This is a genomic window from Devosia sp. (assembly GCF_035944845.1).
Lineage (GTDB): Bacteria > Pseudomonadota > Alphaproteobacteria > Rhizobiales > Devosiaceae > Devosia_A.
Genome location: NZ_DASZAW010000062.1, coordinates 57226 through 113523, shown reverse-complemented (window position 1 = coordinate 113523; position 56298 = coordinate 57226). Strand labels below are relative to the sequence as shown.

The 56298-nt window shown below is 66.5% G+C and carries 52 protein-coding genes (1 of these 52 only partly in view); 21 read left to right on the top strand and 31 right to left on the bottom strand.

Annotated features, from left to right (window positions below):
- The first annotated feature begins 90 nt into the window (after positions 1 to 90).
- Positions 91 to 1098, top strand: coding sequence for a LacI family DNA-binding transcriptional regulator (locus VGV07_RS10955; protein WP_326868720.1), 1008 nt, complete (start codon positions 91 to 93; stop codon positions 1096 to 1098).
- A gap of 389 nt (positions 1099 to 1487) precedes the next feature.
- On the opposite strand, the gene VGV07_RS10950 is transcribed toward VGV07_RS10955, so the two are convergent.
- Positions 1488 to 2102, bottom strand: coding sequence for a hypothetical protein (locus VGV07_RS10950; RefSeq protein WP_326868719.1), 615 nt, complete (start codon positions 2100 to 2102; stop codon positions 1488 to 1490).
- 58 nt (positions 2103 to 2160) lie between these two features.
- On the opposite strand from VGV07_RS10950, the gene VGV07_RS10945 reads away from it, so the two are divergent.
- The gene (locus tag VGV07_RS10945; protein ID WP_326868718.1) at positions 2161 to 3324 is read left to right on the top strand and encodes a M20 aminoacylase family protein; all 1164 of its coding nucleotides are present in this window, start codon (positions 2161 to 2163) and stop codon (positions 3322 to 3324) included.
- 142 nt (positions 3325 to 3466) lie between these two features.
- Here VGV07_RS10945 and VGV07_RS10940 read toward each other — a convergent pair whose 3' ends face one another.
- The 14 genes from VGV07_RS10940 to VGV07_RS10875 form a co-directional block, all read right to left on the bottom strand.
- A complete protein-coding gene (locus VGV07_RS10940) occupies positions 3467 to 3769 on the bottom strand; it encodes a GIY-YIG nuclease family protein (RefSeq protein WP_326868717.1) in 303 nt (100 codons plus the stop codon).
- Between the two features lie 144 nt (positions 3770 to 3913).
- Positions 3914 to 4669 carry an amino acid ABC transporter ATP-binding protein gene (locus tag VGV07_RS10935; protein WP_326868716.1) on the bottom strand — a complete coding sequence of 252 codons (756 nt, stop codon included), beginning with the start codon at positions 4667 to 4669 and terminating at the stop codon, positions 3914 to 3916.
- Positions 4666 to 5502, bottom strand: a complete 837-nt coding sequence (locus tag VGV07_RS10930) for an amino acid ABC transporter permease (protein ID WP_326868715.1) — start codon at positions 5500 to 5502, stop codon at positions 4666 to 4668. The genes VGV07_RS10935 and VGV07_RS10930 overlap by 4 nt, the downstream gene beginning before the upstream one ends.
- A complete protein-coding gene (locus tag VGV07_RS10925) occupies positions 5499 to 6326 on the bottom strand; it encodes an ABC transporter substrate-binding protein (protein WP_326868714.1) in 828 nt (275 codons plus the stop codon). Before VGV07_RS10925 ends, VGV07_RS10930 begins: the two co-directional genes overlap by 4 nt.
- A gap of 351 nt (positions 6327 to 6677) precedes the next feature.
- Positions 6678 to 7877: an ABC transporter permease gene (locus tag VGV07_RS10920; RefSeq protein WP_326868713.1), complete on the bottom strand. Its 1200-nt coding sequence runs from the start codon at positions 7875 to 7877 to the stop codon at positions 6678 to 6680.
- The gene (locus VGV07_RS10915) at positions 7874 to 8560 is read right to left on the bottom strand and encodes an ABC transporter ATP-binding protein (protein ID WP_326868712.1); all 687 of its coding nucleotides are present in this window, start codon (positions 8558 to 8560) and stop codon (positions 7874 to 7876) included. The genes VGV07_RS10920 and VGV07_RS10915 overlap by 4 nt, the downstream gene beginning before the upstream one ends.
- Entirely contained in the window at positions 8557 to 10017 is a 1461-nt protein-coding gene (locus tag VGV07_RS10910) for a hypothetical protein (protein WP_326868711.1), read from the bottom strand. The genes VGV07_RS10915 and VGV07_RS10910 overlap by 4 nt, the downstream gene beginning before the upstream one ends.
- Entirely contained in the window at positions 10014 to 10469 is a 456-nt protein-coding gene (locus VGV07_RS10905; RefSeq protein ID WP_326868710.1) for a hypothetical protein, read from the bottom strand. The genes VGV07_RS10910 and VGV07_RS10905 overlap by 4 nt, the downstream gene beginning before the upstream one ends.
- Positions 10470 to 10906: 437 nt before the next feature.
- Entirely contained in the window at positions 10907 to 12118 is a 1212-nt protein-coding gene (locus VGV07_RS10900) for a HAMP domain-containing sensor histidine kinase (protein ID WP_326868709.1), read from the bottom strand.
- The gene (locus tag VGV07_RS10895; RefSeq protein WP_326868708.1) at positions 12115 to 12771 is read right to left on the bottom strand and encodes a response regulator transcription factor; all 657 of its coding nucleotides are present in this window, start codon (positions 12769 to 12771) and stop codon (positions 12115 to 12117) included. The genes VGV07_RS10900 and VGV07_RS10895 overlap by 4 nt, the downstream gene beginning before the upstream one ends.
- Positions 12772 to 12866: 95 nt before the next feature.
- Complete coding sequence (locus VGV07_RS10890; protein ID WP_326868707.1) at positions 12867 to 13694, bottom strand: carbohydrate ABC transporter permease; 828 nt, start codon at positions 13692 to 13694, stop codon at positions 12867 to 12869.
- 1 nt (position 13695) lies between these two features.
- The gene (locus tag VGV07_RS10885) at positions 13696 to 14538 is read right to left on the bottom strand and encodes a sugar ABC transporter permease (protein WP_326868706.1); all 843 of its coding nucleotides are present in this window, start codon (positions 14536 to 14538) and stop codon (positions 13696 to 13698) included.
- 248 nt (positions 14539 to 14786) lie between these two features.
- Complete coding sequence (locus tag VGV07_RS10880; RefSeq protein ID WP_326868705.1) at positions 14787 to 16097, bottom strand: ABC transporter substrate-binding protein; 1311 nt, start codon at positions 16095 to 16097, stop codon at positions 14787 to 14789.
- A complete protein-coding gene (locus VGV07_RS10875) occupies positions 16094 to 17161 on the bottom strand; it encodes a LacI family DNA-binding transcriptional regulator (RefSeq protein WP_326868704.1) in 1068 nt (355 codons plus the stop codon). Before VGV07_RS10875 ends, VGV07_RS10880 begins: the two co-directional genes overlap by 4 nt.
- Positions 17162 to 17277: 116 nt before the next feature.
- Here VGV07_RS10875 and VGV07_RS10870 point away from each other — a divergent pair, with 116 nt between their 5' ends.
- Complete coding sequence (locus tag VGV07_RS10870) at positions 17278 to 19374, top strand: ADP-ribosylglycohydrolase family protein (RefSeq protein ID WP_326868703.1); 2097 nt, start codon at positions 17278 to 17280, stop codon at positions 19372 to 19374.
- Positions 19375 to 19481: 107 nt separating this feature from the next.
- On the opposite strand, the gene VGV07_RS10865 is transcribed toward VGV07_RS10870, so the two are convergent.
- The 4 genes from VGV07_RS10865 to VGV07_RS10850 all read right to left on the bottom strand — a co-directional run bounded on the left by VGV07_RS10865 (position 19482) and on the right by VGV07_RS10850 (position 23251).
- Positions 19482 to 20375: an N-acetylglucosamine kinase gene (locus tag VGV07_RS10865; protein ID WP_326868702.1), complete on the bottom strand. Its 894-nt coding sequence runs from the start codon at positions 20373 to 20375 to the stop codon at positions 19482 to 19484.
- A 1-nt stretch (position 20376) separates the two neighbouring features.
- Positions 20377 to 21381, bottom strand: a complete 1005-nt coding sequence (locus tag VGV07_RS10860) for an SIS domain-containing protein (protein WP_326868701.1) — start codon at positions 21379 to 21381, stop codon at positions 20377 to 20379.
- Between the two features lie 66 nt (positions 21382 to 21447).
- Entirely contained in the window at positions 21448 to 22218 is a 771-nt protein-coding gene (locus tag VGV07_RS10855; RefSeq protein WP_326868700.1) for a GntR family transcriptional regulator, read from the bottom strand.
- Positions 22219 to 22225: 7 nt separating this feature from the next.
- Positions 22226 to 23251: a Gfo/Idh/MocA family oxidoreductase gene (locus VGV07_RS10850; RefSeq protein WP_326868699.1), complete on the bottom strand. Its 1026-nt coding sequence runs from the start codon at positions 23249 to 23251 to the stop codon at positions 22226 to 22228.
- 199 nt (positions 23252 to 23450) lie between these two features.
- Here VGV07_RS10850 and VGV07_RS10845 point away from each other — a divergent pair, with 199 nt between their 5' ends.
- The 6 genes from VGV07_RS10845 (at position 23451) to VGV07_RS10820 (ending at position 31097) form a co-directional block, all read left to right on the top strand.
- Positions 23451 to 24719, top strand: a complete 1269-nt coding sequence (locus VGV07_RS10845; protein WP_326868698.1) for an ABC transporter substrate-binding protein — start codon at positions 23451 to 23453, stop codon at positions 24717 to 24719.
- Between the two features lie 319 nt (positions 24720 to 25038).
- On the top strand, positions 25039 to 25923 hold the full coding sequence (locus VGV07_RS10840) for a sugar ABC transporter permease (RefSeq protein ID WP_326868697.1): 885 nt from the start codon (positions 25039 to 25041) through the stop codon (positions 25921 to 25923).
- An 86-nt stretch (positions 25924 to 26009) separates the two neighbouring features.
- A complete protein-coding gene (locus VGV07_RS10835) occupies positions 26010 to 26813 on the top strand; it encodes a carbohydrate ABC transporter permease (RefSeq protein WP_326868729.1) in 804 nt (267 codons plus the stop codon).
- 34 nt (positions 26814 to 26847) lie between these two features.
- Complete coding sequence (locus VGV07_RS10830) at positions 26848 to 28848, top strand: primary-amine oxidase (protein WP_326868696.1); 2001 nt, start codon at positions 26848 to 26850, stop codon at positions 28846 to 28848.
- 350 nt (positions 28849 to 29198) lie between these two features.
- Positions 29199 to 29690, top strand: coding sequence for a hypothetical protein (locus tag VGV07_RS10825; protein WP_326868695.1), 492 nt, complete (start codon positions 29199 to 29201; stop codon positions 29688 to 29690).
- Positions 29691 to 29726: 36 nt separating this feature from the next.
- Positions 29727 to 31097 carry an NAD-dependent succinate-semialdehyde dehydrogenase gene (locus VGV07_RS10820; RefSeq protein ID WP_326868694.1) on the top strand — a complete coding sequence of 457 codons (1371 nt, stop codon included), beginning with the start codon at positions 29727 to 29729 and terminating at the stop codon, positions 31095 to 31097.
- A 153-nt stretch (positions 31098 to 31250) separates the two neighbouring features.
- On the opposite strand, the gene VGV07_RS10815 is transcribed toward VGV07_RS10820, so the two are convergent.
- Positions 31251 to 32720 carry a PLP-dependent aminotransferase family protein gene (locus tag VGV07_RS10815; RefSeq protein WP_326868693.1) on the bottom strand — a complete coding sequence of 490 codons (1470 nt, stop codon included), beginning with the start codon at positions 32718 to 32720 and terminating at the stop codon, positions 31251 to 31253.
- 108 nt (positions 32721 to 32828) lie between these two features.
- Here VGV07_RS10815 and VGV07_RS10810 point away from each other — a divergent pair, with 108 nt between their 5' ends.
- Positions 32829 to 33689, top strand: a complete 861-nt coding sequence (locus VGV07_RS10810) for a DMT family transporter (RefSeq protein WP_326868692.1) — start codon at positions 32829 to 32831, stop codon at positions 33687 to 33689.
- 228 nt (positions 33690 to 33917) lie between these two features.
- Here VGV07_RS10810 and VGV07_RS10805 read toward each other — a convergent pair whose 3' ends face one another.
- From VGV07_RS10805 to VGV07_RS10795, 3 genes are all read right to left on the bottom strand, one after another.
- Positions 33918 to 35141 carry an RNA polymerase sigma factor gene (locus tag VGV07_RS10805; RefSeq protein WP_326868728.1) on the bottom strand — a complete coding sequence of 408 codons (1224 nt, stop codon included), beginning with the start codon at positions 35139 to 35141 and terminating at the stop codon, positions 33918 to 33920.
- A 9-nt stretch (positions 35142 to 35150) separates the two neighbouring features.
- On the bottom strand, positions 35151 to 35507 hold the full coding sequence (locus VGV07_RS10800) for a YciI family protein (RefSeq protein ID WP_326868691.1): 357 nt from the start codon (positions 35505 to 35507) through the stop codon (positions 35151 to 35153).
- 156 nt (positions 35508 to 35663) lie between these two features.
- Positions 35664 to 36350: a Type 1 glutamine amidotransferase-like domain-containing protein gene (locus VGV07_RS10795; RefSeq protein ID WP_326868690.1), complete on the bottom strand. Its 687-nt coding sequence runs from the start codon at positions 36348 to 36350 to the stop codon at positions 35664 to 35666.
- A 189-nt stretch (positions 36351 to 36539) separates the two neighbouring features.
- Here VGV07_RS10795 and VGV07_RS10790 point away from each other — a divergent pair, with 189 nt between their 5' ends.
- Entirely contained in the window at positions 36540 to 37025 is a 486-nt protein-coding gene (locus VGV07_RS10790; RefSeq protein ID WP_326868689.1) for a helix-turn-helix domain-containing protein, read from the top strand.
- Between the two features lie 33 nt (positions 37026 to 37058).
- On the opposite strand, the gene VGV07_RS10785 is transcribed toward VGV07_RS10790, so the two are convergent.
- Positions 37059 to 37400, bottom strand: coding sequence for a substrate-binding domain-containing protein (locus tag VGV07_RS10785; RefSeq protein WP_326868727.1), 342 nt, complete (start codon positions 37398 to 37400; stop codon positions 37059 to 37061).
- Positions 37291 to 38310 carry a substrate-binding domain-containing protein gene (locus VGV07_RS10780; RefSeq protein WP_326868688.1) on the bottom strand — a complete coding sequence of 340 codons (1020 nt, stop codon included), beginning with the start codon at positions 38308 to 38310 and terminating at the stop codon, positions 37291 to 37293. Before VGV07_RS10780 ends, VGV07_RS10785 begins: the two co-directional genes overlap by 110 nt.
- Before the next feature lie 303 nt (positions 38311 to 38613).
- On the opposite strand from VGV07_RS10780, the gene VGV07_RS10775 reads away from it, so the two are divergent.
- From VGV07_RS10775 to VGV07_RS10765, 3 genes are all read left to right on the top strand, one after another.
- Positions 38614 to 39615, top strand: coding sequence for a substrate-binding domain-containing protein (locus VGV07_RS10775; protein ID WP_326868687.1), 1002 nt, complete (start codon positions 38614 to 38616; stop codon positions 39613 to 39615).
- 67 nt (positions 39616 to 39682) lie between these two features.
- The gene (locus VGV07_RS10770) at positions 39683 to 40471 is read left to right on the top strand and encodes an ATP-binding cassette domain-containing protein (protein WP_326868686.1); all 789 of its coding nucleotides are present in this window, start codon (positions 39683 to 39685) and stop codon (positions 40469 to 40471) included.
- Positions 40468 to 41520, top strand: coding sequence for an ABC transporter permease (locus tag VGV07_RS10765; RefSeq protein WP_326868685.1), 1053 nt, complete (start codon positions 40468 to 40470; stop codon positions 41518 to 41520). Before VGV07_RS10770 ends, VGV07_RS10765 begins: the two co-directional genes overlap by 4 nt.
- A gap of 72 nt (positions 41521 to 41592) precedes the next feature.
- On the opposite strand, the gene VGV07_RS10760 is transcribed toward VGV07_RS10765, so the two are convergent.
- Genes VGV07_RS10760 through VGV07_RS10745 form a run of 4 tightly spaced genes read right to left on the bottom strand, consistent with a single transcriptional unit; the run spans position 41593 to position 45884 of the window.
- Positions 41593 to 42378: an SDR family oxidoreductase gene (locus VGV07_RS10760; RefSeq protein ID WP_326868684.1), complete on the bottom strand. Its 786-nt coding sequence runs from the start codon at positions 42376 to 42378 to the stop codon at positions 41593 to 41595.
- Entirely contained in the window at positions 42375 to 43307 is a 933-nt protein-coding gene (locus VGV07_RS10755) for a dihydrodipicolinate synthase family protein (protein WP_326868683.1), read from the bottom strand. Before VGV07_RS10755 ends, VGV07_RS10760 begins: the two co-directional genes overlap by 4 nt.
- Before the next feature lie 13 nt (positions 43308 to 43320).
- The gene (locus VGV07_RS10750) at positions 43321 to 44190 is read right to left on the bottom strand and encodes an amidohydrolase family protein (protein ID WP_326868682.1); all 870 of its coding nucleotides are present in this window, start codon (positions 44188 to 44190) and stop codon (positions 43321 to 43323) included.
- Entirely contained in the window at positions 44187 to 45884 is a 1698-nt protein-coding gene (locus VGV07_RS10745) for an IlvD/Edd family dehydratase (RefSeq protein ID WP_326868681.1), read from the bottom strand. Before VGV07_RS10745 ends, VGV07_RS10750 begins: the two co-directional genes overlap by 4 nt.
- 298 nt (positions 45885 to 46182) lie before the next feature.
- Between VGV07_RS10745 and VGV07_RS10740 the strand changes: the two genes are divergently transcribed.
- A complete protein-coding gene (locus tag VGV07_RS10740; protein ID WP_414649936.1) occupies positions 46183 to 47178 on the top strand; it encodes a Gfo/Idh/MocA family protein in 996 nt (331 codons plus the stop codon).
- Positions 47179 to 47238: 60 nt separating this feature from the next.
- Positions 47239 to 47898: a GntR family transcriptional regulator gene (locus VGV07_RS10735; protein WP_326868726.1), complete on the top strand. Its 660-nt coding sequence runs from the start codon at positions 47239 to 47241 to the stop codon at positions 47896 to 47898.
- Between the two features lie 336 nt (positions 47899 to 48234).
- Here the strand turns inward: VGV07_RS10735 and VGV07_RS10730 are convergent, their stop codons facing one another.
- Positions 48235 to 49839 (bottom strand): GH39 family glycosyl hydrolase, encoded by a 1605-nt coding sequence (locus tag VGV07_RS10730; RefSeq protein ID WP_326868679.1) that lies wholly within the window; start codon positions 49837 to 49839, stop codon positions 48235 to 48237.
- A gap of 384 nt (positions 49840 to 50223) precedes the next feature.
- Here VGV07_RS10730 and VGV07_RS10725 point away from each other — a divergent pair, with 384 nt between their 5' ends.
- The 5 genes from VGV07_RS10725 (at position 50224) to VGV07_RS10705 (ending at position 55912) form a co-directional block, all read left to right on the top strand.
- Positions 50224 to 52107: an ABC transporter substrate-binding protein gene (locus VGV07_RS10725; RefSeq protein WP_326868678.1), complete on the top strand. Its 1884-nt coding sequence runs from the start codon at positions 50224 to 50226 to the stop codon at positions 52105 to 52107.
- Positions 52108 to 52173: 66 nt separating this feature from the next.
- On the top strand, positions 52174 to 53178 hold the full coding sequence (locus VGV07_RS10720) for an ABC transporter permease (protein ID WP_326868677.1): 1005 nt from the start codon (positions 52174 to 52176) through the stop codon (positions 53176 to 53178).
- Positions 53179 to 53182: 4 nt separating this feature from the next.
- A complete protein-coding gene (locus VGV07_RS10715) occupies positions 53183 to 54037 on the top strand; it encodes an ABC transporter permease (RefSeq protein ID WP_326868676.1) in 855 nt (284 codons plus the stop codon).
- Between the two features lies 1 nt (position 54038).
- Complete coding sequence (locus VGV07_RS10710; RefSeq protein ID WP_326868675.1) at positions 54039 to 55073, top strand: ABC transporter ATP-binding protein; 1035 nt, start codon at positions 54039 to 54041, stop codon at positions 55071 to 55073.
- The gene (locus VGV07_RS10705) at positions 55070 to 55912 is read left to right on the top strand and encodes an ABC transporter ATP-binding protein (RefSeq protein WP_326868674.1); all 843 of its coding nucleotides are present in this window, start codon (positions 55070 to 55072) and stop codon (positions 55910 to 55912) included. Before VGV07_RS10710 ends, VGV07_RS10705 begins: the two co-directional genes overlap by 4 nt.
- Before the next feature lie 73 nt (positions 55913 to 55985).
- Here the strand turns inward: VGV07_RS10705 and VGV07_RS10700 are convergent, their stop codons facing one another.
- Positions 55986 to 56298 carry the end of a sn-glycerol-3-phosphate ABC transporter ATP-binding protein UgpC gene (locus VGV07_RS10700; RefSeq protein ID WP_326868673.1) on the bottom strand. Its footprint extends 776 nt past the window's final position, so 313 of the gene's 1089 nt are visible here — the last part of the coding sequence; the start codon falls outside the window, past its right edge; its stop codon occupies positions 55986 to 55988.

The following is a 56298-nucleotide window of genomic DNA, read 5'->3' as shown; positions in this document are numbered from 1 at the left end:
GCAACTGCTAGGTATTGCAGCAGAATTGCCCACCGAGCATCACATCGACACAGCTCCCTCATTACATAGAAGCGGTTCGAGAACAGACTGATGGCTACCATTCGCGACGTTGCCAGGCTCGCCGACGTCTCGGTTTCGACCGTGTCGCTGGCGCTGAGCAATCCGGGCCGGGTGAGCAGCAAGACGCTGGAAAAGATCCGCAGCGCCGTGGCGGCGGTGGGCTATGTCGCCGACCCGCTGGCGCAGAGCCTGGCGCGTGGCCGCTCCAGGATGATCGGCCTCGTGGTCGGCAATGTCGGCAACCCCTTCTTCGGTGATATTCGCCGCGAGCTCGAAAACTACGCGCTCGAGCACGAGCATTTCGTGCTCATCACCGATTCCTCGGGCAAGCCCGAGCGTGAGCAGGCGCTGGTCGAGCACCTGATCGGGCTGAAGATCGCGGGGCTGGCGCTGGCTCCGTCGAGCTTCGGGCCGGACTATGTGCGCTTCGTCGAGAGCCTGAAGGTGCCGATGGTCTGCTTCGACCAGAAGGTTGCCGGCATCGAGCGTGATTTCGTCGGCTCGGACAATTATCTCGCCGGCGCCATGCTGACCGAGCACCTGCTGCAGCTCGGGCACCGGCGCATCGCCTTCATCGCCGGCCCGCAGCACATGCACACCGCCTCGGAGCGGCATCGCGGCTTCGTCGAGACCATGGCCAGCGCCGGGGTGGAGGTGAACCCCAACTATGTGGTCGATGGCCAGTTCACCCGCTCGGCCGGCTACGAGGCGGCGATGCGGTTGTTGATCCAGCCCGAGCGCCCCACCGCCATTCTCGGCGCCAACAATGCGGTGGCGCTGGCGGCGCTGCAGGCCATGCAGGAACTGGGCTTCAACTGCCCGGGCGACATTTCGCTCTGCATGATCGACGACGTGCAGTGGAGCAATGTCATCACCCCGCGCATCACCATGGTGGTGCAGGACACCCTCAAGCTCGGCGGTATCATCGCGCGGCGGCTGCTGCAGCGGATCACCAGCCCGGATGCCGCGGCGGAGCCGGCGCAGGATTTCGTGCTGGCCCCGAAGTTCGTGCCGGGGAATTCTTGCCGGCGGGTTTGAGGGGATAACACCGGCGGTACCCCTAGCGCCCCCTCGCCCCTCTGGGAGAGGGCGGCGATGAGGCCGAAGGCGTCATCGCGGGGTGAGGGGCGCCAAACGCGCCTAGCCGGAGCAGGTCCCCTCTTCCCTTCTCCCCTCAGGGGAGAAGGTGGCCGAAAGCCGGTTGAGGGGTGAGGCCGCGCCACTCGCGCTCGCTGAGACGCTGAACCCCTTACCCAGTTCCGCTACGGACCTTCGGTCCTAGCTCCACTGCCCTCTCCCCTCAGGGGCGAGGGGAACATCGGCAACCACGGTGTGCTTGGCGCACCTCACCCTGGCCCTCTCCCCCCGGGGGCGCTATTGCGCCCCCTAGAAGGGGAGAGGGGACGATGGGGCACCGCCAGTGCGTTTCAAGCCGGCCGGATCAGCGCCTCGCTGCCGATCGGGGTGAAGCCCAGGCTGAGGAAAGCCCGCAGCGAGCGGGCGTTGCCGGGGGAGACGGCGGCGAACAGCAGCTCGCCTTCGGGGACGAGGCCGATTGCTTCCCTGATCAGCGACGTGCCGTGCCCGCGATTGTGGGTGTCGGCCTCGACGCTCAGTTCGCGCCGCCCGGCGAGGCCGGCGCCGATAGTGATGAGGCCACGCTCATCGCCATAGACTTTGACGTCGGAGCGATACTGCCGGGCATACTGCACGCGCGGATGATCGTCGGCGTCGGTGCGCAGCGGCAGGCTCGAGCGGCCGGTGCCGCGGGCATAGAGCATGGCGTCGATCACGCCGATAAAGCCCTGGGGGCCGGCCAGCCAGCGCAGGAAATCCGGCGCCAGCGAGCCACCGAAGCCGTCCGGGCCCTGGCGCAGCACTTCGTCGGCCGGGCGCGCCGTGGCAATGACGGCGTGGCCGGTGAAGGCCACCGAGCATTCCCAGCCACCCGCCAGCGGCGGCAGCACGGTGACGCCGCCATCGACAGGCGGAAAGCGCCCCTCGGCGGCGCCGGTCAGCAGATCGAGCAGGGGGTGGGGCATGGCGCTTCGACAAGGCCTGTTCAATCGGGGTCGGAAGTCTGCGATACAGGCGCTCGCCATGAAAGTCACTCCGCCCGCTTCCGCCCCCAACGACATTGCCGATTTCATCGCCCTGCGCCGCCGGCTGCATGCCGCGCCGGAGCTGAGCCGCGAGGAATTCGCCACCAGCGCGCTGGTCGCCGAACTGCTCACCGGCTGGGGCTATGAGGTCGAAACCGGCATCGGCGGCGCCGGCGTGGTGGCGACACTCAGGGCCGGGGCAGGGGAGCGCGTGATCGGGCTCCGCGCCGATATGGATGCGCTGCCGATCAGCGAGGCGACGGGGTTACCCTATGCCAGCGGCACGCCCGGCGTGATGCATGCCTGTGGCCATGACGGGCACACCACCATTCTCCTCGCCGCGGCGAAACAACTGGCCGAGACGCGCAACTTCTCCGGCACGTTGCGGCTGATCTTCCAGCCGGCCGAGGAGGTGGGCGGCGCGGTAGAGATGATCGAGGACGGGCTGTTCGAGCGCTTCCCGGTCGATGCGCTGTTCGGCATGCACAACTGGCCGGGTGTGCCCGAAGGCGAGTTCCGCTTCATCGACGGGCCGGCCATGGCGGCGGTCGACTGGATCATCATCACCATCAAGGGCAAGGGCGGCCACGGCGCCATGCCGCACGAGGCGGTGGACCCGATCGTCGCGGCCTCGTCGCTGGTGCTGGCGCTGCAATCGATCGTCTCACGCAGTATCGACCCGCTGGAAACGGCGGTGATCACCGTAGGGATGATGCATGGCGGCTCGATGCCCAACGTCATTCCCGACAGTGTCGAGCTGCAGCTCAACACCCGTGCCTTCACCGAGGCGGTGCGCGACCGGATCCGCGAACGGATCAAGGTGCTGGCCGAGGCGCAGGCAGCGAGTTTTGGCGCGGTGGCGGAGGTGGTGCATCCGCCAGGCTTTCCGGCGCTGTTCAACCATCATGACGAGACTGCGTTCGCCCGGCAGACGGCGATAAAGCATTTCGGCGAAGCGAAGGTCGGTGCGCTGAAGCCACTGCTGGTGAGCGAGGACTTTGCCTTCATGCTGCAGCGGCAGAAGGGGAGCTATCTGTTCGTCGGCAATGGGGCGAGCGCGGATCTGCACAGCCCGAAATATGATTTCAACGACGCGGTGATTGCGCCGGCGGCGAAGTATTGGGTGGCGCTGGTGGAGGATTATCTGGCGGCGAATGGGTAGGGGCCGGCGGTCGAACCACAACGCTCGCGCAAAACTCGGTGTCATCCCTCCGAAAGCAGGGACCCAACTCACCCCCCGCACCAGCTGACAGATGGGTCCCTGCTTTCGCAGGGATGACAGCCGGTGTGTGGTCGAGGTGTGTCTACCAGATACCTTTGCCCAGTGCGGGAAACAGATCGTCCCAGTCTGGATTCAACTCCCGGAAAAGCCCGATCTTCCAGGCGCGCTTCCACTTCTTGATCTGCTTTTGCCGGGTGATCGCTGCCTCGATCGAGTCGTGCGGCTCGAACCACACAAGCCGCGTCACGTCGTACTTGCTCGTGAACCCTGCCGCGAGGTGTTCGCGGTGTTCTGCGACACGGCGCATCAGGTCGCTGGTGACGCCGGCATAGAGTGTCCCGTTGCGCCGAGATGCGAGGAGGTACACGAAGTAGATGTTGTGCACCCTGAGTGCCTCCAACTCGGTGTCATCCCTGCGAAAGCAGGGACCCAACTCACCGCCCGCACCAGCCGATAGATGGGTCCCTGCTTTCGCAGGGATGACAGCCGGTGGGTGGGCGCGATTGAGGCTTGGCCCAACGCCACACCCTCAGGCCGTCGCCTCCAACCGCCCAGCCGCAATAATCCGCTCCAGGAACTTCTGCGTCCGCGGGTTTTCCGGCTTCGAGAACAGCTGGTGCGGGTTGCCCTGTTCGACGATGCGGCCGCCGTCGAGGAAGCAGACGCGATCGGCGACGTCGCGGGCGAAGCCCATTTCGTGGGTGACGATTACCATGGTCATGCCACTCGATTTGAGATCGCGGATGATCTTCAGCACGTCGCCGATCAGTTCGGGGTCGAGCGCCGCCGTCACTTCGTCGAGCAGCAGCACGTCGGGTTCGGTGGCGAGCGAGCGGACAATGGCGACGCGCTGCTGCTGGCCGCCCGAGAGCTGCTCGGGGTAGGCTTTGGCATACTGGCCGAGCCCGAACAGTTCGAGCAGCTTCAGCCCCGCCGCCTCGGCCTCGCGGCGATCGCGGCCATGCACCCGGATCGGCGCCAGGGTGATGTTCTCCAGGACGCTCATGTGCGGGAAGAGATTGTAGGCCTGGAAGACGATGCCGACACGCTTGTAGAGGCCGGTGCGGCCAAAGCTCTCGTCGTAGATATCGACCCCGTCGAGCCTGACGGTGCCTTCGTCGAACTCGGTGAGGCCGTTGATGCAGCGGAGCAGGGTGGATTTGCCGGAGCCGGAAGCGCCGATCAGGCACACCACCTCGTGCGGCGCGATCGAGAGATCGACCGCGTCCAGCACCTGGCGCTCGCCATAGAACTTGGTGAGCTGTTCGATTTCGATGCGGTTCATTTGGCACCTTGCAGGCGACGCTGGCGGTCGCGGCGGGCGAGGTGATCGGTCAGGCGCGCCAGGGGAATGGTGGCGAGCAGGAACAGGATCGCGGCGACAACGAGCGAGGAATAGTTGAAGGTGCGGGCGGTGTAGATCTGCGCCTCGCGCACCGCGTCGCGGACGCCGAGCACCGAGAGCAAAGCCACATCCTTCTGCAGCGCGACGACGAGGTTCAGCATGGCCGGCACCACGTTGCGCAAAGCCTGCGGCAGGATGGCGTAGCGCAGGGTCTGCCACTGGGTGAGGCCGAGCGCCTTGGCGGCCATGCCCTGGCCCTCATGCACGGCCTCGATGCCGGAGCGATAGACCTCGGTGGCATAGGCCGAATAGGAGAGGATCAACGCCACGCCGCCCCAGAACAGTCCTTCCTTGGGGAGGCCCGGCAGGTTGAGCGCCGGAATGCCGAAGCCGAACAGCAGCACCAGCAGCAGCGCCGGCAGGCCGCGGAACAGATCGACATAGACGATGGCGAACACCCGCAGGGGCGCGAACCAGGGGCCGCCCATGGCGCGGAAAATCGCCAGCACCAGCGCCCAGATGCCGATGCAGACGAGGCTGATCAGCCAGATCTGCAGCGAAACGAGGAAGCCGCGGGCCACGCCCGGCGCTGCTTCGAGCATCGCATCGATGGAGAAGAACTGGTTCTGGATGCGCGGCCATTGCTCGGCCGAGCCGACGAACCAGGCGATGGCGCCGAACACCACCACGACGCTGACCAAACTAATAAGGACCGGCGCGAGCCGGTCCTTGAGAGCGATCTGCCGGCGTCCTTTGCCGGGTCGTCGTGTCATTGCGTGATCTCGGGAATGCTCGGATCGGCGATCAGGTACTTCTTGGCCAACTCGTCGATGGTGCCTTTGGACTTGAGCGCGGCGAGGCCTTCGTTGATCCATGGCACGATCGGGTTTTCGTAGGCGAAGAGCAGGCCGAGGCCTTCGTCCTTTGGATCCTTGGGCAGGATCGCGGTGATCTTGGCCTCGGGCACCTGACAGCACGTGGCATAGAGCGCCGTCGGCAGTGCCGCGACGGTGGCGTCGATCTGGCCACCCTGGAGCGCCTGGAACACACCCGCCTGGTCGTCGAACACGGCGGCATCGGCAACGCCGAGGACGTTCGTCACGTAATCGAAATCGGTGGTGCCGACGGCAACGCCCCACTTGGCCGCCTTGAGCTCGGCGAAGCTCTTGGCGCTGGCCACCGTTGAGGCCGGGAGCGCGATCACCGCCTTGTCGGACTGGTAGTAGACATCGGAGAAGGTCGCGACCTTGGCGCGATCCGGGGTCACCGAGATCTGCTGGATCGAGAAATCATAGGCCTTCGGGCCCGGCGCGATGGCGCCGTCGAAGGTCACATCGACCCAGACCACGTCTTCCTTCTTGAAGCCGAGCTCAGCGGCGAGCGCGTAAACCAGCGCGGCCTCGAAGCCTTCGCCAGCTTCCGGATTGTTATCGAGCACCCATGGCGGATAGCTCGGCTCGGAGGTCGAGACGGTGAGCTTGCCGGGCGTGAACAGCCGCGGATCGTTGGGAGTCTTTTCCTGCGCCAGCACCGGCGTGACGACCATCGCCATCACGGCCAGCAGCGCAACAGTCAGCATATTGTGCTTGTGAGCCATCTTCACTCTCGTGTTTCCGCCCGGCGGCCAGCTGAAATGCCCCGTCCACCAAGCCCCGCGGGGGAATTTACCGACAATCCGGCGCGACGCCAGCCATAGAATTGCAGAGATTCGGAACGGCGGGAAAGTTCGTTGCTGTCGCAATGGGTTGGGGGGAGTGGAGTGGGGTTGGTGGGAACTGGTGGTGCGGTGATCCTCCCCCGCGGGGCGGGGGAGGGGGACCAGCGAAGCTGGTGGAGGGGGCGGCCAAACCCACAGTCGACTCTTGCTCCCCCCTCCACCACCCTTCGGGCGGTCCCCCTCCCCCGCCACGCGGGGGAGGATCATGGAGAGGCCGGCGCTTCATGCACTTCACCCCACGCTCAGCGCCTCGGTCGGTGCCAGCCGCGCGGCGCGGATCGCTGGGTACAGCCCCGCAACACCGCCGATCAGCAGTGTTGCCGCCATGCCGCCGATGGGCACCCAGGCGGGGATGTCGACCGGCCAGCCCTGCAGCCGGGCATAGCCGATGGTGACCAGCGCGCCGATCAGCACGCCGCTGCCGCCGCCAAGCAGGGCGAGCAGCAGCGCTTCGCCGAAAAACTGCAGCCGGATATGGCCGCGCGTGGCGCCCTGCGAGCGGCGGAGGCCGATGTCGGCGCGCCGTTCCAATACCGAGATCACCATGGTGTTGGCGACGCCGATGCCACCGACCAGCAGCGCCACGGCGCCGAGGCCGAGCAACAGGCCGGTGAAGGCGATGTCGGCCGCGGCCTCGGCGGCGAGCGCATCGGAGGGGCTTGAGACATCGACCTCGTTGGGCGCCTCGGGGTTGGCGGTGGCGGCGAGGAGCGTACGGACGGTTTCGACGGCGTCGGAGTCGGTGCGGACGTAGAGCGTGGTGATATCGCCCTCGAAATCGAGATAGCGCTCGCCGGCCGGCCAGCCGATCAGCGCCGAGAGGTCGAGCATCGGCACCAGCGAGACCGGGGCAAGAATGCCGACCACGGTGAACCAGCGACCGCCGAGCCAGACTTGCTGGCCGATCAGCCCACGGCCGATGCCAAGCCGGGCAGCGGCCCGGGCGCCGAGCACCACGGCGGGGTAGGTCGAGGTGGCGGCGTTGAGCCAGGAACCGGCGGCAACGCTGGCGCTCAGCGTCTCCATCAGGTCGAGCCGCGCCGCGTAGACGGCGAGGCCGCCCGACTGGCTCGCGGGGATGCGGCTGGAGCGATAGATCCGCGTATCGGCCAAGACGCCGATGGCGCTCACTGTCTCGACCTCGGGAATCCGGCCGAGCATGGCGACGGACTCGGGTGGCATGGTCGCGGCATCGCCGAACAGCGAGGTGCCGGGGCTGGCGCTCAACAGATTGGTGCCGAGCTCTGTCAGCAACTGGTTGAGCTGGGCCCGGCTCGAGGTGGAAATGCCGACCACCGCAAGCATGGCGGCGATGCCGATGGCGATGCCGAGTGCAGAGAGGACGACGCGCAGCGGCCGGGCCGTTAAGCCATAGGCGGCGAGGCGGACGATATCGACAGCCAGCAGTCTTGCCGGTTGCAGCCCGCTCATGCCGCCTCCCGCCGCGTATCCGCGACCAGTTGCCCGTCGCGCATGGTCGCCTGGCGGTCGAAGCGGGCGGCGAGATCGCGATCATGCGTGATCACCACCACGGCGGTGCCCTGGCGATGGAGCCCGAGCAGCAGTTGCACCACGCCTTCGCCCGAGCTGCTGTCGAGCGCTCCGGTGGGTTCGTCGGCCAGCAGCAGCAACGGCCGGCGGGCCAGGGCCCGGGCAATGGCGGTGCGCTGCTTTTCGCCGCCCGACAGCTGGTGTGGCCGGTGGTCGAGCCGGTGTCCGAGGCCGACGTCACGCAGGGCGGCTTCAGCCCGCTCGCGCCGTTGGCGCAGGCCCGTGCCGGTATAGAGCAAGCCGTCGGCGACATTGTCGAGTGCCGAGACACCCGGCGACAGGTGGAAATGCTGGAAGACGAAGCCGATGCGGTGGGCGCGAAGCGCCGAGAGGTCATCGTCGTTGAGTTCGGCGAGCTTGAGCCCATCGATTTCGACGGTGCCGGAGCTGGCGCGGTCGAGCGTGCCGATAATGTTGAGCATGGTGGATTTGCCCGAGCCGGAGGGCCCGACAATGGCGACGAGCTCGCCGCGGGCGATTTCGAGGCTGACCTCACGCAGCGCGAAGATGTCGCCGACAAACCGGCGCGAGACGCGCTTGAGTGAAACGATCGAGGGGCTCATCCGGGCACGCTGACGCTCAGGCCCTCGGCAACGCCAGCGCCCGAGATCTCGACCCGTCCGGCGGCGAACAGGCCGGTGTCGATCGGCACCAGCGCTGTCCCGCCATCGCCGATCACCTCGACGGCGAAACCGCCCTCGGGGCGGGCGAGCAAGGCCGTGATGGGCACCGAAAGCACATCGTCGCGGCTGTCGCTGGTGAACTCGACATCGACCGAGGCGACTTCGAGCCCAGCGAGGGCGGCCTGGTCGGCGATTTCGACGGTCACCTCGATATTGCCATCCTGCACCACCGAGCCGACCTCGGAGATTTCGCCGACGACATCGCGATCGTCGGGCAGGGTGACGGTGACGGGGCGGCCGACCGCCGCCAGCCCCCGGTCGGCGACCGCGAGCGGTACCGTCACCAGCTTTTCGGTGCTGGTGTAGTCGAGGATGGAGCCGCGTTCGGCCGAGGCGGCGACCAGGGTTTCGCCGATACTGGCCGCGTGCGTTGCGACATGCACCGGCCCCCCAGCGATCACCAGCTGGCTGAGCGCGACGATGCCGGTAGCGGGAAGACCTGACGCCCGCTGCCAGTCGCGGACCTGCTGGCTGAGCGGACCGGTATAGCCGAGTGCCCCGAGGTTCTCGGCCAGTTGCCCGACATCGGCATTGTCACCGGCGCGGGCGCTGAGCGCATTGCGGGTGTCGCGGAGCGTATCGCGCTTTGCGGCGGCGTCGGCGATGGCGACGCGGGCGGCGACAGCATCGAGCCCGGCGGCGGCGAGATCGCGCCTGAGGCTGCGGATGGCGGCATCGAGCCCAGCGCGGGCAGTGGCGAGCTCGGCCCGGGCGGCGGCGATCTCTGCGGCAGGCGCCAGCTCGGCCGCCGCGAGCTCCTCAACCCGTTTGAGCCTGGCGCTGGCGACGCTGACGGCGGTGGCAAGCCCGGTGAACTCGGGCAGGACCGGGGTAGCGGCCGTGGCATCGGCGAGCCGGGCGCTCAGGTCGCTGCGGCGGGCTTCGGCATCGGCCAGCCGCTGGGTTTCGAGCTCCAGCGTCAGCTCGGCGGCTGCAACGGCAGCCTCGCTCTGTTCGAGCTCGACCCAGACTGGGATATCGGCATCGAAGCGGAGCGTCCGATGCTGCGGCACGGTGCCGTAGAACAGGATCGCCGGCTGGCCGTCGAGCCCGTAGAGCGGCTCGCCCCGCTCGATCGTTGCGCCTACCGGCGCGAGCCCGGTGACCATTGCGGTGCTGCCGGAAAAGCTCGGCCGCAGTGCGGTGAGTTCGGAGTATCCCAACGTGCCGGCTATCGTCCTGGTGTCGACAAGACGGCCGCGGGTGATTTCGGCCGTCGCGACGACGAGCCGCGTGGGCGCAGCCGCTGGAGCCGCCGGCTGCAACCACTGGAACCCCGCGATCGCGATGGCCCCGGCGGCGATGCCGCCGGCGAGCATGGTGCGGAGCACGATCATCCGCCGATCATGATCCGGGCGCCGCGGCTCAGTTCGCTGCAGACGCCCATTGCTGCCTTGAGCCTGGGATCGTCCGGCCCGGCGCCGATCCTGCCTGCATCGAAGCGCCCATCGGCGGTGGGATCGGGGAAGCTCGGCACGCCATTGTCGCGCACGCACTGGGCGAGTTTGAGCAGGCCCTCGAGTTGCTCGGGCGTGACGCCTTCGTCGCGGAGGCCCTCCGGGGCAACGTCGCGGCAGGCGGTTGAGGCCTTCTCGAAGCGCGCGGCCCTGCCTGGGGTAATGAGGAACCGCATGCCCTCGCCAGGGGTCGGGTCAGGGAACTCGGCATAGCCGTTGTCGCGCATGCACTGGGCGTAGGCGAGCGCCGCATCGTCATTGTCAGCGGGGGCTTGGGCGAGGGCGGGGGCGGTGAGGGTGACGAGGAGGAGGGGGAGGATCAGGGTACGCATATTGGGTCTCCGTCTTGGGTGTGCGACGGGATACGAGATGAGGTGTTGGGCGGGTGTTAGTGCCGGGCTGCGACTTGGCGCCATCAGTGAGCATCGAGCGTGCGGCGCACCCCACCCCATCCCTCCCCGTCAAGGGGAGGGTGCCGTCCAGTGGTTCTGGCTGGATCGCACCACAAACTCGATGCCCACCTCCCCCTTGACGGGGGAGGCAAGCGCAGCTTGGGAGCGAAGCGACCTAGCGTAGCTCGGAGGGGGTGTGCGGAGGCACGATGCCTGCGATCTGGCGGCTTCAGCCAGCATCGAGCGCGTGGCACACCCCACCCCATCCCTCCCCGTCAAGGGGAGGGTGTCCGGCCGGTGTTTGCGGCCGCCCCCTCCACCGCCTTCGGCGGTCTCCCTCCCCCGCCACGCGGGGGAGGATCACGGAGAGGCCGGCCCTACGCCCCCGGAAACCGCACCCGCACCACCAGCCCGCCGCCTTCGCGTGGGCTCGCTTCCACCCCGCCGCCATGGGTGTGGGCGACCGAGCGGACGATGGAGAGGCCAAGCCCGGCGCCGCGGGTGATCGCGGCCCTCGTCGTGCCGGCCAGCCGTTCAGTCGTGGCGAGGCGGCGGAACGGTTCGAACAGGCTGGGGATCTCGTAGGTGGGAACCACCGGGCCGGTGTTCTCGACCACCAGCTCGACGCTGTTGCCGTTCGTCGTGGTGTGGATGCTGACCCAGCCGTTCTCGGAGATATTGTACTGGATGGCGTTCTCGATGAGGTTCTGGATCAGCCGCTCGAGCAGGAAGGCATCGCCCATCACCGTGCCGCGGCCGAAGGCGGTGCCGAGCCGGATGCCGGCGCGTTCGGCAACCGGGGTGAGCTCGGTGACGATGTGCCCGGCAATCTCGCCCAGTTCAACCGCATGGAATTGGGCGGCGCGCTGCTCGCCACTGGCGAGGGTCAGGAGCCCATCGGTCAGCTTTTCGTGGCGCTGGTTGACCGCGAGGAGCGTGGTGCCGAGCTGGCGCAGCTTGTCGTCGGCGGCGGCATCGAGCAGCGCCACCTCGATCAGCGTGCGGGTGATGGTGAGCGGCGTGCGGAGCTCATGGCTGGCATTGGCGACGAAGCGGCGCTGGCTGTCGAAGGAGCGATCGAGCCGCTCGAGCATCTGATCGAGGGTGTCGGCGAGATCCTTGATCTCGTCGTTGGGGCCGGCAAGGGCGATCCGTTCATGCAGGCTGCGGTCGGCGACGCGGCGCGCCGTGGCGGTGATGTCGCGCAACGGCCGCAGCGCCTGGCCCGCGACCAACCAGCCGATCACGCCGGCGAGGATGGTGAGGAACCCCACCAGCGCCAGCGATACCATCAGCATGGTGTCGAGCGTATTGAGCCGCGCCTGCCGCACCAGCACGCTGATGCGGCCCGCCTCATCCATCAGGTCGCGCGGCGGCAGCACGCCGGGAGCGCCGAGCTGGCCCTCGGCATTGGGGGCGGCATCGTTGACCAGCCGGATGCTGAACTGCCGATCGAGCACCACGCCGAGATAGAGGTAGATGGCGACGATCAGCGCCACGCCAGCCACGAAGAACGCCCCGGCGTAGAGGAGGCTCAGTCGGGTGCGGATGGTCCAGGGAAAGCCGAGGAGTTCGAGGAGGCGCCTCATCTGAGCTTGTACCCCACACCCTGCACGGTTTCGATCAGTTGCGGTTCGCCCAGTTTCTTGCGCACGTTCATGACGGTGAAGCGCACCACGCCCGAAAACGGATCGATCTGTTCGTCCCAGGCTTTCTCGAGCAGCTGTTCGGCCGAGACGACGCCGCCATCGGCGCGCAGCAGCTCCTCGAGCACGGCGAACTCCTTTTTCGAGAGTTCGACCGGCTGCTCGTCGCGCAGCACCGTGCGGCGGTGCGGATCGAGCCGGAGGCCGGAGCGCTCGAGCACCGGCGGGATGGCCGGCCGGGCGCGACGCGCCAGGGCCTGCACGCGGGCCACCAGCTCGGCAAAGGCAAAGGGCTTGGTCAGGTAGTCGTCGGCGCCGAGCCCGAGCCCGGCGACGCGCTGCGCCACCGCAGTGGCGGCAGTGAGCATCAGGATGCGGATCGGCGACTGGGTTTCCACCAGCACGGCGCAGAGCTCGTCGCCGGAGACCTGCGGGATGTCGCGATCGAGCACCAGCACGTCGTACTCGTTGACCAGCGCCCGATCGAGCCCGGCCGCCCCGTCATAGGCGACATCCACCGCCATGGCATGGTGCCGCAGGCCCTCGGCGATCGAATCCGCCAGCTGCCGTTCGTCCTCGACTACCAGTACGCGCACTCGTTCGCCCCGCCATAACGCCGACCGGCTTTGATAGCGAAGGCCATGTTAGGGCGGCGTTAGGCGGGAACGTGGCGGGGGACGGCGGCTGATGCCTACCCCTTCGTCGACCCGCCCGCCATGCCGTCGATGAAATGCCGCTGCAGCAAGAGGAACAGCATCAGGATGGGCAGTACGATGATCATGGCGGCCGCCATGATCTGCCCCCAGTCGCTGGTGTATTTGCCGCTCAGAAGGGTAAAGGACACCACCGCCGTCATCTGGTCCTTGCTTTGCAGGAACGTCGAGGCGATGAGGAACTCGTTCCAGCAATAGAGCCCGATGATCAGCGCCACCGTGAGCAGGCCCGGCGAGACAATCGGCAGCATGACCTTCGAAAACACCTGCCAGGCATTGGCGCCGTCGAGATTGGCGGCCTCTTCCAGCTCCTTGGGGATGGCGATGAAGTAGGTGCGCAGCAGCATGATGGCGAAGGGGCTGAACATGGCGCAGTAAACGAAGGACACTGCGACGGGATTGTTGATCAGGCCGAGCCGGGCGAAGCCGAAATAGAGCGGGAACAGGAACAACTGGATCGGCGCCGTGGTGGTGGCGAGGAAATAGGCGCTCACTGCCTTCCACGGTTTGATCTTCCGGCGCGCCAGCACATAGGCGGCCCCGGCGCCGGTGGTCAGCACCAACCCGATGGTCATGGCGGTGACCTTGGCGCTGTTGAGCATGGTTTCGCCCAGCCGGGCATCATCCCAGGCGCGGGTGAAGTTCGACCAGTTGAGCTCGGCCGGCCAGCTCAAGGGGCTCAGGATGATTTCGGGCGTCGCCTTGAAGGCGTTGAGCAGCATCAAGAGCAGGGGGCCGAGCGCGAACAGCGCGCCGAGCACCAGGACGACATAGGAGACGAGACGAGACCAGCGGCTTCCGATCATCTCAGTTCACCCCTTCCTTCGATTGCAGCCGCACATAGGCAAAGGTGGCGGTGAGGCCGAACAGCGCGATCACCAGGGCGACGGCGGCGGCGCGGCCGAGATCGAACTCGAAGAAGGCGTTGCGGTAGGCGAGGGTGGAGAGCACCTCGCTCGAATAGGCCGGGCCGCCCTGGGTGAGGATGTAGACGAAGTCGAACACCAGGAACGACCAGATCACCGTCATCACCATCATCAGTTTGATGGTGGGGGCGATGGCGGGAATGAGGATGTAGCGCATCAGGCCGAAGAAGCCGGCGCCATCGAGCCGGGCGGCTTCGACCATTTCGGCCGGCACCTGGCGGAGCGCGGCGAGAAAGATCACCGCGAGGAACCCCCACCAATGCCAGAGATCAACCACGGCGATGCCGTAAAGCGCCGAATGGGTCTGGGCCAGCGGATCGGATAGCTCGATACCGAAGCGGGAAAGCAGCCCGAACACGCCGGTATTGGGGTTGTAGATCATCCCCTGCCAGACCCGTGCGGTGATGGCGGTGGCGACCACCACGGGGATGAAATAGACGATCTGGAACAGGGTGCGCCCGCGCTTGATCATCAGCAGCAGGGTGGCCGCGACGAGGCCGATGGCGATCGGCACGGTCAGAAAGATCAACGTCCACTTGAGGTTGTTGCCGAGCGCGATCCAGAACACCCGATCGGCGAACATCGCCTGAAAGTTGGCGAAGCCGACGAAGACCGGGGCCGAAAACCCATCCCAGGTGCAGAAGGCCAAGGCCACCGTCAGCAGCGCCGGGATCAGGATCAGCGCGACATTGATGGCGAGGGCAGGGAGGGCGAAGAACCACATGGGCAGGGGATTCCGGGGTGGGGGAGGCTATCTTACTTGGTGAGCCACCGGGCTCTCCGTGGTCCTCCACCGTGTAGCGGGGGAGGGGGACCGCCGGAGGCGGTGGAGGGGGCGACAGCCCGCGCCGGTGTTTGGGGCCGCCCCCTCCACCAGCTTCGCTGGTCCCCCTCCCCCGTTTCACGGTGGAGGACCACTGAGAGTCCCGTGCCCTGGAGGACGAAGGCGCCACATGAGCGGCGCATCCGCTGTTACGGCAGCGGCGGGACGCTGCCCTCGGCGAGCTCGGCGGCGAACAGCTCCTGCAGCCCGGCGAGGAACTGCTCCGGTGTGGCCGTGCCGAGCCAGAGCTCTTCGACGCCCGAGATGATGTACTGCTCGGATTTGGGCGGCCAGAAGGTCCAGGTGGTGTAGCCGTAATTGCCGCTCGCCAGGGCGTCGGCGATCATCGTCGTCGCTTCCTTATAGAGCGGGGTCACTTCACCCTTCAGCGTGACCGCGGTGAGATCGGCGAGCGGCACGTTCCATTCGCCCTGCCATTGCGGCACGATCGCGCCGTAGAAATCGCCGCTGAACACATAGTCGATCACTTCAGCCGCGATATCGGGGCTCGGCGAATGGGCGTTGATCGACAGGGTCGAGCCGATGCCGATGGGGAACAGCGGGTAGGGCACGCCGTCTGCCACCGGGATCGAGGTGAAGGCGGCCTTGGCGCCGGCCGGATCGAAGTAATCCTTCACCCAGGAGAAGGCCCAGGTGCCCTGCGGCGCCATGCCCGTCTTGCCGGTGACCATGCCGGCGAAGGCATCGATGGTCGAGGTGGAGAAGTAATCCTTGCCGTAATAGCCCTTGTCGTACCAGGCCTTGAACCTGGTCATGGCGTCGACGAAGACCGGATCGGTCCATGGGCGCTTGCCCGAGAGCGCCTCGTGGATGGCCTCGGGGCCGACCAGCTGGTTGAGCGCCACGGTGAAGAACTGCTCGTTGGCCGGGCGGAAACCGGCATTGCCGGCGACGAACGGGGTCATCCCCTCGGCCAGCATGGTGTCGGCGAGGGCTTCCATCTCGGCGACGGTCTTGGGCGCCGCCCAATCCTTCTGTGCGAACAGATCGGCGTTGTAGAACAGCCCCATCGCCTCGTAGTTCTTGGGGATGGAGTAGAGCGCGCCATCGACCTTGCCGAGTTCGAGGAACATCGGGATCAGCCGCTCGTTCCAGCCGTATTTCGCGGCATAGTCGTCGAGCTTCAGCAACTGGCCGGCCTTGGCCATCGGCAGGGCGGTGGCCGGGCCATTGGAGTTGATGATGTCGGGGCCGCCGCCGGACATCAGCGCCAGGCGCTGCTGGTTTTCGATGGCGTTGCCGCGATATTCGAGCGCCAGGGTGGCGCCGGGGTGGCTGGCGTTGAAACCGCCGACCAGGGTGTCATCGAGCAGGCGCTGCTGCTCGGGGGTCAGCGCCTCGTACCACCACGAAGCCGATTGCGCGGCGGCAAGGCCGGGCGTGAGGAGGGTCATGGCCGCGACGGCCACGCCCGAAAACAGGCGAGAGAGAGTTGTCATGAAGCGTTCCCTGATATGCCGATGCCGGGGAGGGTCGTCTGCCGCCGAGAGCGAGCAGTCGAAGCGCGATCTACGATTGCATAGGGCAATGCGATGGCCTCCCCCGGCCCCTCCACATCACCACGAACCCGGGCCAGCAGGCGTTCGCCAGCCAACTGGCCGAACAGCTCCTGCCCGAGCGATACCGTCGTCAGCGACGGATTGAGAACGTCGGTCATCGCCAGGTTATTGAACCCGGTGACCGACATGTCGTGCGGCAGGCTGAGGCCCGCCGCCTGGCAGGCGCGGATGGTGCCGCAGGCGAGGAGATCGTCGGCGCACATGATGGCGGTGGGCCGGCTGCTGCCTTCGGCAATCAGTTGCTGCGCAATGGCGGCGCCGCCATCGATCGAATAGCTCGGCGCGGTGACGACGCGCGGGGTCAGGCCTGCTGCCGTGAGCGCCATGCTGTATCCGCCGATACGGGCGCGCTCCGGACCGCCCGGCGACGCCATGAAGACGATGTCGCGATGGCCGAGCCCTAGGAGTTGCGAGGTAAGCGCCGAGGCGACCTGGTGGTTGTCGACATAGTAATCGTCGACCGGCAGCGGGCCGCCGCGCTTCGGCGCCGATTCATAGCGCACCACCGGGATGTCGGCTGCCAGCGCGCCTGCGAGTTCGCGAATGGTGGCGACGAAGAACACCCCGACAATGCCGGCGACACGTCGATCGATGCAGAGCTCGAGCATCCGCGCCTCGGCGGCGCCCGAGCCATCGGTGCTGAGCGCGATGACGTCGTAGCCCTGCGGTTCCACCACTTTCTGCACGGCGCGGATCAGCGGCGGATAAAACGGGTTGGAGAGATCTGGGACGATGCAGGCGATCATCATCGAGCGGTTGGTCTTCAGCGCCTGCGCCATGCGGTTGGGCACGTAGTTCAGCGCCTTGGCGCTGTTGCGGATGCGCTGCTGCACCTCGGGCCTGATGCCGGCGGCATCGCCCGACAGCACCGACGACACGGCCGCCTGCGACACCCCGGCGTGGGTCGCGACATCCTTCTGTGTCGGTTTTCTGGTCGATTTCATCTTGAAACTCGGCTACTGATACGTATCAGTAAGTGGATGAGCCGTTTCCGTCAAGCCGGGTGGGCTAGACGATCAACAGCCGTCGATTCCGATCCTCAGTTCTGGTTGAGACCATCATGACCCTCCCCACCGATACCCTCGAGCGGATCTATGCCGGCGTGCTCGGCAAGCTGATCGGCGTCTATCTCGGACGGCCGTTCGAGAACTGGACCTACCAGCGCATCCTCAAGGAGCTCGGCCCGATCACCTATTACGTGAACGAGCGGCTGGGGGCCGAACTGGTGGTGACCGATGACGATGTCTCGGGCACCTTCAGTTTCGTTCGGGCGCTCGAGGATTACGGCGCTTCGCCCGAGCTTGGCGCAGAGGATATCGGCCGCACCTGGCTCAACTACGTGGTCGAGAACCGGGCGGTGTTCTGGTGGGGCGGGGCGGGCAACTCGACCGAGCACACGGCCTGGCTCAACCTCGCCAAAGGCATTCCGGCGCCGCGCTCGGGCTCGGTCGAGACCAATGGCAAGATCGTCGCCGAGCAGATCGGAGCACAGATCTTCATCGATGGCTGGGCGCTGGTGTCGCCCGGCAACCCGGCCCAGGCAGCGAAGCTGGCACGGGCCGCCGGCAGCGTCAGCCATGATGGCGAGAGCGTCCATGCGGCAGTGCTGTGGGCGGCGATGGAGGCCGAGGCCTTTCTGAGCCGCGATGTCGAGCACCTGATCGAGACTGGGCTGAGCTTCATTCCCAGGGACAGCCTGATCGCCAGGCTCGTCGCCGATATCCGCGCCTGGGTGCGGGCCAATGGCGACGACTGGCAGGCGACGCGCCGGCAGATCGAGGACACTTACGGCTACGACAAATATGCCGGGGTGTGCCACGTGGTGCCCAACCACGCGCTGATGATCATGGCGCTGCTGCACGCGCCCGATGATTTCAGCCGCGGCCAGATGATCGTCAACACCTCGGGCTGGGATACCGACTGCAATGCCGGGAACCTCGGCTGCCTGCAAGGGATCATGCTCGGTCTCGACGGCTTTGAAGGTGAGCAGGATTGGCGCGGCCCGGTCGCCGACCGGCTCTATCTGTCCACCGCCGATGGCGGGCGCGGCCTCACCGATGCACCCAGCATCGCCTATTGGCTCGACGGACTGGCGCGACGGCTGGCTGGTGAACCGGCGCGGCCGGCGCCGAAGGACGGCGCGCAGTTCCACTTCGCGCTGCCGGGCGCAGTGCAGGGATTCATGGCCGGCGGTACACAGGGCAATGGCAGCGATATCGCGGTGTCCGGCACCGGCGACGCCCTGGCGGTGGAGCTGATCTCGGTGACCCCGGGTCGCTCAGCCTATGTCGGCACGCCGGTACTCGTGCCGCCCGCGATGATCGGCCATAGCTGGTACGAGGTGCTGGCGAGCCCCCGGGTGTGGCCCGGCCAGATCATCGAAGCGCGAATTTCAGGCGACGCCGGGCTCAGCGGCACCGTTGAGGTGGCGCTGGCGGTGCGCCACTATGGTGAAGCCGATGCGCTGGTGAGCGTGATCTCGCCCGAAAGCGTGACCATCGAAGCCGGCAAGGCGGCGACGCTCAGCTGGCAGGTGCCGCAGTTCGATGGCAACCCGATCGCCGAAATCGGCCTCGTCATGTCCGTCCGCGATACGGCGACGGTCGGCCGGGTGCTGGTCGACTGGCTGCGCTGGTCGGGCGAGCCCGAACTGACGCTGCGCCGCCCGCACAACGAGGGCAGCATGTGGCGCAGCGCCTGGATCAACGGTGCCAGCGTGTTCTCGAAGAATTTCCGCGAGTCGTTCCGGCTTTCCGCCAACCGCGGCGAGGGGATTATCCTCACCGGAACACGTGACTGGCGCGATATCAGCATCGAAACTGAGCTGAACCTCCATCTCGGCCAATACGGTGCGCTGGTGTTCCGCGCGCAGGGGCTGCGGCAGTATTACGCCGCGCGGCTGACGCGCGCGGGCAAGCTGCAGGTCGTCTGCCGGCGCGACGAGGTCGAAACGGTGCTGGCGGAGACGACGCTGCCGGTGGTGTTCGAGACGGCGATCCCGCTGCGGGTGACGCTATCGGGGTCGCAGATCACGGTGGATGGGGCGGGTACGGTGCTGGCGGTGACGGATGCGACCTATGCGGGCGGGATGATCGGGCTCGCGGTGTTCGAGGGGGCGCTGTCGACCGACAAGGTGCATATCGGGCGGGTGGGGTAGGGGGCGTACCCTAAAGACTAGAGGTGGCAGATTCTGGGCACCGGCGGTGCCAACACCGCCCCCTCTCCCCAGAGGGGCGAGGGGACGATGGGGGCACGGCCGGTGTCTTAGCTGCCTACAGCTCGCCGGGCCAGTTGCACTGCGCCCTCGACTGGCGCATCGCGCAGCACATGTACCTTCAACTCCGGGTGCCGTGACGTCACCGCCGCGGCAAACGCCTCACGCAACCGCGGCTGGTTGACTATGACACTGCCGGCGACCACGACGTCGGTACCTGCGGCGCCACGGGACAGCAATTGGTCGACGAGTGCGGCCAAGGCCTCGCCGCCTTCGTTGATCACCGTGCTCGCCAATGCCGAGCCGGCATCCGCCGCCGCGAAGATCGCCGGCGCGTGCGGGGCCCAGTTGTCGACCGTCGGGTCGTCGTTGACGCGGCGGGTGAGGCGTTCGGCGTCGGCGACGCCGAAGGCGGCGATGAGGTGGCCGAGGAGGCCGTCGTCGGGCTTGCCTTCGTCGTTGGCGCGGAGCGCGGTGCGGGTGGCTTCGCGGACGAGGCCGGCGGCGCTGCCTTCGTCGCCGATGATCCAGCCCCAGCCGCCCGAGGCCATGAAGCGGCCCGCGGCATCAGCGCCGACAGCGATGGCGCCGGTCCCGGCAATGACGCCGATGCCGGTGGTGAAGCCGGCGGCGACGACGATCAGCGAGGCGTCGTTGACGGCGGTGGTGCGATAGCCGAGCGCCTCAAGTTCGCGCTCCAAAGCCTTGCCGGTTTCGGTGCGGTTGATGCCCTGGGCGCCGAAGGCGAGGGCGACGATACTTGCTCCATCAGGGGTGTGCCTCGCGACCCGCTCGGCGATCCAGCGCGCCGCCTCGGGCTCCGGCTCGGCATCCCATTCGAGGCTCGGCTCGGTGACATCAAGCACCCGGTTGCCGGCGAGATCCTCGAGGATCAGCTGGGTCTTGGTGCCGCCGATATCGAGCGCTGCGATCAGATCGGTCATCTCAGGCGACCTTGGTGTCGGTGTGGAAGAAGACGAAGGCATCGGGGTCGACGCTGCGCAGCAGCGCGGTTTCCACCGCGAGGCTCTGCAGCACCAGCGCCTCGAGGATGGTGCGCTGCGCCGGCGACACCTGCGGCAGCCGGATCACTGCGAGATTGGCTTCCTCGGCGACATCGAGCGTCGTCAGCAGGAGGGTGTGGTGGCCGGCATGGGCGAGGGTGTGAGCGAGCGCCATCTCGCGCTCGTCGCCCATCAGGATGTGCGCGGTGCGGCCGGCCGATTCCATCGCGCCGTGCAGGTATTGGCGCGAGGAGAGGCCGGTTGCCGGGATGCGGGCCACTTCGCGCAGCAAGAGGGCACCGACTTCGGCGGAGCCGGCGGACGGCGCGGCGGCGGCGTAGTCGACGCCGATGGCATCGCGCAGCGGAGTGGCCAGCGCCACGGCGCGGGCGGCGATGGTGGCCTCAAGGGCGCGGAATTTGGCCGGCAGCTCAGCCCAGGTCGGGTCGATCGTGCCGTCGTCCCAGGCTTCGGCGATCATCCCGAGCGCGGCGATGGTGGCGGTGTAGCCGGTGGTCGAAGCGTAGCTGTCGGGGAGCTTGCCGAGCGAGATGGTGGTGGCGGCGATCTCCGAGATCGGCGACGGCGCGACGTTGACCACGGCGAGCCGCAGGTGCGGCTCAACGGTGCGCAGCACGGCGAGGGTTTCGGAGCTGCGACCCGATTGCGAGACGCCGATGATGGGGTGATCGGATTGCGGGTAGGGCAGTGGATGCTCGCCGGCGTTGAGCCGCCAGGCGTGGATGCCGCGCGAGCGCAGCACCCAGACCGCTGCCGCCGAGGCGGCGAAGCTGGCGCCGATGCCGAGAAAGATCGGGCCGGGGCCGCCGAGCGTTCCCGCGGCCGCGGCCCGGCGCACTTCGCCGGCAATTGCCGGTAGCGCCGCTTCGAGCTGGGCCGCCTGCGCGGCGCGGGCCTCGGCGAGGGAAATATAGCCTTTAACCAATTTCGTCCGTCTCCTGGGCGACAGCTCGAAAGCTTCGGCGTCGCGGGGCTTTCAGTATGCTGGGGCTCAGCGCGCGCCGGGCTTGCGCGAGCGCGAGAACGAGGTGCGCAGCCGGTAGCGGTCGCCGACATAGCGCACCGTGGACGACAGCAGCGGCCGGCCGGCGCTGTCGACGATGCTCTGCCGCATCACGAGGATCGGCGTCTTCGGCTCGACCCCGAGATGAATGGCCAAAGCCGCATCGGCGGCCTGCGCTTCGATGGTGGTTTCGCCACGCGCCAGATCGACGCCGTTACCGAGCAGCAGCTCGAACAGCGAGGCGGTGCGGAAATCGACGCCGGTGAGATCGGGCTTCAGCGTTGCGGCAAAGAACGAGGTATCGACCGCCACCGGCACGCCATCGAGCCGCCGGATGCGGTCGAGATGGAACAGCGGCGCGCCCGGCGCGATGGCCAGTTCCTCGGCTTCATCGAGCGTGGCCGGCGCTTCGGTGGCGCGCAGCACGTCGGAGGAGGGGACCAGCCCCAGCCGGGCAGCGGTTTCGCTGAACGATTCCAGCGTATTGGGAAATTCCTTCGGCACCTCGGCCGAGACATACCAGCCGCGGCCATGCGAGGGCTTCAGCACCCCGTCTTCGACGAGGCTCTGCAGCGCGCGGCGCAGCGTCACCCGGCTGATCGACAGCTGGGCCAGCAGGTCGCGCTCGGCCGGCAGGCGGCCGCCATTGGCGATCTTGCCGGTAGAGATCTGGTGCAGGATCAGATCCGCCGCCTGCCGCCATAGCGGATCGGGAGAATCCTGATCGAGCATCGCCAAGGGTTCCGCGCCGTTACTCATCTGTTGCTCACGCCACTTTTTCCCATTGGCCAGTCTTCATCGAGCGGTAGCACGCATCGATGATGCGGTTGACCACCACGCCATCCTCGAAGGTCTCGGACGGCGTCGTGCCCGCGGCGAAATGATCAATGAAATGCCGCATCTGCTGCGAGAAGCCATAGGCCCGAGTCTCCTCGGGCACAGGATATACCCAGCCGGTCTCGGCATCGGCCTTCTCGACGGTGTAGCCCACCGGGTTTTCGATGAAACCCCAGACCGGGCCGACCGAGCTGTCGGTAACGATGCGGCCGGCCGAGCCGACCAGCTCGTGCCGAAGCTGCATGCCGCCGCGCTCGATCCAGGACGATTCGATGGTGGCGAGCTGGCCGCCCTCGAATTTCAAGAGCGCAATCGCCGCGTCCTCGCCGGTGGTCTTATCCTTGTGGGCCATGGTCGAGCCCCAGGCCATCACCTCGGTGACCTTGTTGTCCTTGCCGAAGAAGTGGCGGGCCGATTCCACCGTGTGGCAGCCCATGTCGAGCAGGGCGCCGCCACCGGCGGTTTCGGCATCCCAGAAATGCGGGGCGTGCGGACCGGAATGGCCCTCGCGGGCGCGCATGGTGAGAAGATCGCCGATGCCGCCGGCTTTGACCATCTCATAAGCCTTGGCGACATTGGGCGAAAAGACCGAGCTCTCGGCATAGCCGTGCCAGACGCCGGCAGCGTTGGCGATATCGAGGATCTGCTGCGCCTCGGCCTCGGTACGGGCCAGCGGCTTGGTGCAGATGATGGCCTTCTTGTGCCGGGCAGCGATCTCCACTGCGGTGAGATGGATCTCGTTGGGGAGCGCGATGATGACGATCTCGACGGCGGGGTCGGCGCAGAGCGCATCCATGGTGGCGTGCGCGGTGACCTTCCACTTCTTCGCGAAGGCGTCGGACCGTGCCGGGTTGCGCGAATAGCAGGCGACGAGCTCGGCATTGCGCACGTCCAGCAGTGCATCCGCATATGACTCGGCGATGAAGCCCGACCCCAGCAACCCAACCCCGATCATGCCCTGCTCCCTTTGATTTGTTGCGATACCTCATAATACCAATAATGCGCCATGACCATACCTCATGCGCATAAAAATGACCACTTGTACCATCTGGTATTGTGAGGTATCGATCCTGTGACAGAGGGGCAAGTCGCTCGGATTTGATCCATGCGGCGCCGTATGCGGCGGCCGCGCGTCAGGGGAAGGGAGAACAAGAATGCAGATGAAACCGATATGGGCCCGGGCGGCCGGAGCCATGCTGGGCGTCTCGCTCATCGCGATGAGCAGCGCCGCGGTGGCCGAGAGCGTGACGCTGACACTGGGCAGCTGGCGCACCGAAGATCTGGCCGTGTGGCAGGACAAGGTGCTGCCGGCCTTCGAGGCGGCGCACCCGGACATCAAGGTCGAGTTCGCGCCGGTCAACACCAACGAATACAACGCCGCGATGCAGTCGCAGATCGAGGGTGGGGCCGGTCCCGACCTCATCACCTGCCGGCCGTTCGACGTGAACAACGAGTGGATCAGCCGCGGCTACTTCGCGAAACTCGATGGCCTCGCCGGGCTCGAGAATTTCGATGCCACGGCCAAGGCGGCCTGGACCGTCGACGGCGCCACCTATTGCGTGCCGGTCGCCGCAGTGCTCGCCGGCTTCTACTACAATGTCGATATCTTCAACGAACTCGGCCTCAAGCCGCCGACCACCGCCGCAGAGTTCACCGCGGTGCTGCAGGCGATCAAGGACAACGGCAAATACACGCCGCTGGCCGTCGGCTCGGCCGAATCCTGGCAGCTCGCCTATAACGGGCTCTACAGCATCGGGCCGGCCTACTGGAAGGGCGAGGAAGGCCGGCTCGGCCTGATCGACGGCACCAAGAAGCTCACCGACGCCGATTTCGTTGCGGCACTCGCCGCCTTCCAGGCGTGGAAGCCGTTCCTCCCCGCCGGGCAGGAGGCGCTCTCCTATTCCGACATGACGCAGCTCTTCACGCTGGGCAAGGCCGCGATCCTTCCCGATGGCTCCTGGAACATCAATCAGGTGACCTCGACCGGCCTTAATGTCGGGGTGTTCGGTCCGCCGGCAGTGGAAGCCGGTGGCCAGCGGTACCTGCAGGAAATGCCCGACATGGCGATCGGCATCAATGCCGCCAGCAAGAACCAGGAAGCCGCCAAGACCTTCCTCAACTGGGTCGCGGGGCCCGAGTTCCAGCAGATCTATGTCAACACCGCGCCGGGCTTCTTTGCCATGAGCAACCAGCCGGTGAAGTATGACAATGCGCTGGCCCAGGCCTTCGCGGATCTCAAGACCGGAGCGCTGCTCACGCCGCGCCTGGCGCTCGATCGGCTGAGCGCCGGCACGCCGCCGCTCGATGACGAAACCTGGCGCCTGTTGCAGGTGATGATGACCTCGGACATGACCCCCGAGGCCGTCGCCGCCGAGCTGCAGGCCGGGCTCTCGTCCTGGTACTCGCCGCAGTCGGCGCAATAGCGCCCGATCGGCAGCGCGTGCCGCGCCCTCCCGGTCGGCACGCGCTTTTTTCTTGGGAGGGGCATGCCGCGTCGGGATAGCTCGGTGCGCACAGAGTACCCCCCACCCTGTCCCTCCCCCGCAAGGGGGGAGGAGACCAAAACACTGGCGCCGGTGAGAGCGTCTCCCTCCCCCTTGCGGGGAGGGGACAGGGGAGGGGGTATCTTCCCGCACCCGCCCGTCAGCCGTCTTGCCACGATGTGCGTAGCCTTCCCGGCAGCGAAAAAAGAGGGAGCGGACCAATGACCAAGAGTTGCCACGACTTCAGAGGAACGCTCGCGTGATACGTCCTGCAACGGCTCGCCGCAGCCTGTTGATCTTCGTGCTGCCGGCCCTCGCCATCTACCTGGGCTTTGCGGTGCTGCCGCTGCTCATCTCGATCTTCATGAGCCTGTTCGATACCGGCAAGTCGGGGACCGGTTTCATTGGCCTGGGCAACTACATTTATCTGTTCACCCAGCCGGTGGTCAGTGCCCGCTTCTGGAATGCGCTGCTCAACAATTTCAAGTACTTCGCCATTCATGTTGCCGTAGAGATTCCGATCGGGCTGCTGCTCGCGGCGCTGCTCACCGGCGGCACGCTCAACCGCAGCGAAGGCATCTACCGCACCCTGCTGTTCATCCCCGCGACGCTGTCGGTGGTGATCGTCGGCTTCATCTGGCGGCTGATCATCAACCCGCTCTGGGGCCTCGTCGGCTTCCCGCTGCTCGGCAACCAGATAACGGCGCTGCCCACCATCTCGCTGATGGGGGTGTGGCAATATCTCGGCATCCCGATGGTGTTCCTCTATTCGGCGCTGATCGCGGTGCCCAACGATGTGGTCGAGGCGGCGCGCATCGACGGCGCCAGCCCGTGGCGGATCTTCTGGGGCATCAAGTTCCCGCTGATCCTGCCGCAGTTCGGGCTCATCGTGATCCTCACCTTCATCTGGACCTTCAACGGGTTCGACCTGGTGTTCGCGCTCAACGGCTCGGCGCCCGGCCCGAACTATTCGACCGATATCCTCGGCACGTTCTTTTACCGCACCTTCTTCGGCTCGAGCGGCCAGGTGGCCGACCTCGACCTCGGCGCCACCGTCGCCACCGTGATCTTCACGCTGATGCTCTGCGTCACCGCCGCCTATTTCTGGCTGGTGCAACGCCGGCTCAAGGCGCACGCGGTTTGAGGGGCAGGGGCATGACCACGATGACCACAGAACTCGCCCACGAAACCCGACTGCTAAGAGAGCGCCGCCGCTGGAATATCGAGCGCATGGCAGTGCATGCCGTGCTCCTCGCCTTCGTCGTCCTGGCGCTCGGGCCCATCCTCATCGTCATCCTCAATTCGCTGAAGACCACGCCGGCGATTTTCGGCGGGCCGTTCGCGCTGCCCACCGCCGAGACGTTCAGCCTGGCGGGCTACGAGCGGGTGCTGACGCGCGGCAATTTCATCGCCAACTATCGCAACAGCCTGGTCGTGACGCTGGTGTCGGTGGTGCTCACCGTCGGGCTTTCGACCCTCGCGGCCTTCGCCTTGGTCGAATACCGGGTGCGCTTCGTGCCGCTGCTCGCCGGGCTGTTCGTCGTCGGCGTCATGCTGCCGATCCGGCTCGGCACCATCCCGCTGATCCAGATCATGATCGGGCTCAAGCTGATGGATACGCTGTGGGCGCTGATCCTCGTCTACACGGCGATGAGCATCCCGCTCGGGGTCACGCTGATGATGACCTATTTCCGCACCGTACCGACCGAGCTGAAGGAAGCGGCGCGGGTCGATGGGGCGAGCGAGTTCCGCACCTTCTCGATCGTCCTGCCGCTGGTGCGGCCGGGGCTCGCGGCGGTCGCCACCGTCACCATGCTGCCGATCTGGAACGACCTGTGGTTCCCGCTGATCCTCGCGCCCGGCAAGGCCAACCAGACGGTGACGCTGGGGGTGCAGCAATTCGTCGGCCAGTTCCTCAACGACTATCCGGCGCTGCTCGCGGCGCTGACCCTGGGGGCGCTGCCGCTGGTCGTCCTCTTCACCATCTTTTCCCGCCAGTTCATCCGCGGGCTCAGCGCCGGCTACGGCAAATGAGCCTTCCATCCGTTTCGAAGCCGAGGCGATTGCCATGATTGATGCTCACGAAGGCCACAGCCACCACGCAGCGCAGCCCACGTCCCGCGGGGTCGCGGCGCTGCCGCCGCCGCGTTACCTTCAGGCACTGGCGCCGCTCGACCCGGCCGAGATCAATGCCGCGGTGGCGGTGATCAAGGCAGATGCCGAGCTCGGGCCCGGCGCGCTCTATGGCAATCTCGACCTGCGCGAGCCGACCCCCGACGAATGGCGCGCCCACCTTGCCGGTACGCAGCTGAAGCGCGAGGCGCGACTCAACATCTCGCATAAGGATCGCCCCGGGGTCTGGATGGTGATCGTCTCGCTCGAGACGCACGCGATCGTCTCGCGCCGGTGTTTCCCCACCGCCAAATCCGCCTTCCAGGTCGAGCAGCTGCTCGATGTCGAGCGGGTGGTGAAGGCCGATCCGCGCTTCGTCGAAGCCTGTTTGAAGCGCGGCATCACCGACATGACCGGAGTCTGCGTCGACAGCTGGTCGGGCGGCAATTTCGGCGACGCCGGCGAGGAGGGCCACATGGTCTCCTATGCCCATTGCTGGTTGCGGCTCTATGCCAACGAGAACTTTTATGCCCACCCAATCGATGGGCTGAACGTCGCGGTCGACGTGAAGACCGGCGAGGTGCTGCGCATCGACGATCATGGCGGCCCGCCGATCCCGATGACCGACATCCCGTATGATCCGGAGTTCATGCCGCCGGCGCGGGCGCCACTGAAGCCGCTCAATGTCATCCAGCCCGAAGGCACCAGCTTCACCATGGATGGCCACGCCATCGCCTGGGACAGGTGGACGCTCGGCATCGGCTTTTCGCCGCGCGACGGCATCATCCTCCACGATATCCGCTATGCCGGCCGGCCGGTGGTGCGCCGTGCGGCGCTCGGCGAACTGGTGGTGCCCTATGGCTCGCCGGAGCGCGGGCACTATCGCAAGAACATCTTCGATATCGGCGAATATGGCTTCGGTAAGTTCAACCACTCGTTGAAGCTCGGCTGCGATTGCCTTGGCGCCATTCACTATCTCGACAGCCACTATTGCGGGCTCGATGGCGGGCTGATCACCATCGAGAAGGGGATCTGCATCCATGAGGAAGATACCGGAATCCTCTGGAAGCACTGGGATTTCCGGGCCGATCGTACCGAACTCAGGCGCGGCCGGCGGCTGGTGATCTCCTGCGTCAATACGGTCGGCAACTACGAGTATGCGCAGTACTGGTATCTCGACCAGGCCGGCGAGATCAGCTTCGAGGTGAAGGCCACCGGCATCGTCAACACCATGGCCTGCCTGCCGGGCCAGCCCAGCAAATATGTGAGCGAGGTGGCTCCAGGGCTGACCGCGCCGATCCACCAGCACATCTTCTGCGCCCGGCTCGACATGGCGCTGGACTCAGGAATTTCGGGCGGCGGCAACAGCCTCGTCGAGGTCAACAGCTTTGCCGAGCCGGTAGGACCGAACAATCCGCACGGCAACGGCTTCTTTGCCACCGAGACGGTGCTCAAGACCGAGCTCGAGGCCGGCCGCCGCGCCAGCCAGGAGACGCACCGCACCTGGAAGGTGATCAACCCCAACAAGCTCAACGCCGTGGGCAAACCCGTCGGCTATCGGCTGCACGCCAAGGACTGCGTCACGCCGTTCCTCGCCGAGAACGGGCCCTCGGGCCAGCGCTCCAACTTCATCCGCAACCATGTGTGGGTGACGCCCTTCCACCCGGATGAGCGTTACCCGGCGGGCGAATATGTCTGCAACTCCGACGGCTCGGACGGGCTTGCCGAGATCGTCAAGCAGAACCGGCCGGTAGAGAACACCGACATCGTGGTCTGGCACTGCTTCGGGCTGCACCACGTGGTGCGGCCGGAGGATTTCCCGGTGCAGCCCACCATGTCGGCCGGTTTTGCACTGATGCCGTCGGGGTTCTTCAACCTAAACCCCTCCAACGATCTGCCGCGCGAAACCAACACTGCAAGCGTGTTGGCCGACGGCAGCGTCGCCTGTCACTGCTGATGTACCAGAGCGCTGTCGCAGGGGCGGGTTCTCTAGCCGAAGCAGACGGCCCCCTCCCTCGCCATTCGAGCGTACCTCTCATGGCCTTCTCCCCTCAAATCGCTCCACTGGAGCGATTTGCCCTGCGGGACGGCTCGAAGTCCCCCACGAAGGGGGAGGTGAAGATTTGGGGCTCTTTCTTCGATCGTGCCAAGCACACCGGCCGGGCACCTCCCCCTTCATGGGGGAGGATGGGAGGGGGCCGTCTCTCTCAGCCAGCTAGCGCGGCACGAACCTTGCAACTGGCGCTCGTGCGATGGCCTGCCTTCGCCGCTGTCGCGGCGGCAACGGCTTTGGGCTGGGCAGGGCTCATGGCCCTCAGCGCCGGCGGGATCGAGGCACTCTGCGGCACCAGCGGCCTGACGCTGCTGCCGGGGGTGGCGCTGATGTGGGGGCTGATGGCAGCCACCATGATGCTGCCCTGCGCCGTGCACGAGATTGCCGACGCCGCGCGGCACGGTTGGCGGGCGGCGATGCGGCTGACCCTCGTCTGTGTCGCGCCGCCGACAGTGGTGGCGACTGGCCTGGGTCTGGCGCTGGAGCCGGTGGCGCTTGGTACCCCCTCGCTGCTGGCGATCGCCGGGAGTGCTTTGGTGGCCGAGGCTGTGCTGCCGGCCGGGCCGACGCGGCTCGGCGCAGCGGTGGCAATGGTCGCCTTGCAGCTGATCGGCGGCATGGAGCTCAGCTGGATGGCGCTTTCAGCCATCTGGATGTTGGCCCTGGCGCTGGCACCGGCGCGCCGGCTGGTCACCGTCGTCGCGGGCGCCGCGCTGCTCGGGCTGGCCCTGGCCTGGAGTTTGTGACGTCCGCCGAACGGACGCCGAAATGAGGAGGAAAGCATGCCGCTCAAATCGATCAACCCGGCGACCGGCCAGCCCATTGCTGATTACCCTGCCGACAGCGCTGCCGAGATCGAGCGGAAGCTCGAGTCGGCCTGGAGCACCTGGCAGAGCTGGAGCCAGACGCCGCTCAACGAGCGCAGCGCGCTCATGGCGCGGATCGGCGACCTGCTCGAGCAGCGTGCTGATGCCTATGCGGCGCTGATTACCCAGGAGATGGGCAAGCCCATCGGCGAGGCGAAGGCCGAGGTGCTGAAGGCGGCGAGCGGGGCCCGGCATTTCGCGACCGAAGGCCCGGCCTATCTGGCTGACCAGCCGATCGAGGGGACGCCGTCGCGGGTGCGCTACCAGCCGCTCGGCCCGATCTTCGGCATCATGCCGTGGAACTTGCCGTTCTGGCAGGTGCTGCGCTTCTTCATCCCGACGGCGCTGGCCGGCAATGTGGTGCTGGTGAAGCACGGCGAGACGGTGCAGGGCGCGGCCCGCGCCATCGAGCAACTGGTGCGCGACGCCGGAGGCCCGGCCGGGCTCTATGCCAACCTCGCCATCCCCAACGAGACTATCGCCGACGAGGCTCGGAAGATCGTGCTCGACGAGCGGATCCGCGCGGTGACCCTCACCGGCTCAACCAAAGCTGGCCGTGCCGTGGCGGAGGCGGCGGGTTCGGTGGGCAAGAAAGTGGTGCTCGAACTCGGCGGCTCGGACCCGTTCATCGTCTTTGCCGATGCCGAACTGGACAAGGCCATAAAGCTCGGAGTGGTGTCGCGCTTTTCCAACAATGCGCAAAGCTGCATCGCTGCCAAGCGCTTCCTCGTCGAGCGCAGCGTATTCGACGCCTATGTCGCGGGCTTTGCCGCAGCGGCTGCGGCGCTGGCGGTCGGCGACCCCGCCGACCCCACGACCAGGCTCGGCCCGATGGCACGGGCCGACCTGGTGGCAACCACCGAGCGGCAGGTGCGCGACGCGGTGGCGGCCGGGGGCAGGGTGGTGCTCGGTGGTAAGCGCTTGGACGGCCCGGGGAACTATTACGAGCCCACGGTGATCGTCGGCGTCGACCCCAAGGCGCCGATCGTCGCCGAAGAGTTCTTCGGCCCGGTGGCGCTGCTGTTTCCGTTCGATGGCGAGGATGAGGCGGTCCGGCTGGCCAACGCCACCGAGTATGGGCTGGGCGGCGCGGTGTGGAGTTCCAATGCCGAGCGGGCACGGCGGGTGGCCGATCGGCTCGAGGCCGGGGCGGTCTTCATCAACGATTTCGTCCGCTCCGATCCGCGGGCGCCGTTTGGTGGGGTGAAGGGCTCAGGGTTCGGGCGAGAGCTCGGGGCGTTGGGGGCGCGGGAGCTGACCAATGCGAAGCTGGTTTGGGGGAGTTAGGGCGGCACTCTCGTGTTACGGTCGAAGTACCGGCGGTGGTCTCGCGTCCCCTCGCCCCTCTGGGGAGAGGGTCAGGGGTGAGGGGCGCCAGGCACACCAGCCTCTGCGTCTTCAGGTGGGCCCAACAGCTAGCTCTCGCGCGCTTGGCGCCCCTCACCCCAGCCCTCTCCCCAGAGGGGCGAGGGGGCGTTGTGGCGCAGCCGGTTCGCCGACCTCCCGTTCAGCGACAGCCCTCAAAGCACGCCGCAGCGCCGCAAAACTCCCCTCATCCATCTGGGCCACGTTGAAGCGCATGAATCCTCCAGCCGTCTGGGCGGCGCTGAAGGCGTTGCCGGGGGCCAGCACCATGCCATGTGCCAGCGCGGCGCGGGCGAGTTCGGCGGAATCGCGTCCATCCGGCAGCGTGCACCAGAGGAACATGCCGGCGCGCGGCTCGAGCCAGGGGGTGATGCCCAGCTCGCGCAGCCGGTCGCCGACCTCGCTGCGGGCGCGTTCGAGTCGCAATCGCACCGCTTCGGTGTGGCGGTGGAAGCGTCCGTCGCTCAGCACGGCGTGCACCAGCTCCTCGTTGAGCCGGGCGCCGCCGAACATGGTGGCGATCTTCAGGTCGATCAGCGGCTCGAGCCAATCAGGTCTGACCGCAATGAAGCCGCAGCGCACCGAAGCGGAGAGGGTTTTGGAAAAGCTGCCGATCTGGATGACACGTTCCAATCCGTCGAAGCCGGCGAGGCGTGGCGCCGGCGTCGGCTCGAAATCGGCGAAGATGTCATCTTCGATGATGGTGAGCCCATGCTGGTCGGCGAGCTTGAGCACGCGGTGCGCCACGGCGGGCGACAGGGTGGCGCCGGTGGGGTTGTGGATTGCCGAATTGGTGATGTAGAGGCGCGGCTTTTCCGCCGCCAGCGTCGTCGCGAAGGCTTCGATATCGGGGCCGTTGGGCGTGTAGGGCACGCTGACCACCCGCACCCGATGAGCGCGCAGCAGCGCCTGGAAGTTGAAGTAGCACGGGTCGTCAACGAGGACCGTATCGCCGGGCTCGAGCAGGAAGCGGCAGAGGAGGTCGATGGCCTGCGTGCCGCTTTCGGTGAGCATCAGCTGGTCGGGCGATACCTCGACGCCGCGTTCGCCGAGCCGGCGGCTGAGCAACTGGCGGAGCGGCGGCAGGCCGAGCGGCGCGCCGTAACCGGCCAGCGCATCGACCCCCGCACGTGAGACGCTGCGCAGGGCTTTCCTGAGGCTCTGTTCGGCGAGCCACGCGGCCGGCAGCCAGCCGCAGCCCGGCTTTGGCACCCCGTCGTCGGCCTCGAGCGACTGGCGCGACACCCAGAGCGGATCGATGGCCCGATCGAGTTGCGGGCCGACGGCGCGGAGCTGCATCGGCGCCAGTTGCGGCGCCACATAGAACCCCGAGCCGGGGCGCGAGACGATCGTCCCTTCGGCAACCAGCCGGTTGTAGGCTTCGACCACCGTCGACACCGAAACCCCGGCCGAGCGGGCCAGCGCCCGCACCGAGGGTAGCCTTGCGCCGGCGACGAGACTGCGGGCGGCGATGCGCCCGTTGATCACCGCCATGACCTGCGCGATGCGGCCCTGCGGCGCAGCCTGTACTGTATCCGTCACCATAACAGTTTGTCCAAGGTGTACTGGACTGTAGCTGGCGGCGTCGATCGCCACAACCGATAAGGCCACGAGGTTCAGATCGGAATGGCCTGGTTGAACGGAGAAATGTCCATGCAGTCGACAACCGGCTGGCTCAACGGGTTGATCGGGGTGATCATTTTCTCGGGCTCGCTGCCGGCGACCCGGCTGGCGGTGCAGGCGTTCGATCCGGTATTCCTGACGGTGGCACGGGCCAGCATAGCCGGGGCGCTGGGGTTCGGCTTGCTGCTGGCGTTTCGGCAACCGAGGCCGGCGGTGCGGGATCTCGTTTCGCTTCTCATCGTCGCGTTGGGCGTGGTGGTGGGGTTTCCGCTGCTGACGGCGTTGGCGCTGCAGCACGTCACTTCGGCCCATTCCATCGTCTTCATCGGCTTGCTGCCGCTGTCGACGGCGATCTTCGGGGTGATCCGCGGCGGCGAGCGGCCGAAGCCGGCGTTCTGGGCGTTCTCGCTCGGCGGGAGCCTGCTGGTCGCCGGGTTTGCGCTGGCGCAGGGGCTCGACGCCTCGCCGCTCGGCGACGGGCTGATGCTCGCAGCGATCATCGTTTGCGGTCTCGGCTATGCCGAGGGCGCAAAGCTGTCGCGCACGCTGGGCGGCTGGCAGGTGATCTCGTGGGCGCTGGTGCTGTCGCTGCCGCCGATGGCGGTACTGACGGTGCTCTGGTGGCCGGTGTCGTTTGCCGCCGTAAGTCTGCCCGCCTGGCTGAGCCTCGGCTACGTGTCGCTGTTCAGCATGCTGATCGGCTTCGTGTTCTGGTATCGCGGGCTGGCGCAGGGCGGTATCGCGGCCGTGGGGCAGTTGCAGCTGCTGCAGCCGTTCTTCGGGCTGGCGCTGGCGGCGAGCCTCCTGGGCGAGACGGTGACGCCGGCCATGCTGCTGGTGACGGTGGCGGTGATCGGCTGTGTCGCGGGGGCGCGGCGGTTCGCGAAGTGAGGGTAGGGGGTGCACCGGCCGCGCCGCCCCCTCGCCCTCTGGGGAGAGGGAGGCGAATGAGGCCGCCGGCCTCATTCGTGGGGTTGAGGGGCGCCAAGCGCACCGGCATCAGCATAGCAAGGCAGCCCAACGGCCGGCGTGCTTGGCTACCCCTCACCCTGACCCTCTCCCCAAAGGGGCGAGGGGACGCGAGACCACCGGTGGTGCGAAATTGCGGCAGGAGGGCCATCACCTCCGCATCTTGCGCTCCAGCAACCGCCGCTCGGCCTCGAGCCGGACCAACGGTAGTGCGCGGGCGTAAGCCGCCTGCGCCTCGGTCTTTCGCCCCATCCGGCCGAGCAGGTCGGCGCGCGCCGCGTGGAGCGGCCAGTAGCTGTCGAGCGCACCGGTTGCCGTCAGCGCATCGACCAGTTGCAGTGCCGGCTCCGGCCCCTCGACCATCGAGCGGGCCGCCGCGGCATTGAGTTCGACCACCGGGGTGGGGGCGAGGCGCAGCAACACCTGGTAGAGCGCTGCGATCTGCGGCCAGTCGGTCGCGGCGAAGCTCGGCGCCTCGGCATGGAGCACGGCGATTGCCGCCTGCACGCCGTAGGGGCCGATACGGCGGGGTGCGGAGAGCGCGCGTTCGACCAGAGCCTTGCCCTCGGCAATAGCGGCACGATCCCAGCGGGTCCGATCCTGCTCTTCGAGCAGCAGCAACTCGCCGGCGCCGTCGCTGCGGCCGTCGAGCCGCGCGGCATGCAGCAGCATCAGGGCGAGGAGGCCGGCGATTTCGGGTTCGTCCGGCAGCAACTGGTCGAGCAGCCGGCAAAGCCTGATCGCCTCAGTGCAGAGTTCCGGCCGGGTGGTCGCCGTGCCGGCGCTCGGGGCATAGCCCTCGGTAAACGCCAGGTAGACCACCGCCAGCACCCCGGCGAGCCGTTCCGCGAGGAGTTCGCGGCCGGGCACCTCATAGGGGATGCCGGCCTCGCGGATCTTCGATTTGGCCCGCACCAGGCGCTGGGCCATGGTTTCCTCGCTGACGAGGAAGATGCTGGCGACCGCGGCGGTGCTCAGCCCGCACACGGTGCGCAGCGTCAGCGCCACTCGGGTTTCGAGCGCCAATGCCGGGTGGCAGCAGGTGAAGATCAGCCGCAGCCGGTCGTCCTCGATCTCCTCGAGATCGGCCTCCGGCCCGGCAATACTGCTCTCTGCCGCCAGGATCTTCAGCTTGCCGCGCAGGGTGACGCGGCGCCGGATGCGGTCGATGGCCTTGTGTCGGCCGGTATTGACCAGCCAGGCGCGCGGATTGTCGGGGAGCCCGGACGCTGGCCAGCGCAACAGCGCTGCCTCGAAGGCATCCTGCGCGCCTTCCTCGGCGAGTTCGAAATCGCCGACGAGGCGGATGAGAGTGGCCAGCACTCTCCCCGCCTCATGGCGATAGACCGCTTCGATCGCGGCTTTATCGAGCAGCGGGCCCACTCAGTACTGACGGGCGAGGCTGTCGATCGGGCGGACTTCGACCGCGCCGGCACTGAACGGCATCTTGCCGGCAATCATCAGGGCCTCGTCGAGGTCTTTCGCCTCGATGATGTAGTAGCCCGAAAGCTGCTCGCGGGTTTCGGCAAACGGCCCGTCAGTGGTGAGCGATTTGCCGTCGCCGCGCCGGATGGTGGTGGCGGTGCTCGAGGGCTTCAGCTTGTCGCCGCCCTTGAGGTGGCCGCTCTTGACGATATCCTGGGTGAAGCGTGCATAGGCCTCGCCCATGGCCTTGCCCTGTTCCGGCGTCGCTGCGCCCATTGCCGCCTCGTCGCCATAGATCATCAGCAGGTACTGCATGGTCATCTCCATTGGTTGGCAGTTGCTACCGGCGATCGGTCGAACGGAGGTAAGCCGAGATCGACAGGAGGGGCGGAATTATTGTCGGGGCGATTTGTGCACCGGGCCATTCACCGTTTCAACAGGCTCGGCCACCGATCAGGGTGCAGCAGGGGCTCATGGGGTGAAGCGGTGCCAGGATCCTTCGGAGATGACTTCCGGCTTGCCGTCGAGCACCTTGATGGCGGTCTGGTCGTCGATGGCATAGGTCGGCACGGGGATGCCGGCGGCCCATTTCCCGATATTGGCAAGGGTCGTATCGGGCATCTCGGGGTGGTTGAGGTGCGGGTAGAGCGTGAAATCGACAAGGCCCAGGGCCCGGTCGGCGTCCTGCCCCATATCGCTGCCATCGGGAACGAACTGCAGGTCGAACTCGGCGTCGCAGTTGTATGGGGTGACCGCAATGCTGCCCGCGCTCACACCGACATAGACCGTGTCGGCCAGCGCAGGCAGCAGCTTGGCCAGTCCAGATTGGCGCATCCAATGGGTCAGGTAGAGCACGTCGCCACCCCAGACGAGCAGGGCGTCGGTCGCCTCCAGCGCAGGTATCCAGTTCTCGCTGCGGATGGTGGGAAGCGCGGTAAGTTCCAGCACGCCCAGAGATTTCCAGCCCAGCTCGGCTGCCGGGTTCGGGCCATTGCCGCTGATCGCCCGCCACGCCATCTGTGGCCCTACCGCGAAGGGGTAGATGGCGGTCGGGATGATCAAGGCGCTCGACTCGGCGATGGGCTTGCCAAGGAGCGCCACCAGCGCTTCAGAAATGCTCCGATTGCTGATCCCGCCGGACGTGAGAAGAAACTTCATGGCGACCTCTCCGAAGCATTCGTCGGCGCCGCCCACGCGGCGCCGCACCCATCGACCACGAAACCGGCCTGGTCACCGAGCTGGGAACCGTAGCTCAAGGCGCCACGCCAGTGCCGTTTCATTTTGCTATCAGCAAGCAAACGACCGAAACTATCGCGATTTTGCAACCGGTCTGGCGGGGGGATTGCGATGCAGCGCCGATACTCGGGATGCCCGATCAACCTCACCCTCGAGGCCTTCGGCGACCGCTGGAGCCTGATCGTGCTGCGCGACATCATGTTCGGCCGCCATCGGACCTTCCGGGCGCTGCTGGGCGGCAGCATGGAAGGGATCGCGTCCAACATCCTGGCCGATCGACTCAAGCGTTTGACCGCCAACGGTTTGCTGTCGCGCGCAGCAGATCCGCAGCACAACCAGAAGTCGATCTACAGGCTGACAGACAAGGCGATCGAGCTGGTCCCGATGATGGCAATTCTCGGCAGCTGGGGCTTACGCCACACCCCCGCTTCGAGGGAACTCTCGGTCAGGGCGGAGATCCTCGAACGCGGCGGACCGGCGCTCTGGTCCGACTTCATGGACGAACTCAGATATCTGCATCTGGGCGGCCCGCGCCCCGAACGCTCCGCCCTCGCCATGATGCAGTCGGCCTATGAAGCCGCCCTGGCCAGCCGGTGATGGGGCCTCGGCGCGTCGGAGTTCGCCGGCCCGTCAGATCGAGGCGCGCTCGATCACCGGCATGGGGACAAGGTGTTCGCCGCTCGCCTCGGCCGACAGCAGCAGGCTGACCGCGGCGCGGCCCATGGCCTCGTGGGGCAGGGCGATGGTGGTGAGCCCGGGGCGCAGGTAGCCGGCGATCTCGTCATTGTCGAAGGCGACGATCGACACATCGCCGGGCACGGTGCGCCCCGCTTCGGCCAGCGCCTGGGCTGAGGCCGGTGCGTCAGCCGCTTTCGCCGGGTCGGATGGCCAGGGGAGCGAGCTTGCGTACCGCCTCGTCGTGGGGCTCGGCGCCCTGGCCCGGCAACCGCGCCAGCAATGCCCGCGCCAGATCCTCGCCCACCTCGTGCAGGGAGGTGGCAAAGCAGGTCAGCGAGGGGGTAAGGAAGCGCACCGTCGGCTCATCGCGAAAGCCGATAATGGCGAGGTCGCGGCCGGGGATTTGACCAAGCTCGGCCATGCGGCGGTACATGCCGATGGCCACGGTCTCGAAGATCAGCAGCACCGCGGTTGGCGGGTTCGGGACGAGCGCCAGTTCATCCACCAGACGATAGCCGACGGCTTCGTTTCGCCCCCGGGCGAAGACCAGTTGCGGGTCGAAACCGATGCCGTGCCGGGCAAGGGCCCGCTCATAGGCGGCGGCGAAGATCGGACCGAAATTGATGTTGTCGGCCGGGACCGTCACGGCGATACGGCGATGGCCAGCGGCGACCAGCCGGTCGATCGCTGCCTCCGCCACACCTTCGAAATCGAGGTCGATCCAGGGATAGTTCTTGCCCGAGCCGCTACGGCCGAGGGTTGCGAACGGCAGTCCGGCCGATTCGAGGAACTCGATTCGAGGGTCGGTCCGTTGCGTCGCCGCAAGGATCATGCCGTCGAACACGCCGCGTGAGACATAGCGCTGCAGGTAGGAGACGGCATTGAGCTTGGTGGGGCGAGGCAGCACCAGCAGATCGAGATTGTGCTCGGCAAAGACCGTCTGCACGCCATCGAACACGCCCATGAAGAAGTATTCGCTGCTGGCTGCGGCCTCGCGGTCGAGATCCATCATGAAGCCGATCGAGCGGGTGGTGCCGAGCGCCAGCGTGCGAGCCGCCTGGTTGGGGGCGTAGCCGAGGCGCTTGGCGGTGGCCAGAACCAGTTCGCGCGTTGCCGGACTCACGTCGCGTCGATCGTTCAGGGCACGCGAAACCGTGCCGGTGGAGATGCCCAGCTCTTTGGCCAGGCGTGCGATTCCGCGCATGAATTCCTCGCTCTTCAGCCGCCTATTGACACGGAGAAGAGCAAAATAATAGCGTCGTAAGCGCTTACGGTCCATTCGTAAGCGCTTACGGTCGTTGAATCGGTGACTGCAATAGAAAGAGCTGGCTTTGAGCATGGCTGGCAGGCCTGGGCCCGCAACGACCACGACATAGCCGCGGCGACGACAACGCCAGAGCGGGGAGGCGGCAGGGCAGGGAGGCCCCGCCGTTGGAACGAACGAGTGGTGCCGGCTCGAGATAGCGGCACGTCAATCGTGCGCCATGCACGTGGGGAGGAACAGGAAATGTCTGGTAGTCTGGTTAAGTCGGTGGCGACCGTCGTGCTCGCGACCGTGGCATTGTCGAGTATTGCCTCGGTCGCGAAGGCCGAAGCGCTGCGCGACAAATGGTGCTCCAACGTCACCATCCGCTTCTTTGCCGGCGGCGCCGAAGGCGATGCCTTCGCTTCGATCGTCTACAACGGGGCCAAGCAGGCAGAAAAGGACCTGGGCGCCAAGGTCGACTACATCTTTTCGGGCTGGAGCTCGGAGAAGATGACCCAGCAACTGCGCGAAGCCATCGGCGCCAAGCCGGCCGGCATCGCCATGATGGGACATCCCGGCAACGCCGCGATCATGCCGCTGGCCGAAGAGGCCTCCAAGGCCGGCATCAAGATGATGTACCAGAACGTGCCGGTCGACGAAGTGACGGCCAAGTTCGGCGGCGCCTATGTGGGGGCGCAGCAGGGGCCGCAGGGCAGGGCGCTGGGTGAAGAGGCCATTCGCCGCTTCGGGCTCAAGTCGGGCGACGTGGCGATCGTAATGAGCGACTGGTCGCAGATCGAGCGCGCCGAGCGCGAACTGGGCACGCTGAAGGCCTTCGAGGATGCCGGGCTCAAGGTGGTCAAGCTGCAGAGCCCGGAAGGCCTCGGCACCGACCCCAATGTCGGCATCCCGGTCATCACTGCCGCCGTCGCCGCCAACCCCGACGTCAAGCTGATCGCCTATCCCGGCGGGCAGCCGCTTGGCAACGCCGCGACCTACATGCAGGCCGCAGGCAAGAAGGCCGGCGAGGTCATCAATATCGGCTTCGATACCAGCCCGCAGATCATCGACGCGTTCAAGAACGGCTGGGTCCAGCTGACTTCCGACCAGCAACCGTTCCTGCAGGGCTATATGCCGATCCTGTCGCTCTGCCAGCAGGTCGTCTACGGCCTTGGCGCCGTGAACGTCGATACCGGCGCCGGGTTCGTCACGCCGGACAATTACGAAGCGGTGGCAGCGCTGGCGATCGAAGGCCTGCGCTGAGTTCGATCTCTCCCACTGGAGCCCGGCCATTGTGCCGGGCTCGCTATTTCGGCACGAGCGAGGGACCATGAGCGAGCGCATCATCGAGCTCAGGAACATCAAGAAATCATATGGACAGGTCTATGCCCTGGGCGGCGTGGACCTGCATGTCGAGCAGGCAGAAGTGGTGGGCTTGGTCGGCGATAACGGCGCCGGCAAATCCACGCTGATCAAGATCCTCGCCGGCGCGGTGCAGCCGACCACCGGCGAGATCCTGGTCCGGGGCAAACCGGTCACCGGCTGGAACGCCGCCAAGTCGCGCGAGGCCGGCATCGAAACGGTGTTTCAGGATCGTGCCCTGGCGGTGCAGCAGACCATCACCTGGAACATCTTCATGGGTCGCGAGATCGTGGGCCCGCTTGGCTTCCTGCGGGTGCGCCGGCAGCGGGAGGAGGCCTCGCGGCTGATGCGCGAGATCGGCTTTACCTCCAAGGTGTTCGGTCCAGACTCGATCGTCGGGCAGCTTTCGGGCGGCGAGCGGCAGGGCGTGGCGATCGCCCGCGCCATCTACAACCAGGCCGACCTGATCATTCTGGACGAGCCGACCACGGCGCTGTCGCTTACCGAAACCGCCAAGGTGTTCCATTTCGTCGAACAGGCGCGGGCCGCCGGGCGGTCGATCCTGTTCATCGGCCACAATATCCACCATGTCTACGACATCTCCGACCGCTTCGTGGTGCTCGATCGCGGCCGGGTCGCGGCCCAGCTCAGCAAGGCCGAGCTCGGCTCGGCCGAAGCGCTGATCAAATTCATGGAAGAGCTTGCTCATCCCGCCCAGCTCGACGCGGCGGCTCGACATGCGGGAGACGCGGCATGACCGACAACGCAACTGACAAACCGCTTGCTCCGATGAAGCTCGACGCCAACGCGGTGCGACGCGTCGCCGACGGCAAGCACGCCGACCAGTCGCGGCTGCGCCGCTTCGTCATGGCCAACCGGCCGGCGCTCGGTTCGCTCCTCGTCTTCGTCCTGATGATTGCGGTGTTCTTTGTCGGCAACCCGGCGGTGTTCTCGCAGTGGAGCATCTATCGGGCGGTGCTGATCGGGCTGCCGGTAGTGCTGTTCGTGGTGGTGCCGCTGGTCTATGTGGTGACGGTCGGCGAGATCGACCTGTCGTTTCCGGCCACCATCGGCATGTCGGGATGGGCTTTCGCGCTGGTGGTGCAGGCGGGGTACGATCCGTTCATCGGGCTCGTCGCCGCCATCGCTACGGGCCTGTTGATCGGCATCTGCGTCGGCTGGCTGGTGGTCTACGCCAACCTCTCGTCGCTGATAGCCACGCTGGGCATGAACTTCATGCTGCGCGGCCTCATCCAGATCCAGACCGAAGGCCGCTCGATCGCCCTCGTCACCCTGCCGCAGAGCACGGCCTACAAGATCTTTGCGGGCGAAGTGTTCGGCATTCCGCTGCAGGTGGTGTGGGTGCTGGCATTCGTCGGGGTGTGCTCGCTGATCTACAACCGCCATCGCTTCGGCGTGCGCGTCCATATCGTCGGCGACAACCCCGACGCGGCCCAGCAGATGGGCATCGACGTGCGGCGCGTGCGGCTGCAGACCTTCGTGTTCGTCGGCCTGGGCGCTGCGCTCGCCGGAGTGTTCGCGGTATTCATCAACTACACCTGGTGGCCGACATCGGGAGACAGCTTCCTGCTCCCGGGCCTCGCCTCGGTGTTCGTCGGCGGCACGGCGCCGTGGGGCGGCATCGGCACGGTGATCGGCAGCGCCATCGGCGCGTTCACCGTGTCGTTCATCCAGACCGGCGTCGTCGGGGTCGGGCTCTCGGGATTTTATGTGCAGTTCTTCTACGGGCTGATCATTATCCTGTCGCTGCTCGGGCACCGCTGGAACCAGGTCCGCTACCGCTAGCGACGGGCGGGCGCCGCTCCACCGAGCGGTACCCGCAACCGAACTGCGCTTGTGGGTAGATCCTCGATCGGCCTAAACCGACCTGATCATGCCGCCATCGACGCGGATCTTTGCCCCGGTGACGTAGCCGGCGCGGTCGCTGGCGAGGAAGGTGACGACGTCGGCAAGCTCTTCGGGCTTGCCGTAACGGCCCGCCGGGATGGTGGCGAGCGAGGCCTTGCGGATCGCTTCGATCGTGGTGTCCTGGCGCTGGGCGGCGGCTGCGTCGAGCTGGTCGACGCGGTCGGTATGGATGCGGCCGGTGATGATGATGTTGGCGGTGATGCCGTCGGCCGCCACTTCGGCGGCGAGGGTCTTCGACCAGCCCAGTACCGCGGCGCGCAGCCCGTTCGAAATGGCGAGGCGGGGGATTGGGGATTCGACGCCTGATGAGGTCAGCGTGACGATGCGGCCCCACTGGCGCTCGACCATTTTGGGCAGCAATGCCCCGGTGATCTCGATGAGGCTCAGCACCATGGCGTCGAAGCCGCCGGCCCAGGCCTCCGACCCGGTGGAGCGCGCTTCGCCGGGCGCCGGCCCGCCGGTATTGTTGATGAGGATATCGACACCGCCCTGGGCCAGCACCTGCTGCAGCAGGGCATCGCGGCTGGCCTTGTCGGTGAGGTCGAGGGGGAGGCCGGTGATCCGACCGGTGGCTTCCGGCTCGAGCCGGCCGTTGAGGGCAGCGATCATGTCGACGCTGCGCGAAGCGCCGATCACCTGGGCCCCCTCGTTGGCGAGGGAGATGGCGATGGCGGCGCCGAGCCCCTTGCTGGCGCCGAGCACCAGCGCCTTGCGGTGTTCCAATCCGAGCTTCATGCGCCGATCTCCGCGAGACGTCTGGCCTGGGCGCTCAGCAGGCGCTCGACATCGGCGATATCGAGGGCCGAGAGCACCGGACGGGGCTTACGCAACGTCCCCGATTTGATGACACCGCGCTTGGCCAGCACATATTTGCGCGCCGCAAGGCCGATGCCCTGCTGCTGTTCGTAACGGGCGAGCGGCAGATAGGCTGCAAACAGTTCGGCAGCGCGATCGAGATTGCCTGCGACGTGCTCGCGCACCACGCCGACCATCATTTCGGGGTAGCAGAAGCCGGTCATCGCGCCATCGGCGCCGCGGCCCATTTCCTCAGGAAGGAACAGCCCGCCATTGCCGCAAAGGATCGAGATGCGGCGCGTCTCACCCTTGTCGGAGGAAGCGCGCAGCGCCGTGATCTTCGACAGCCCCGGCCAATCCTCGTGCTTCAGCATCACGCAGTTGGGCACATCCTTTACGATCCGGTCGATAACCTTGGGGGCGATCGTCACGTTGGTGGTGAGCGGATAATCCTGCAGCACGAACGGCGTGTCGCCGAGTGCCTCGCCCACCGACTGGTAAAAGCCATAGGCCTGGTCGTCGGTCTTGATGGTCCAGGGCGGCGCCACCATGACGCCGGCCGCACCTTCGCCCATCACGGCGGTGGCGAGTTCCTGCATCGGCGCGAGGCCGGGGGCAGAGACGCCGACCACCACGGGGAGGCGGCCATTGAGGCGCTTCAGAACGCGCTCGACCACGAGCTTGGATTCCTCGGCGGTGAGCTTGGGCGCTTCCCCCAACTGGCCGAGTACGGTCAGCCCGTCGACGCCGGCCGCCTCGTAGAAATCCACCATGCGATCGACGCTTTCGAGGTCGAGCGCGCCGTTTTCCTCGAATGGGGTCACGGCAATCACGTAAACGCCGCGTGCGGCTTCAGTCAGTCTGGTCATCTTGAACTCCGGATCAGTCGTCGCCGGCAAAGAACAGCGCCTCGGCATTGGTGACCAGCACCTGCCGCGCGACGCCGGGATCAGCCAGCCAGCCATGGGTCAGTTCGATCAGCTCGGCATCGTCGGCCATCTGATCGAACAGTTCGGTGTGCGGCCAGTCGCTGCCCCATAGCAGGCGCTCGGGGTGCGAAGCCAGCAGCTGCCGCGCCGCCGCACCGAAAGGGGCATAGGTCGCGGCACGGGTCAGGCGATAGGGGGCCGAGAGTTTGGTGTAGCAAAAGGGACTGTCGAGCAGCCGCTGGATCTTGCTCAGCTGCGCTTCGGCATCGGCAGCATCGAGGTCGACAAAGCCCAGATGGTCGAGCACGACCTTGCAGGCGAGGGCGGGCAGCAGCGCGCCGATCTCCTCGAGCTGCGCCGGCCGCACCTGGAACTGCAGCATCCAGCCCAGATCGGCGATGCGGGCCGAAAGCGCGGCAATGGCGCTGAACGGCAGGCCCCCCTTGTTGCGGGTGTTGATGCGCACGCCGCGCACGCCGAGCGCATCGAGACGGCGGAACTCGGCCCTGTCGGTTTCGGGGTGCAGCACGACGATGCCCCGCAGGCGGGCCGGGTCGCCGGCCAGCGCCGCGAGCAGCACGCTGTTGTCGAAGCCGTAGACACTGGGTTGCACGAGGATGCCGCGGGCAATGTTCGCCGCGCTGGCATAGGCCTGCCAGTCGGCAAGGGTGCGCACCTCGGGGGTGTAGCTGCGCGGGGTGGCGAGCGGCGCGCCTTGCTCGAAGACGTGGAAATGCGTGTCCACCGTGCCGTCGGGCAGGGGGCGGGGGATCGGGGCCAGCGGCCGTGGCGGCAGGCAGAGCGGCGCCTCGCTCGGGTTCACGAGGGCTGGCCCTGCATGAAATCGAAATCGGCGCCCTGGTCGGCCTGGGTGACGCGACTGTGGTAGAGCTCGGCATAGCCACGGCGCGGCGTCGGGGCCCGGTCAGGCAAGGCAGCCATGCGGCGCTCGAACTCTTCGGTGGGGATATCGAGGTGCAGGCGACGTGCCGGCACGTCGAGCACGATGAAATCGCCGGTCCTGACGATCGCCAGGGGTCCATTGTCGGCGGATTCGGGCGCGATATGCAGCACCACGGTGCCGAAGGCGGTGCCGCTCATCCGGGCATCGGAAATCCGCACCATGTCCCTGACGCCCTGTCGGGCAAGCTTGCGCGGAATAGGCATATAGCCGGCCTCGGGCATGCCCGGCGCACCCCTTGGGCCGGCATTGCGCAGCACCAGAATATCGTCGGGGTGCACGTCGAGATCGTCGCTGTCGAGCCGGTTGGCGAGGTCTTCGGTGGATTCGAACACCACGGCCCGGCCGCGGTGCTGCATCAGTGACTTCGAGGCGGCCGACTGCTTGATGATGGCGCCGCGCGGCGCCAGGTTCCCCTGCAGCACGGCCAGCGTGCCGATCGGCTTCAATGGCGCCGCCATGGTGCGGATGATGGTCTGGCCCGGCTCGTCGATGACAGCATCGATGATCTCGCCGATACTCCGGCCGTGGATGGTGGGAACGCTGGTATCGAGCTCGCTCCGTACCTCCTTCAGCAGTGCCGGAACGCCGCCGGCCTGGTGGAACTGCTGCATGTAGTGCTGGCCCGAAGGCTGCAGGTCGACCAGCAGCGGCACGCGCCGGCCGACCTCATCGAGCAGCCCCGTATCGAGCTTCAGCCCGAGCCGGCCGCAGATCGCTGCGAGGTGCACCACGGCATTGGTCGAGCCGCCCATTGCCTGCAACGCCACCATGGCGTTCTTCAGCACAGCCGGGGTCAGGAGTTCGCGCACCGTCGGGCCGCCCTCGGCGGCAAGGCGCCCGGCGAGGCGGCCGGTTCCCTCGGCGAGGCGGACGCGGTCGGCTTCGGTAGCGGGCGCCGAGCCGGCCTTGGGCAGGCAGAGCCCCATCACCTCGGTGAGGTTGGCCATGGTGCTCGCAGTGCCCATCACCGTGCAGGTGCCGACCGAACTCACCAGCCGGTTGTTGACCTCGTTGATTTCGGCCTCGTCGATCTCACCGGCGCGATAGCGGGCCCAGAAACGGCGGCAATCGGTGCAGGCGCCGAGCCGCTCGCCCTTGTGGTGGCCGGTGGCCATCGGCCCGGTCGGCAGGAACACCGCGGGGATGTCGCTGCTGGCTGCCGCCATGATCTGCGCCGGCAAGGTCTTGTCGCAGCCGCCGATCAGCACCACGCTGTCCATCGGCTGGGCCCGGATCATCTCCTCGGTTTCCATCGCCATCAGGTTGCGCAGGTACATCGAGGTGGGGGAGGCAAAGCTTTCATGGATCGAGATGGTGGGAAACACCATCGGCAGCGCGCCCGAGAGCATGACGCCGCGCTTGGTCGCTTCGATCAGCTGCGGCACGTTGCCGTGGCAGGGGTTGTAATCGGAGTAGGTATTGGCAATGCCGACGATCGGCCGATCGAGCGCATCGTCGGAATAACCCATCGCCTTGATGAAGGCCTTGCGCAGGAACAGCGAAAAGCCCTGGTCCCCATATGATGTCAGCTTGCGACGAAGGCCGTCAGGCACCTAATCCTCCTAGCGGCGCCTTATGCTTACGCCCGCCGTTGTGTCGTTCCAAATTAGCCGCGTCGATTGGATTGTCAATAAACAAGTACCCGACTATCCAGCGTTGGCTGGCCGGGCGCGCGGGTGAATCACGGCCTTGAAGCTGTGGTTATCGGGCAATCCGGTGATACGCATCCGAAGTGATGATAGACTGGATTGGCGGTTGATTATTGACAAAATAGCGCCGTGAGGGCAGTGAGGCAGGAACGTTCTCTACGGGATGATGGTCGTGTCCGAAGCCCAAATCCGCCGCATCGGTATGATCGGAGCCGGTTGGGTGACCGGCTACCATCTGCCGGCCTGGGGTCGGCAGCGCCAGCGTGCCGAGATCGTCGCCATTGCCGATCCGTCGGCTGACGCGGCCGGGCAGCGGGCGACGGCCTACGGCATTGAGCGGGTCTATGCCAGCGCGACGGAAATGCTCGCGGCCGAGCAACTCGACGCCGTCGATATCTGCTCGCCGCGCGAGACGCATGCGGCAATGGTCCGGCTGGCAGCCGGCCGGCAGCTCGACATCCTGTGCCAGAAGCCGCTCGGGATCGATCTGCCGGAAGCCGAGGCGGTGGTGGCGGGCGTCATGCCGCCGACGCGGCTGATGGTGCACGAGAACTGGCGGTTCCGTGCTTACTATCGGCAACTGAAGCGTTGGCTCGATGAGGGCATTGCCGGGGAAATCCGGCAGGTGAGCTTCGAGTTCCTGTCGTCCGGCATGCTCGTCGGCCCGGACGGGTTGCGGCCGGCTCTGGTCCGGCAGCCGTTCTTTCGCACCCAGCCGCGTTTGCTCGTCATGGAGGTGCTGATCCACCATCTCGATACGCTGCGTTACCTGCTCGGCGAACTCGAGGTGGTGGCGGCGCGGCTCGAGCGCAGCAATGACGAGATCGTTGCCGAGGACGTGGCGGCCGTGGTGCTGCGCCGGCCGGCAGATGGGCTGGTGGTCAACGTCACGGGCAACCTCGCCGTCCACGGGCAGCCGCCGGCGCCGCGTGATCACCTGCGTATTTTCGGTTCGCTCGGCACGGTGGAACTGCTCGGCTCGAACCTCAGCCTCAGCGCCGCTTCGCCACGCCGGCACAGCTTCGATCCCGATGCCACCTACCAGGGCTCGTATGATGCGGCGATCGGCCATTTTCTCGATGCGCTCGAGAGCGGCAACAGCTTCGAGACGGCGCCCGAAGATAACCTCCGGACCTTGCGGCTGGTCGAGGATATCTACCGCCTGAGCCGGTTCGACCCGGCGGCCGAACCGCGATAGTGTCGATTGCTTCGCCGCCGGCACGCGCCGGCGAACGACCAGTTGGAGGACCAATTGTCTTTGAGGGATGACGTCAGGCCGCCCCCGCAGGAGCACGACGATCTCACCATCGCCCGGGCGCTCGAGGAGGACATCATCTTCGGCCGGCTGGCGCCGGGCACACGGCTCACCGAGGACATGCTGCTGGCCCGCTTCCGGGTGACCCGCCACTTCGCCCGCCAGGCGCTGGTGCAGCTCGAGGCGATGGGCGTCGTGGTGCGCGAGCGCAACAAGGGCGCCACGGTGCGCTCGCTGTCGCCGCGCGAGGTGCAGGAAATCTATGCGGTGCGCGAACTGCTGCAGCGCCAGGCGGCGCTGTGGATCCCGCTGCCGGTGCCCGACGCACTGATCGCCGAGCTGACCGCCATCCACGAAGAGCATGGCCGGCACATCGAAGCGGGTTACCTGCGCGGCGTGCACGAGACCAATGACCGCTTCCACCTCAAGCTGTTCGGCGCCTGCGGCAACGCCCACCTGGTGCAATCGATCGAGCTCTATATGCGGCTCAGCCTGCCGGTGCGCGCCAACTCGATGGCCGACAAGGCCTCGCTGCGGGTGTCGCACGAGCACCACCGCCTGATGATCGAAATGCTGAAGGGCAGCGACAACTGGGTGCTGGCGCAGCTGTGCGTCGATCATCTGCAGCCGAGCAAGCGGAATTACCTGGCGCATGTGAGCTGAGGGGCATTCGGAGGCGCGCACCGGTCTCTCCGTGATCCTCCCCCGCGTGGCGGGGGAGGGGGACCAGCGAAGCTGGTGGAGGGGGCTGCTAAACGCACAGTCGGCGCGCGGATGTAGCCGCCCCCTAGTGGGCGAGTAATCGTAACAGGCGCGCGCCATCCTCAAGTCGCACCGCCGGTGGGAGGATGGGGCAGGCCGCAGATTCTGGCCGCCCCCTCCACCACGCTTCGCGTGGTCCCCCTCCCCCGCCACGCGGGGGAGGATCACGGATAGGCCGGTGTACCGCTCAAATAATACAGCGCGCGCCCTGGGAGGTGGGCGCGCGCTGTGCTTCGCTTACGCTTCCAGCCGCAGCAGGGAGACGCCCTGGCGGGGGAGCGTGGTGCGGAGCAGGATTTTGCCGTTCTCGACCGCGACTGCACCGACGTTCTCGATCTCGGCCAGCTGGCCGGCCGCCTCGAGCTCGGCGTATTGGGCGCTGGTCGGGTTCTGCGGGCTGCCCATCGCCTTCCAGACGCCGAAGGCGTTGGAGTGCGTTTCGTCCATGCGGTAGTGGCGGAGCGCGGGCGGCTTGCCGGTCCAGCCATCGATAGCGATCGTCAGCTCGGCGCTCGGGCCGGCTTCGTCGTCGTCGTGGTAGTGGTAGACCAGCACGCTGATGCCGGTGTCGTCGCGGGTGGCGACGACGTTGACGTCGGGGGCGCCGCGCACGCCATCGGCCACCAGGTCCGCGAGCGGCTGGCGCTGCGTGCTGGTGGTCTCGAGCCAGTCGCCGCCGAGCTTGCCCAGCATGCGGAAGCCGTTGAGCACCGCCTTGTCGACGCCGTTGGTGGCGAGATCGCGGAAGCCATCGAACCAGGGCTGGTCGTCGAACAGGAAGGCCCAGGTGACCGCGCCCTCGATGGTGAGGTCGGCGCGCGCCGCCAGCTCATAGGTGCGCAGCATGCTTTCGACCACATAGACGCCGTAGAGCGGCCCGTTCCGGTAGCCGTTCTGCGGGTGGTAGCGGGCCGAGCAGGCGGCGCAGCCCTCTGGGTCGGACTCGCCGATGACGATCGGCAGGTGCCGAAGCGAGGGGAACTCGTTGATGATCCCCAGATGGGTGTCGATGTCCTTGAGCTGCTTGTGGATGCCCATTCGCACATGGTCCTTGTAGACCACCGGGTTGCCCTTGGCATGGAAGGCGATGAAGTCGATCGGCGAATTGTGGTCGACCACGTGCTGCAGGAACGCGCGCATGAAGGTCTGTGCCTTTGGGCTGTTGAAGCCGCCACAGACATGCGGGCCGCCGACCCGCGCCTTGGGCAGCGCGCGCTTCACCGCCCGGGCGCTGACATCATACATCTCGCAGAACTCAGGGATCGTGCCGGTCCAGTAGTGGCCGTCGGGCTCGTTCCACACTTCCCACGGCCAGCCCTCGACCACGTCGCGGCCATAGCGATCGGCCATGTGGTTGGCCCAGGCCTCGATCAGGTCGCCCCATTTCTTCAGGTCGTTCGGCGGGGCGGTCCAGCCGGTGGTGATGGTGGCGTACTTGTCGTTGGGCGCCCACTGGTGCCGGTATGGGCCGTCGAAATTCGACAGCGCCTCGGGCGTGAAGCCGATCTGCACCAAGGGGATGTTGCCGGCCTCGACATAGGCGTCGAAGATCTTGTCCATCACGGTCCAGTCATAGACCGGGTTGCCGTTGGCATCTTCGGTATAGGCGTTGGTCGACCCCCATTTCAGCGCCGGCAGGCCGTCGCCGCTGGTGAGCAGGTTATGGGTGCGGATGCGTGGCGGCTCGGGGCTGAGCTCGGTCAACTCGCGCAGCAGCTTCTTGCCGTGCTCCGAATAGGTGTAGTTCGGCTCGTCATAGCCGAACCAATTCCATAGCGGCCTGTAGGGCCCGGTCCGGCGGTCGGCGTGAACCGCGATGCTCACGTCAATAGAACTGCTCATCATCCATCCTTGGCTGGCGCTCAATTGCCAGCCCCCTCCCGGAAGTCTGGCCGATCGTAAAGTCGCACGGCGGAACGCTCGCGCGGGAGCGGTTCGCCAACGAGACGCCAAACTATGGATTATCGCCTCTTTGTCAATAATACGTTCTGGCGGTGCCCGACAGTTTCGTCTCAGAACGTGGGTTTTCCGGCAAATTTCGCGAATCTGCGCCGACAAGGGTTGCCGAGACGATAGAAATTGTCGATAAAAGCCACCGTGAGCCCGTCGACCATGGAGTGCTTTGCGGACCTTCAGGCGAGGTGCGGGAAGCAGGCGCGGACTCTCAAGTCTTTCATCGATCCGACGAAAAACGGGGTTCGCATGCGAGCCGGGAGGAGCAGCAAGATGAGGTTTCTGAAGACAGTCGCAGTGGCGGCGGTGGCGACACTATTGGCGCTACCGGCGATCGCGCAGGATTTTATCGCCGGCATTCCGCGTAACGAGGCGCTGATCATTCAGGGGCCGACAGCGCAGAACGCCGACTGGTTCAACATCTGGGCGCCCGGTGGCGGTGCCACCACGAACGGTGCGCAGCAGCTGTCGGCCGACACGTTCTGGTTCATCAACCCGGAGGGTGGCGCCAACCCGTGGCAGAACGCGCTCGCGACCGAGCCGCCGATCTACAACGCCGACTTCACCGAGATGACGGTGAAGCTGCGACAGGGCGTCTACTGGAGCGACGGCGTGGAGTTCACTGCGGACGACGTGGTCTACACCGTCCAGACGCTGATCGATCACCCCGGCATGAACTGGGCCGCGGCATTCGGCGTCAACGTTGAGTCGGTGGAAGCGCCGGATCGCGATACCGTAGTGTTCAAGCTCAAGGCGCCGAACTCGCGTTTCCATGCCTTGTTCACCGTGCGCTGGAACGCTGCCTGGATCATGCCCAAGCATATCTTCGAGAAAGTCGAAGATCCGCTGGCCTACAACTTCAACCCGCCGGTATCGCTGAGTGCTTACGTGCTGCACAGCTACGACAAGGCGGGCAACTGGACGATCTGGAAGCTGCGCGACGACTGGCAGCGCACCACGATCGGCATGGATTGGGGCCAGCCGCAGGTGAAGTATGTGGTGTACCGCGCCGCCGGCAACCCGGAAGCCCGCGTCATCGAGCAGCGAAACCACAACCTCGACGTGATCAACGACATCACGCCCGAGGGCATGTTCTCGATCATGAAGGACAATCCGAGCGCCGCCGCCTGGCTTAGCGGGTTCCCTTTCGCCCATCCTGACCCGACGCTGCCCTCGGTGCTGTTCAACACCAAAAAGGCGCCGTTCGATAACAAGGACGTCCGCTGGGCCCTGGCGCTGCTGATCGATATCCGGGCCGTGGCGCTCGGCTCCTATCGCGGCGCCGCCAACCTTTCGGCTCTGGCGACGCCGCCGACCGGCTCGGCCCCCGACGATTATTTCGTGCCGATGCAGGATTGGCTCACCAATTTCGAGCTCGATACCGGAACCCGCAAGATCAAGCCTTATAACCCCAACATCGCCGAAGAACTGGCCAAGATGGTCCGCCCGCAATGGGGCGACCAGATCCCGACCGATCCGGAGCGGCTGAAGCGCACCTTCGGCTTCGGCTGGTGGAAGCAGGATGTGCAGGCGGCGACCGAGCTGCTGCAGAAGGCCGGCTTCACCAAGCAGGGCAACCGCTGGATGAAGCCCGACGGCACGCCCTTCACCATCCGGGTACAGGTGGAAGGCGATGCGATCCCGACGTTGGCCCGCGCCGGCACCGCCATCGCCCAGCAATGGAGCCAGGCCGGCATCGACGCCAAGGTCGACGTGGCCGGTCCGACCAATGGCCAGCGGCTGGGCACCGGTGACTTCGAGACGGCGATCTTCTGGACCATCGAGACCTGGGGCGGCCATCCCGACCTCAGCTTCTTCCTCGATAGTTACCACTCGGAGTTCATCAAGCCGGTGGGTGAGATCCAGCCGCCGCGCAACCTGCAGCGCTGGGAGGACCCGCGCCTCGACGAAATCATCGAACGCAACCGCACGGTCGCTTTCGATGCGCCCGAGGTGAAGCAGCTGGGCCAGGATTTCCTCAAGCTCGCCGTCGAGGAAATGCCGATGATCCCGCTGATGGCCTACAACAAGTTCGCGCCGTTCGACACGACATACTGGACCAACTACCCGAGCATCGACAACCCGTACTCGGCTTCGGGTCCCTTCTGGTCGAACATTCGCTACATGGTGGTGAGCCTGAAGGCAGCCACCCCGTAACCCTCAACCCAGGGCCAGCCGGTTCGCCGGCTGGTCCGCTCCGATCCAACCGATCCGAGAGGCGGGATGCACGGTTTTCTCATCTATCTCACGAAGCGAGTGGGCCAGTTCCTGTTCGTAGTATTCACCGGCGTGACGCTGGCCTTTCTGATCGCGCATTTCTCGCCGGTCGATCCGATCGAGCAGACGGTGGCGCTGCTCACCAACTTCGGCAGCACCGATCCGCGCTCGGTCGAGCTGCTGCGGCAATCGCTGCGCGAGCTCTATGGCACCGACGGCTCGCTGCTCGAGCAATATTTCACCTTCTGGAGCCGGGTGCTGACCGGCGATTTCGGCCCCTCGCTTTCAGCCTTTCCGACCCCGGTGAGTACGGTGATCGGCCGCGCCCTGCCGTGGACGGTGGGGCTCCTGACGCTTGCGACGCTCATTGCCTGGACGCTGGGGAACCTGCTCGGCGCGCTTGCCGGCTACTTCCGCAACAACCGGGCGCTGAAGGCGGTCGGCGTGTTCGTCATGTCGATGCAGCCGATCCCCACCTATATCGTCGGGCTGACCCTGATCATCGTCTTCGGCTACCTCTGGCCGGTGCTGCCGATCAGCGGCGGCGCGCAGCTCAATCTCGAGCCGGGCTTTACCTGGGAGTATGTCTCCTCGGTGCTGGTGCACGGCACGCTCCCGGCGCTGACGCTGGTCTGCGTCGGGCTGGGCGGCTGGTTCATCTCGATGCGCTCGCTGGTCTCCAACATCGTCACCGAGGACCATGTGGTCTATGCCGAGCTCGCCGGGGTGCCCGGTCGCAAGGTGTTCTCGCAATATGTGGCCCGCAACGCCATGCTGCCGCAGGTCACTGGCCTGGCGCTGACGCTGGGGCACGTGTTTGGCGGCGCTGTCATCGTCGAGTTCGTCTTCAACTATCCCGGTGTCGGCAAGCTCCTGATCGCGGGCATTTATGCCGGCGATTACAGCCTGGTGCTCGGGGTCACCACCATCGCCATCATCGCCGTGGCGGCCGCCATGCTGGTGATCGATGTTCTCTATCCGCTCATCGATCCGCGCGTGAAACTGGGGTAGCGCCATGAAGATTCTCATCGACCTGCTGCGCTACAATCGAGAGTTCCTGCTGGGCTCGATCTGCATCGCCATCATCCTGGCGCTGGTCGTCGCATCGTTCTTTGCGCCCTATGACGAGATGATGACCTATGTCGTCATCCCCGACATGCCGCCATCGGCCGAGTACTGGCTGGGCACCAATTCGCGCGGGCAGGATCTGTTCTGGCAGCTGGCGGCCTCGATGCGGAACACGCTGATGTTCGGTGTCGTCGTGGCGCTGGTCAGCCGGGTGATCGCCATCGCCGTCGGGCTCGTCTCGGGGTATCTGGGCGGCCGGGTCGACCAGGTGATCATGGCGATCAACGACACGCTGAACGCGCTGCCCAACATCCCGATCCTGTTGCTCCTGGTGTTCGTACTGCGCGACCAGATGAGCTGGCCGATCCTCGCGGTCACCGCCGCGCTGCTCGGCTGGCAGCATGACAGCCGGCTTATCCGCTCGGTGGCGCTGTCGCTGCGCAACCGCGAGTTCACCCGCCACGCGGTGTTCTCGGGCATGCGGACCGGCAAGATCCTCTGGCGCGAGCATCTGCCCTATGTGATGCCGATCGTCTTCTACACCACGATGAACAACCTGATCTGGGCCATCGGGCTCGAGGTGACGCTGTCGATCCTGGGGTTTTCCGACATCAACCGGCCGACCATCGGCGGGATGATCTACTGGGCCAATGCCCATTCGGCGATGGTTGCCGGCATCTGGTGGTGGATCGCGGTGCCGATGGTGTTCGTCGTCATCCTGTTCCTCGGCCTGTTCATGCTGGCCATGTCGGTGAACGAATATATCGATCCGCGCAGCCGGCTCGCCCGGATGGGAGCCTGACATGCACGACGTCCTGAATGCGAAGGCCAAAGCGTCTGCCGTGGCGCCCAAGAACGTCCTGACGGTCGAGGGGCTCAAGGCCTACTACATCAACGAGCACTTTGGAGTGCGCCGCGAGGTGCGGGCGGTCGACGACATCAGCCTTACCGTCAACCGCAACGAGGTCTATGGCATTGCCGGCGAATCCTCGAGCGGCAAGAGCTCGCTGATCAAGACGCTGGCCGGGGCCATCCGCCCGCCGATGCGGGTGGTCGATGGCTCGGTGAAGTTCGATTTCGGCGGCCGGGAGATCGATGTCTACGCCGAGCCCGAACAGCTGAAGCCGGCGCGCTGGCGGCATTTGAGCTACATCATGCAGGGCTCGATGAACGTGCTCAACCCGGTGCGCCGGGTGAAGCACTCGTTCCACGATTTCGCCTATCGCCACATGGGGCTCGGCGGCGCAGCGTTCTGGAGCAAGGTGCGCCAGCACCTCGAGCGACTGGGGCTCGATCCGGATGTGCTGGAAGCCTTTCCGCACCAGCTTTCGGGCGGCATGCGGCAGCGCATCACCATTGCGCTCGCCACAGTGTGCGAGCCTGAGTTCATTATCGCGGACGAACCCACCACGGCGCTCGACGTCCTGGTGCAGCAGGATGTGCTGGGGCTGATCAAGGATGTGCAGGCCCGCATGCAGGCCTCGATCATCTTCGTCACCCACGACATGAGCGTCCATGCCGCAATCAGCGACCGGCTGGCCATCATGTATGCCGGGCGGCTGGCAGAGGAGGGGGCCACCCAGGCGCTGTTCGACAACCCGCAGCACCCATACACCGCCCACCTGATCGGCAGCCTGCCGCGCATCGGCGATGTCCGGATCAGGAAGAGCCTCCCCGGCAAGCCGCCGGCGCTTTCCGATCCGCCGAGCGGCTGTCGCTTCCATCCGCGCTGCCCGCTCGCCATCGAGCGCTGTTCGAAGGAAGTGCCGCAGATGCTGCCCAGCGCCACCGGCGGCCGCGTTGCCTGTTTTCGCGCCGGAGAGGCGGTGGCCTCATGACCGACCTGCTCAAACTCGATCACGTCACCAAGCGCTTTCCGGTCGGCGGGCTGTTTTCGCGCCGCACCATGAAGGCGGTGGACGACGTCAACTTCACGCTCAGCGCCGAAAAACCTGAGATCTTCGCCATTGTCGGGGAATCCGGCTCCGGCAAATCCACCCTCGCCAAGATGATGCTGGGCAATGAGCTGCCGAGCGAGGGGCGGCTGAGCTTTGATGGCACCGATGTCACCACGATCCGTGGCCGCGCGGCGCGCGAGGCCTTCATGGCCAAGGTGCAGCCGGTGTTCCAGAACCCGTTCGAGGCGTTCAACCCGCTGACCAAGCTCGACGAATATCTGTTCGCCACCGCCCATCGCTTCCTCGCCGCCAACAACCGCGACGCCCGCGAAGCTGCGGCGGATGCGGCGCTGCAGCGGGTCGGGCTGTCGCTGGCGGAAGTGCGTGGCCGCTACTCGCACGAGCTGTCGGGCGGGCAGCTGCAGCGCATTGCCGTGGCCCGGGCGTTGATCCCCAACCCCAAGCTGATCGTCGCGGACGAACCGGTTTCGATGGTCGATGCGTCGCTGCGCATGTCGATCGTCAACCTGTTCCGCGAGCTGCGCGACGAGCTCAAGGTCTCGATCATCTACATCACCCACGATCTCGCGACGGCCTATTACATCTCCGACCGTGTCATCATCATGCAGAAGGGCAGGGTGATCGAAAGCGGTGACGCACGGACGGTGCTCGAGCACCCGACCCAACCCTATTCGATCGCGCTGAAGGGCGCGGTGCTGCCGCCCGACCCGGCCGAGGCGTCGGCGATTATTCGGGGGCGGCAGGTGGTGGAGGCTTAAGCGCCTGGCCCGCCGCTGCATTGGCTGGCCGCGGCAGTGACAGCCCGCCTTTCCAGATCGTCGCCGACCGGTGCTACAGGCGTAGGCCGTTGGCGTCGAAGGCCAGGGCGGCGCCGGGCTCGATGTCGACGCTGATCGGCGCGCCGGTGGCAAGCCGGGCGTGGCCCTTCTGCTGGATGGTCACCTTGGTCTCGCCGTCCTTGCCGACCGCATAGACATAGGAGACCCCGCCGAGCTGCTCCACGACCTGCGCCTTGGCCGTCAGCGCGCCGCCCTCGGCGCCGGCTGCGCTGAAGTGCTCGGGCCGGATGCCGACGTTGATCTTCTGGCCGACGCTTGCCGTTTTGCCGCGGCAGCCGACCTTGAGGTCGGGCGCATCGAAGGCG

Bases quoted from the DNA above. Each gene is read 5' to 3' on its own strand.
- VGV07_RS10820 (WP_326868694.1), top strand. From the start codon at position 29,727: ATGCCGCTCAAATCGATCAACCCGGCGACCGGCCAGCCCATTGCTGAT.
- VGV07_RS10925 (WP_326868714.1), bottom strand. From the start codon at position 6,326: ATGGCTCACAAGCACAATATGCTGACTGTTGCGCTGCTGGCCGTGATG.
- VGV07_RS10945 (WP_326868718.1), top strand. From the start codon at position 2,161: ATGAAAGTCACTCCGCCCGCTTCCGCCCCCAACGACATTGCCGATTTC.
- VGV07_RS10825 (WP_326868695.1), top strand. From the start codon at position 29,199: ATGGCCCTCAGCGCCGGCGGGATCGAGGCACTCTGCGGCACCAGCGGC.
- VGV07_RS10715 (WP_326868676.1), top strand. From the start codon at position 53,183: ATGAAGATTCTCATCGACCTGCTGCGCTACAATCGAGAGTTCCTGCTG.
- VGV07_RS10835 (WP_326868729.1), top strand. From the start codon at position 26,010: ATGGCAGTGCATGCCGTGCTCCTCGCCTTCGTCGTCCTGGCGCTCGGG.
- VGV07_RS10755 (WP_326868683.1), bottom strand. From the start codon at position 43,307: ATGACCAGACTGACTGAAGCCGCACGCGGCGTTTACGTGATTGCCGTG.
- VGV07_RS10870 (WP_326868703.1), top strand. From the start codon at position 17,278: ATGACCCTCCCCACCGATACCCTCGAGCGGATCTATGCCGGCGTGCTC.
- VGV07_RS10935 (WP_326868716.1), bottom strand. From the start codon at position 4,669: ATGAACCGCATCGAAATCGAACAGCTCACCAAGTTCTATGGCGAGCGC.
- VGV07_RS10815 (WP_326868693.1), bottom strand. From the start codon at position 32,720: ATGGTGACGGATACAGTACAGGCTGCGCCGCAGGGCCGCATCGCGCAG.
- VGV07_RS10775 (WP_326868687.1), top strand. From the start codon at position 38,614: ATGTCTGGTAGTCTGGTTAAGTCGGTGGCGACCGTCGTGCTCGCGACC.
- VGV07_RS10920 (WP_326868713.1), bottom strand. From the start codon at position 7,877: ATGAGCGGGCTGCAACCGGCAAGACTGCTGGCTGTCGATATCGTCCGC.
- VGV07_RS10795 (WP_326868690.1), bottom strand. From the start codon at position 36,350: ATGAAGTTTCTTCTCACGTCCGGCGGGATCAGCAATCGGAGCATTTCT.
- VGV07_RS10810 (WP_326868692.1), top strand. From the start codon at position 32,829: ATGCAGTCGACAACCGGCTGGCTCAACGGGTTGATCGGGGTGATCATT.
- VGV07_RS10705 (WP_326868674.1), top strand. From the start codon at position 55,070: ATGACCGACCTGCTCAAACTCGATCACGTCACCAAGCGCTTTCCGGTC.
- VGV07_RS10890 (WP_326868707.1), bottom strand. From the start codon at position 13,694: ATGATCGGAAGCCGCTGGTCTCGTCTCGTCTCCTATGTCGTCCTGGTG.
- VGV07_RS10865 (WP_326868702.1), bottom strand. From the start codon at position 20,375: ATGACCGATCTGATCGCAGCGCTCGATATCGGCGGCACCAAGACCCAG.
- VGV07_RS10830 (WP_326868696.1), top strand. From the start codon at position 26,848: ATGATTGATGCTCACGAAGGCCACAGCCACCACGCAGCGCAGCCCACG.
- VGV07_RS10740 (WP_414649936.1), top strand. From the start codon at position 46,183: ATGATCGGAGCCGGTTGGGTGACCGGCTACCATCTGCCGGCCTGGGGT.
- VGV07_RS10915 (WP_326868712.1), bottom strand. From the start codon at position 8,560: ATGAGCCCCTCGATCGTTTCACTCAAGCGCGTCTCGCGCCGGTTTGTC.
- VGV07_RS10780 (WP_326868688.1), bottom strand. From the start codon at position 38,310: ATGCGCGGAATCGCACGCCTGGCCAAAGAGCTGGGCATCTCCACCGGC.
- VGV07_RS10875 (WP_326868704.1), bottom strand. From the start codon at position 17,161: ATGAAATCGACCAGAAAACCGACACAGAAGGATGTCGCGACCCACGCC.
- VGV07_RS10930 (WP_326868715.1), bottom strand. From the start codon at position 5,502: ATGACACGACGACCCGGCAAAGGACGCCGGCAGATCGCTCTCAAGGAC.
- VGV07_RS10800 (WP_326868691.1), bottom strand. From the start codon at position 35,507: ATGCAGTACCTGCTGATGATCTATGGCGACGAGGCGGCAATGGGCGCA.
- VGV07_RS10850 (WP_326868699.1), bottom strand. From the start codon at position 23,251: ATGATCGGGGTTGGGTTGCTGGGGTCGGGCTTCATCGCCGAGTCATAT.
- VGV07_RS10790 (WP_326868689.1), top strand. From the start codon at position 36,540: ATGCAGCGCCGATACTCGGGATGCCCGATCAACCTCACCCTCGAGGCC.
- VGV07_RS10950 (WP_326868719.1), bottom strand. From the start codon at position 2,102: ATGCCCCACCCCCTGCTCGATCTGCTGACCGGCGCCGCCGAGGGGCGC.
- VGV07_RS10900 (WP_326868709.1), bottom strand. From the start codon at position 12,118: ATGAGGCGCCTCCTCGAACTCCTCGGCTTTCCCTGGACCATCCGCACC.
- VGV07_RS10725 (WP_326868678.1), top strand. From the start codon at position 50,224: ATGAGGTTTCTGAAGACAGTCGCAGTGGCGGCGGTGGCGACACTATTG.
- VGV07_RS10765 (WP_326868685.1), top strand. From the start codon at position 40,468: ATGACCGACAACGCAACTGACAAACCGCTTGCTCCGATGAAGCTCGAC.
- VGV07_RS10710 (WP_326868675.1), top strand. From the start codon at position 54,039: ATGCACGACGTCCTGAATGCGAAGGCCAAAGCGTCTGCCGTGGCGCCC.
- VGV07_RS10855 (WP_326868700.1), bottom strand. From the start codon at position 22,218: ATGAGTAACGGCGCGGAACCCTTGGCGATGCTCGATCAGGATTCTCCC.
- VGV07_RS10730 (WP_326868679.1), bottom strand. From the start codon at position 49,839: ATGAGCAGTTCTATTGACGTGAGCATCGCGGTTCACGCCGACCGCCGG.
- VGV07_RS10910 (WP_326868711.1), bottom strand. From the start codon at position 10,017: ATGATCGTGCTCCGCACCATGCTCGCCGGCGGCATCGCCGCCGGGGCC.
- VGV07_RS10955 (WP_326868720.1), top strand. From the start codon at position 91: ATGGCTACCATTCGCGACGTTGCCAGGCTCGCCGACGTCTCGGTTTCG.
- VGV07_RS10845 (WP_326868698.1), top strand. From the start codon at position 23,451: ATGCAGATGAAACCGATATGGGCCCGGGCGGCCGGAGCCATGCTGGGC.
- VGV07_RS10905 (WP_326868710.1), bottom strand. From the start codon at position 10,469: ATGCGTACCCTGATCCTCCCCCTCCTCCTCGTCACCCTCACCGCCCCC.
- VGV07_RS10760 (WP_326868684.1), bottom strand. From the start codon at position 42,378: ATGAAGCTCGGATTGGAACACCGCAAGGCGCTGGTGCTCGGCGCCAGC.
- VGV07_RS10770 (WP_326868686.1), top strand. From the start codon at position 39,683: ATGAGCGAGCGCATCATCGAGCTCAGGAACATCAAGAAATCATATGGA.
- VGV07_RS10880 (WP_326868705.1), bottom strand. From the start codon at position 16,097: ATGACAACTCTCTCTCGCCTGTTTTCGGGCGTGGCCGTCGCGGCCATG.
- VGV07_RS10885 (WP_326868706.1), bottom strand. From the start codon at position 14,538: ATGTGGTTCTTCGCCCTCCCTGCCCTCGCCATCAATGTCGCGCTGATC.
- VGV07_RS10720 (WP_326868677.1), top strand. From the start codon at position 52,174: ATGCACGGTTTTCTCATCTATCTCACGAAGCGAGTGGGCCAGTTCCTG.